Consider the following 57,671-nt stretch of genomic DNA (forward strand, 5'->3'; position numbering starts at 1 on the left):
GTGGTCCTCACACTTAGGGAAAGGCTGTAAATAATTACAATATGTAGTGAAGTGTACAGTTTACTACAAAATATTACTTTCATAGAGTTATACATCGAATCATAAATTCGAGAAAAAATATAAGGAAGAGTTATCCAGTCGGTCTTTGAGAAATACAGAATGGTGTATTTAAAGTATTTAAATTGGAGGAACAATTGGTAATTATGTCGGCTCTTTTATTTACATTACGTGTAAAATCCGCCATGAAGAGACTGATTAGAAGACTGATTATATTGCTTGGGCTATTGGGATGTTTTGGCTTTCTGATTGATATAGCTGTTAGTGAAAGACATACAGCACTCTGGTTTATTCTTTGTATAGCATCCATTGCAGGTATTGTACAGATAACGCTTGTGTGGATATCAGATACAAAGAAGAAAAGTACTAAGGAAAGTCAGAAAAGGGGAACTTAGAATAGATTTTGATGACAGCTAGTATTAAAATTTTTATATTCGGTACCTTCTCTCTTTAACTTATTATTCATTGAGTGACAATAGGGGGCTTATAAGATAGTTTTTCTGATTCTCTTATTGTCAACTATATAACTATAATTGAAGAAAACCATATATAAACGAAGGTAATGCATGATCTTTTGAAAAAAATATTCTCGTATCAATTCCCAATTTTTGTTTTAGTTGGGATAATCTCCATAATTATTCATATTCTGTTCAAATGGCTCATCATATTTATCGAAACATGTATCTTCGCAGTAGGATTAATCATTGAGAAGATAAGTGAGAAAAAAGGGAGGTATTCTAATTCCCATAGAAACGATTATAAAGTGGAAAATAAAGAAAACTAAATCTCTTTTTCGTTAAATGGACGATTATTTTGTTGAAATAGAAGAAGACTGGGATGTCCTGATATGAGTTGATCCCCGTGGTTGTAACTTTGACAATCTTAAGAAGTGAGATTCCCTAGTTCATCATGCCTAATATGAAACAACGGGTACGTCTTAAATCCTGAAAACTTAAACTCGTCCTCAATGAGGCCTACTACAAAAGAGTAGTAGGTATAAGTACAGTTATGCAGAGAGTACTTTTGCTCCAATAAGGGGAGGGAAAAGATAAAGAAACTTGTAAGTGATAATCAAAATATCTTTTCCTATGGAATTGATGAGCGTCACCGAACAGGTATATGTATTACTTGATGATAAGTTAAAGAGAATTGCTATTTTGGCTCTCTGGGAACATCACAGCGACAAATAACTGTAAAAAAAATAGAAAGGTAGAAGTATGATTGAAGAGAAGAAGAATTTCAAACTAGAAGCTTTTGACAGCCTTCGCTGCTTACTCCTTTTACCAAACGGGTCACCTTACGTGTATAAAATATATGTGAATTCGCCAACTGGGAGGTTGGTCTATATCTACTAAAAAGTGCATCCTTTAAACCAAAAGAACTATAATAATGGAAGACGAAACGATTGTACATAAGATAATGGAAGGAGTTAAATTAGAGAAGCATCTAAAAAATAGCAGATGCAGAGCCTGTGCTAACTTCCGAGTAAACGAATGTTTAATCGATTTTATAACTAATAAACATTAATCATTATGAAACTTAAAAGAATTCTGTATTATGTGGTTTGTGCAGCTTTTGCTATTAGTGGGTTCCTGTTCAAAGGGAATAAGGCTAAAGCGATGAAGAAAAAAACTACAAATAATATTATCTTAACAAGTGTAGCGCATGAAAATGATGGTATGAGTTACTCTCATTCTTCACACTACTCACATTCCTCTCACTATTCGCATAGTTCACATTACTCACATTATTCAGGTAGATGAATATAAAAAAATTAACACTTATCTTGATAGCAGTTATACACTTCTGGTGAATACCTTTTATTAATCTCTTTCTTACAAAAGCAGCTGACAAAAAATCGAATCACTTCTTAGGTGTCCATATCATATGGTAGCAAAGAAACTTAGTGAAGTAAAAGAGCACGAACACTACTTCATCAATGTAGGTGAGGACTTTATTATCATGTACTATAAAGGTGTATCTGAGTGTTTCGATTGTTCTTTTGAGTGAATCTCAAAAGAAGACCATGAACGTATGCATACGAGTTAATCAGAATTGTGGTTGGTAACTCCGTAAAGAGTGTATAAATATTTTTATCATCTCCATGCAAACATTTTAATGAGATAATGTTTTATCTTTCGCAGGAAAGTCAGCAAACTCTTTAAAGTCAGCAAACTCTTTTCTGTCCTTCTTGTTTTTTTTAGATAAATAGCTATTCCACTATAATTAAATCTTAATTATAAATGAAGAAAATCTTTCTGTTGCTATCGCTCATTCTGGGCATGGAATCAACTTTTCCATCCGTCAGTTCAGCCTACTCTGATCAGAAGAATACTATGGAGACAGGTCTTGTAAAAGATAATTCGCAGGATTCTCAAAATACTCTGGCTTTGGTCTATAAAGAATTAAACAGTATCCATAATGACATTGAATCTGCCAAAGATGCCATAAAACTGAATTGGACTCTGTGGGGACTAGGTCTACTAACTATTATCTGTAGCATCGCAACAATTCATTATGCAAAAACAAAGTAACATAAAGATAAAATACCGGAAATATCATTTTATTGACAGTATAATACTGTTTTGCCAATGTTAGACTCTGCAGTATGCAATTTTTAATTAAAATGTAAAACGATAGAGAGTTGTTTTTGGCAGTGTCCTCATTCAAAAGAATCTGATTTTTTTATTGGAATTTTTTGGAATCTTATTTAGCAAGGGAAAATGATCCCCAAGTATTAATGAGACTACTCATCGAGAACAATAAACTATCATCATAATAATCCAGTAACGAATGAGAAATTTGGCTAAAGTATTTATCATAAGTTTATTTGAAATAATCCTGTTTTTATTTCCCATAGCAGTACATGCAGAAAAATATGGTGTAAAGGGCATAAATCTGAAAGGAAAGCAACAGGGTAGAAGCAAAAAAATTACAGCGGAAGTTTGTCTATTAGAGCGGAAATCTAATACAGGAATCGTTCCTTCAGATGAACTATATGAGGAAAAGTCTGTCGCTAAAAACTTGAAGGCATATGAAGGTATTCCCGTTCCGGACCCACTCGTTGAATCTATCCCAGGACTAACAGTGCCTGCTGTTGTGGAAATTTACTCCCATGAGGATAAACTTTGTAGTAAATTCTTTCGCTGTGGAATCGATATAAGTTTTCAAGCGGGAGACAGTATATATGTTTCATTGGACGGTGATGATATCTATGTTTATAGAAAAGGTCAAACAGAAGAGAATCTCATAGAGCAGGAATCTGTGAAAGAAGAAATCGAAGATGTTAAACCTATTGACACACCGGGAGTGGAAGAAGAAACAGAAGTTCTAAGTGAAATTACTGAACCCGACGCGGCAGAACTTTGTCTACTTCGAAAGAAAGAGCAGATAATGAAAGAAGTGTCAGATATAACATTGCAATGGGAACAATTGATTTCTGATGAAAATCAATATATATCGGAGCTAACTATTCTAATGGGAGACTTAGAGGAATCCATTGGTAAGATGGGTAGTGGCAAAATTACTTGTTGGAACAAAGAACTAGAGACTATCAATAGTAGGATAGGTATTCTGAACACTAAGAACGGAAATATTCGTTACAGACGAGATAAGCTGAAGGAGAAACAAACACTTATCGATTCCCAACTAGAGGGAAATCCATTACTGAAGGAAATGGTTTCTATGGAGTATTTTTTTAGATTGATCAATGAATGGAACGACCTGTTGAAAGAAGCGAATTCTAAGATCAACACTTACAATAACATAATTGCGGCCTTTAACAGCAGTGTAAACCACCTTAACCCTTCAGACAATCCATAGCTTTGCGCGAAAAACACCCAAAACAAACACACGTTCTATATAACAACCTCAAGATTCATGGTTTTGTTTTTTTTGCTTGAACTTACCTTTCAACCACTGGCAAATGACGCACCGTTTATCCCAACAGTAAATCCATCCATAAAGCTTCAGTGAAGCCAGTAATGCAGAAACAATTATTGCTCCGGTATTATGACGGAGAGCTGAAAGGACTCCACAGGAGAAGCTGAAACATGATTCTCTATCCCAACATTCATATATTCCACAATGATAGCTGCTGTCTATCAAACCAGCAATGCCATACACCATCGAATAGAACATGCGAAACAAAGACATCCACATGATAGCTAGTGCTGTGAGCTTGAAAATACCTATTAGGAATCCACGTAAACTTGAGGTATTTAGTTCCATGAAAATCTTATATTTATTATATATCTGTTTGCAAAAATAAAAACATCATATGAAATACAGAATTCTGTTACTGTTAACGCCATTTGCCTTCTCCACTTTTCCAAAAGCCAGCAGAAGCACTGCTCCTTCTAAAAATAGCCAGCCAAGTCTTTATAGTATTGCCAGTAAGCTACAAGATAAAGTAGATAACCTGGAAACAGAAGCACAAAATTTAATTGACTGAATATCAGAAAGAATATGAACAGAAAGGAACTCACACTTAAATGCCATCGACAGCCTTCAACTCGTATTTCTTATAGCCTTTGAAGAAATCAAACGATGTAAACGAAACAAAAAGCTTTACATGCTCCAACTGATACTCCTTAATCCATCCAACTGTTCTCCTATATTTACAAATATTGTTTCCTTCGGTAAAAGACTTCCAATCCTGTCTGCCCACTCCATAAAACACAATACACCGCTCTCGAAATAATCTTCTATTCCAATATTAATTGCTTCTTCTATACTTTCTATCCGATAGAAATCAAAATGATAAATCCGACTATTCAAAAACTCTGCATAATATTCATTTACAATTGAAAAAGTTGGACTATTCACCATATCCTTTACACCTAATGCATCACAAATTTTTTTAATAAAAGTTGTCTTTCCAACTCCAATTTCTCCAATAAAAGCAAACACTTTATTATCCCCCATACAAGAAATAAACTTCTTTGCAACTACCGGAAGTTCCTCTAATCTCAATTCCATATATTTTCAAATGCAGTAAACAAATGACAGCGAAACAAATTTGACATTATTCCACACAAACAAAAATACATCGATAAACTTTTCTTTCCATCGTTTCTCATTTCCTGTAAAAATCATTATATTTAGTTCAGATGTACACATAGTTCAAATGTACACAAAATTCCTCGTTCAACAATTTTGCTAGTATAATACATATATTTTCTATATGCCATAACCATTTTAGTGAGTCAAATAGCAAATTGGAATTTTATACAAAAACCACTCTTCTATTTCAAATATCCTAAAGTGAATGGATAAAATATGTACCGTCTATACAGTCTACTTATAAATGTTCCATGAACAAGTATTCTCCTACTCCTTTTCTCTATCTGGTCGCGGAGAATCTAATTTCCCGTTTTGGAACAGACCTTTCTGATATTGTCGTGGTTTTCCCCGGTATGCGAGCAAAATTATTTCTCAACAATTATCTTCATCAATATGTTAAAGTTCCTCTATGGTCCCCCCAATACCAAACTATAGAAAGCTTATTCACGGAATCATCACCTTTACAAATCGGTGATGACATTTTATTGATTTCCGAACTTTACAAAATATATAACCAAATACATAATAAACACTTCAAAAAACCTTTTAAAAAAACTTTAGACGAATTTTTCTTTTTTGGGGAAACACTTCTAAATGATTTTGATGAAATAGACAAAAACAATATCGATGCAAAGTTATTATTTGGAAATCTGCAAGATCTGAGTACACTACGAGACAACTTGTCACATTTATCCGAAAATCAAATCCAGGCTCTAATTCACCATTTTAAACATATTTTTCAAAACAAAACTCCACTACAAAACAATTTCCGCAATATTTGGAATATGTTAGGTGAAGTGTATACTTCTTTCAAGACAAGATTAAAAGAAAAAAATATTTCTTATCCCGGAATGTTAATGAGACAAGTGGTAGAAAACACGGAAAATCTTTTTAAAGAAATGCACTACGCCTTTGTGGGATTTAATGCATTGAACAAGTGCGAAGAACAACTATTTGAACTATTGAAAGAAAAATCTTCTTTTTATTGGGATTACGACAAATATTATCTCGAAACTGAAGCTGGACAATTTATAAAGTACAATATCCACAAATTCAACTCGTCTTTACCTCCACAGCAATTTGATACTTTCCTAAATATTGACAAAAAAATCACTTTTTTGAACTCTTTTTCCGAAAGTGGACAATCAGCTGTTATTCCACAATGGATAAACTCTTTGCAAAAAGAATCTTCGTTTATACAACCCAATTCGGCTATTATACTGTGTAATGAAACAATTTTACCAACAATAATACATACTATTCCACCAAATACAGTAGAAAATATCAACATTACAATGGGATTCCCTATCGTACAAACAGCTATTAGTGGATTTTTACAAATCCTCATTGAAATGCAAATCAAGGGTTATAGTCCTGCCAACCAATCGTTCGGATATAAATATGTACTATCCGTACTAAGACATCCCTATACAACTCTTATTTTCCCAAAAGCCCTTGAAGTAGAAAAAGAATTAATAAAAAACAATATTTTCTTCCCCACATTAGCCGAACTACAAGACGAAATTCTTTTTACATACGTTCCGGATACGTTAAGTCTAACACAATATCTTTTGAATATTATCCAAAAACTAAAACAATCCTATAAAAATAAAGATACAAACATATATGCTGGATTATACCAAGAATCCATTTATAGCTCTTATATAATTATAAATCGTTTATATAGATTGCTATCTACCGAAAATTTGAATATTGGAAAAACAATCTTTTCTTGGCTTTTGCGAAAATATTTATCTGAAACAAAAGTTCCTTTTAATGGAAATCCTGTAAAAGGGCTACAAATAATGGGTGTATTAGAAACTCGTACACTGGATTTCAACAATCTAATAATTTTTAATGTTAACGAAGGATATATGCCTGGGCATAGAAATGAAAACACTTTTATTCCTCAATTTCTTCGAAAACATTTTAGGATGTATACTGTTGAACATCAAGATTCAATATATGCTTATTATTTTTATAGGCTGATTACTCGAGCACAAAATATTACACTTGTATATACTACAAACGAAACACAAATAGGCAAAGCTGAAATGAGCCGTTTCCTTTTACAATTGCTAGTAGATCCTCGATTAAAAGACAATATTGAGCGATTCACTTTACAAGCAAGTGTTATTCCTATGCATTCACGACACATTACAATAGATAAAGACAAATCTTTACTGGAAAAAATCAAAAACAAATACGATTTAAATACCAACATTCAAGCAAAATCTTTATCCCCAACAATTTTATCTTGTTTTATCTCCTGTCCTTACCATTTTTACCTTGAATATATTCAAGAATTAAGAAATAAGACAGAATTATCTTCCGAGACAGATAATTCTATTTTCGGCTCTATATTCCATCAAGCTGCAAAACTTCTTTACCAACAAATCGGTACAAGACAAATTGATTCAAAAACTCTTGATATGTATACTCAATCCCCACAATATATACGAAACATCGCACTAGAAGCTTTTCAAAGAGAATTTTTCAAAAGACAAGTTAAAGAAAAAGATTATAATGGGAAACAACTAATCAACCTACATGTCATTTGCAAAATGTTGGATCGCCTAGTCCGATTCGACCAAAAACATACTCCTTTTTCAATCCTTGAACTAGAATTTCCTATAAACGGCTCCTTTCCTATTAAAAAAGGAAACATTCACATAAACATTGGAGGAGTTATTGACCGACTGCAAGAAAAAGATGGGAAACATATCATTATAGATTACAAAACTGGCCATGAAAAAAATTCATTCAAAAATTTATCTGAACTTCTCAGCACTAAACATAAACATATTTTCCAAGCTTTTATCTACGCTACACTTTATTCTCAAAAAGAGAAAAATAAACCTATAGTACCAGTTCCATTATATATCCAACGGATCCATAAAAAAAAATATTCTCCTATTCTAATTTATAACAATACACCTGTAGATAATTTTAACAAATTTGAAATCGATTTCAAAAACCTACTTTTCAAAAAAATTGAAGAATTGTTTGATCCAAATATTCCTTTTCAACAAACTAAAACAATCCAAAACTGCGAGTATTGCAGTTTCAAAGAACGATGCAACAGATATTAACAATAAGTTCAAGAACATATCATTCTCAAGTTCCTTGAACTAGTAATTACCATCGACAAGCTAATAGAGCTTTTTTCAAAGGTTCTATTAACAACTCAATATCGCCTGCTCCTATAACTAAAACAACATCCATTTTTTGTTTAGCAACAGATGAAATCAATTCATCGTAATTCACCAATTGTTTACTTGAAATAGTCAGTGAATCCAGTATTATTTGTGAAGAAACATTTGGGATTGGTTTTTCTCTTGCTGGATAAATTGGTAGTAAAATTACCTCATCCGCTAAAGATAATGATTGAGCAAATTCTTTGTAAAAATCATTAGTACGAGAATACAGATGTGGTTGAAAAATAACTGCCAATCTCCGATTGGGATACAAAGTTCGCACCGATTTAATAGAGGATTTCAATTCTTGAGGATGATGAGCATAATCATCTATTAAAACCAAATCATCGGTCTTGATATGGAAATCAAAGCGTCTCTTAACTCCTATGAAAGATGCCATAGCTTGCTTTAATTCTTCAGAAGTTACACTATTAAGCAAGGCTACTGCCAAGGCGGCAACACTATTAACAATATTAATCTCTATTGGTTCATTTAATTGAATATCTTTAATAACAGTATTTGGTGCTACAAAATCAAAATGAATTTCTTCACTATTTATTCGTACATTTTGTGCATAAAAATCAGGTTTATTTTTCCCTCTTATTTTTGAAATATCTCCACTATAACTATAATGTTGTACACCTTCTTGCAAAGAAGGGGCAATATCTATGCCTTCTCTCATTAATAGTACTCCACCTCTACGAATCAAAAAAGTAAAATGTTCAAAAGCCTCCTTATAACTTTTCTCTGTACCATAAACATCTAGATGATCAGAATCCACAGAAGTAATCACTGCCATAAAGGGAGAAAGCCAATGAAAAGAACGATCATATTCGTCAGCTTCAATGACGATCAAATCACTTGTATCTGACAATAACAGATTATTATTATAATTTTTTAATATGCCTCCTAAAAATGCGTTACAACCCGCACTTGACTGCTTTAAAAGATGAGCAATCATTGAAGAAGTAGTAGTTTTCCCATGGGTTCCAGCTATACATATTCCTTTCTTATTTTTAGTTATTTCTCCCAAAAGCTGTGCTCTCTTTACAATATTAAATCCAGCATTTCGAAAAAAAGTCCATTCTGAGTGATCGTATGGGATAGCAGGAGTAATTACAACCAATGTATTTTCTTTATCTTTAAACAATTTAGGTATTAAATTGACATTGTCATCATAATGAATAGATGCTCCTAAATCATTCAATTGCCTAGTAAAAACGGATTCCACTTTATCATATCCGGAAATATTTTTCCTGTTAGCAAGAAAATACTGTATCAAACTACTCATACCAATACCACCTGCTCCAATAAAATAAATATTAGTCCAATTTATTTTCACGTTTGAGTATTTTCACTATCTCATCTACAATCTTATTTGCCGAATTAGGCAAAACCATTTTCAAAATATTTTCACTTAATAGTCTCAATGAATTTTCATTTCGAATAAGTTCCAATACCTTTGGAATTAATTTTTTAATTGCTTCCCTGTCAACTATCATAACAGCAGCGCCCTCCTTCGCTAATATTTCTGCATTTCTCTCTTGATGATTTTCTGCTACATTAGGAGACGGTACAAGAATAGCCGGCCTACCTAACAAACATAATTCAGAGATAGAACCTGCCCCTGCACGTGAAACAACCAAATCTGCTACCGAATATGCCAGATCCATACGAGAAATAAATTCTGTAAAATAAATATTGGAAGGTAGAGTATGAATCAAAGAAAACAAGGGTAATCCTGCTTGCCATATTAACTGAAAATCACTTTTTTCTATTATTTCAATCGAAGACAAAATACTTTCATTGATCGTTTTCGCACCCAAACTACCACCAATTACTAAAACAGTTTTTTTTTTCGGATTTAATCCAAAATAAATATAACCCTCTCTCTTTTTTTCTTCAGTAAATACTAAATCTTGACGAACAGGATTCCCCGTAAGTGCAATTTTTTCTTTCAGAAAAAATTTCTCCATCCCATTATAGGCAACACAAACTCGTGTTGCTTTTTTTGCCAATAATCTATTAGTTATACCAGCATATGAATTTTGTTCTTGAAGCAAAACCGGAATACCTTTCCTTACAGCAACTTGTAATATTGGCCCACTTGCATATCCCCCCATCCCAATAGCAATATCAGGTTGAAAATTATTAATAATCCTATAAGCAAGCGACAGGCTATTAAACAATTTCCAAAATATAGGAATATTTTGGAATAAATTTTTCCTATTAAACCCAACAATGGGTAACCCTATAATTCTATAACCAGCATCAGGGACACAATGCATTTCTATACGATTTTCAGCACCAACAAACAATATCTCAACATCTGGGTACCTCGCTTTCAATGAATCAGCAATAGATATAGCAGGAAAAACATGCCCTCCCGTACCACCTCCACTAATAATAATTTTCATTATTGAAGATAATATAGTTTAGATTGGCGCAAAGGTATTTGAAATTTCAACATATTATTAAAGAATATTAAAGAATAATACACAAATTGTCTGAACATCTAATTATTTCATAATAATAATAAAAGAAAAAAAGAAACATGAAGTTATCGTCATTATCCTACATGCGCATAACATTGGGATAATTATTAATTCATTATTTTTTTACTAAATTTGTAATAAATATCTCTATGGATAAAGATTCACTAGATATTGCAGGATTAACCTTAAATAGTAGAGTTTTTATAGGAAGTGGAAAATTTCCTGATAATGAGCTCATTCCTGAAATTATAAAAGCCTCTGGGTCTCAAGTAATAACAGTGGCTGTAAGGAGATTTGATTTTAATAACGTTAATGAAAACATTCTTGAATTTATACCTGAACATGTTTTTTTAATGCCTAACACTTCAGGAGCAAGAAATGCAGAAGAAGCCGTTCGAATTGCAAATATCGCTCGTGCTACTGTGAAAACAGATTTAATAAAAATAGAAATAATGACAGACAACAAATACTTGTTGCCAGACAATTATCAAACAGCGAAAGCATGTGAATTACTTGTTAAAGAAGGATTTAAAGCGTTCGCTTATATGAATGCTGATTTATATGCAGCACGTGATATGCAAAATGCTGGAGCTTCAGCAATTATGCCATTAGGTTCACCAATAGGGACAAATAAAGGATTACAAACAAAAGAAATGATACGAATTCTAATTGAAGAAATGGATGCTCCCATAATAGTTGACGCTGGTATTGGAAAACCCTCTGATGCATGTGAATGTATGGAAATGGGCTGTACAGCAGTAATGATTAATACTGCTATATCTTCAAGTGAGAGTCCTATCCTCATGGCATCAGCTTTCAAAAATGCTGTAAAAGCAGGTAGAAAAGCATTTGTTGCCAAGCTTGGAACAGTTTCGACTGTAGCAAAAGCATCATCACCCTTAACAAATTTTCTAAATGAGAGCTAAAATTAAAACTGAATTATTAATAGTCCTTTAGTTTCGCTTTTGTATATAGTAATAGTATCTAGTTCTTTGATATCTAATAAATAAACAGGGTGTTATTATTATAATGCGTAATTTTGATTGAATATGAAAGAAAAAGCAAAAGAATTATCACAACATTTATCAGAATTAATAGATAAAGAAGTGTACATAGATCACATTTTACAAAACAAAATCGGAGAACCGTTCAGTAGTTTGATTATTCAGAGAGATAATTTAAATGACAGAAATTCTATCTGGCTAAGAGATTTGAAGGGAAAAGAACGAGAGGTTTTAAAACTTATAGATGATATTTTGAAGGAAAAAATTAAGGAGAAAAGTGAGCAATTATTAAAGGTATTACAACAATTATTGTAAAGGAATGAAATTATTGAGCTCCAAGAATAAAAAAATCTTTTATGAAAAAAATGTAAATATTCATTAGATCCACAAAGTTTGTCCCTTAAAGGTTTTATTAAGAGACTTATTAAAAATAGCGCTTCGCTTCGTGAAATTTTGTAGAAAATATTTAACACTAAATTAAAACGGATATATTGCAAGGTAGTAGAGTAAGAAAAACGGACAGAGTAGAAAAAAAAACAATTGAACAAAAAATTTTATGGGATTGTACCTTAGTATTATTATGGAAATAATTATTCTATGCGCCCTATGAGTTTTTACGATATCAAAAAAAATTATAATAAGCTTGATTTTACCAAATACACAAAAAAACTTTCAGAGAAGGCAATAAAAGATTCACTTGACAAAGAATTTCTTAACGAGACAGACTTCCTGAATCTATTATCTCCACAAGCTTTCTCCTATATTGAAGACATGGCACAAAAAGCTCATGCGATTGCTAATAAACAGTTTGGAAAAACCATACTATTATATGCACCTTTATATGTTTCCAATTTTTGTATTAATGATTGTATTTATTGTGGATTTTCCTCCAAAAACAAAATCAAACGAAATGTATTAACTCTAGAAGAGGTAGAACAAGAATGTAAAGTTCTTACAGATTACGGCATAAGACATATTTTGCTCGTTACAGGGGAAAGTCGCATTAAATCATCTGTTCAATACCTCAAAGAATGTACTGCTATCTTAAGCGATTATTTCGATTATATCGACATAGAAGTCTATCCACTTGAAATAGATGAATATCTACAATTAAAACAATTTGGAGTACACGGACTAACAATTTATCAAGAAACCTACAATGAGTCTTTATATAAAATACTCCACACCAATGGAACAAAATCAAATTATAAATACCGATTAGAAACTTGTGAAAGGGCTGGTAATGCTGGTTACATTAATCTAACTGTAGGAGCATTGCTTGGATTAAACGATTTTATAAGTGAAGTTTTTTTTGCTGGGCTTCATGCCAAATATTTACAAAAAACCTTCCCTTTTGCAGAAATAGGAATTTCTTTTCCAAGACTCCGTCCTGCAGCGGGGAATTACCAGCCAAAAACTATTATTTCAGATAGGGATCTTGTGCAAGCTATTTGTGCCATTCGGCTTTTTATGAATAGGATAAATATTTCAATATCTACTAGAGAAAGTAATGAGTTAAGAAATAATCTTATATCTTTGGGTGTAACCAAAATATCTGCAGGTTCAAGTACGGAAATAGGAGGATATTCTAATAAGAATAGAACCGAAGGGCAATTTATAATCAATGATCATTCCAATGTAGAACAAATAAAAAATATGATTCACAAAAAAGGTTACCAACCAATTTTAAAAGATTGGATGTTATGAAAAAGAAAATTCCTCAAGGGTTATATGCCATTACCGCCGAAAATTTCTCAAAAAAAAACAACGTTGAAATAGTAAAAGAATTGCTTGATTCTGGAATCAGGATTATACAATACCGCGAAAAGAAAAAAACAAAATTCGAAAAATTGAAACAATGCGAAACCATAAGACAATTAACGTTAAGCTATAATTGTTTTTTTATTGTCAATGACGATATTGATATAGCAATGTCTGTCCATAGCGATGGGATTCATCTTGGACAAGATGACCTACCACTATTGAAAGCCCGTATAATTGTAGGACAGGATATGGCTATAGGTATTTCTACACACAACCCTGAACAGGCAAATAAAGCCACTATTAATGGAGCTGATTATATAGGAGTAGGCCCTATATTTCAAACATTTACAAAGGAAAATATGATAGATGCTGTAGGTCTAGAATATTTGGAGTATTGTGTTATACATATCAAAATTCCCAAAGTCGCCATAGGAGGAATAAAACTTTCCAATCTCTCAAGAGTCGCTAAATTTAAACCAGAAAATATTTGCATGGTTACTGAAATCGTCGGATCAAAAAATATTGTTGAAACAATAAATAAAGCAAAAAAAATAATCAATGATTACTATTAAACTCAATGGAATAAATAAAGGGATTCAAGAAAATCTTACAATTCAAGAGTTATTACAATATAACGGTATTGATCCCAAAGGGATTGCCGTAGAGCATAATCTCAATATCATTAGGCCGATAAAGTTTAAAGAAATTATATTAAACGAAGGAGATTCTCTTGAAATACTAAAATTTGTAGGAGGAGGTTAAGTTCAATTAATCTTTATTTTGATAAGTCGAGATTTGTCCTTCTTTTTATTCGCCATAAATATTACCATAAATACTAATTTGATAAAAGATCAACAAACACATATATAATATATATTAACATGGTTGCAAACCAATAATAAATTATGTAAATAAATGACAGGTATCCCTATCGTCTGTCATTTATTTATCAACCATAGTTTTTATACTGAATAGTGATATGAAAGGTCTAGTTATAAAAAATACAGGTAGTTGGTATCAACTAAAAACAGATAGGGGAGAATTGATAAAAGCTAAACTTAAAGGAAACTTTCGTTTAAAAGGAATACAAAGCACTAATCCCATTTCAATAGGCGATTATGTATTGATTGAGAAAGACCTTTATGGAACAGCCTTTATTTCTACTATCGAAGATAGGAAAAATTATATTATTCGGCGAGCTTCCAATCTGTCCAAACAATCGCATATCATTGCTACTAATCTTGATCAAGCTTTTTTAATTGTAACGGTCAATTATCCAATCACCACAACTATCTTTATTGACCGTTTTTTGGTAACAACAGAAGCATATCGTATTCCAACGTTACTGTTTTTCAACAAAACAGACCTATATAACAATCACGATATGAACTATGCCGATATCCTTATCCATTTATACAAAAGCATTGGTTATTCTTGCTACAAAATAGCAGCTACAAAAGATGAAGATCTTCTCTTTATGGAAAAATTATTAAGAGGAAAAATTACGTTGTTTTACGGTCATTCGGGAGTGGGAAAATCTACTATTGTCAATCGGCTCATCCCCAATGCTAAGCAAAAAGTACAGTCTATATCAAAACATCACAACAAGGGGATGCATACAACTACTTTTTCAAAAATGTTAGAACTTCCTTCCAGTAGTGGGTATATTATTGATACACCGGGCATCAAAGGTTTTGGTATTTTTGACATAGAAAAAGAAGAGATATCTCATTATTTCCCTGATATATTTAGATTCTCGCCCTATTGTAAATTTTATAACTGTACTCACCAAAAAGAACCTGCATGTGCAGTTCGTGAAGCTATAAAAAATCATTATATAAGTAAATCACGTTATATTAGTTATATAAATATATTAGAAGACGTAGATATGAACAAATACAGAGAAGCTTTTTAATATCTTCAAATAATTCTTCAAAAGTCTTACATTTGTACACATTAATACAAATCTCCAATTAAATGGCAACAAAAATTAGATTACAAAGACATGGCCGCAAAGGATATGCATTTTACCACATTGTAATTGCAGATAGCAGAGCTCCGCGAAATGGAAATTTTATCGAAAGAATTGGATTTTACAATCCAAATACAAATCCTGCTACAATAAATCTAAAATTCGAAAGAGCTTTGTACTGGTTAAATGTAGGAGCACAACCCACGGATACAGCAAGGAATATTCTTTCTTGTGAAGGTATTTTTCTTAAAAAACATCTATTAGAAGGTATTAATAAAGGCGTTCTTTCTGAAGCAGATGCCAAAAGTAAATTTGAAGCATGGAAGAACGTCAAACGAATAGCTATTCAAAATGAAATCAATAAAATATATGAACAACAAAGAATTGTTAATAAAGCTAAATTAGAATCTGAAAGGGTAGTAAATCAGACAAAAACCAAAGTTTTGGCACAAAAAGAGAAACTTCTAAAAGAAGAAAACAATACTCCACTTCCCAGTGAATAGACCTTCATTACAAAGCATACCCCTTTATACCCTTATAGGGAAAGATGGGGGAATTATGCTTTGAGAAAATATATGATATCTCTCTCAAGGCGTGTTAGTAGCATCGTTTTATCTGCGGAGGGGGAGGTGGTAGATGACCCCTCTACCACGAGGTATCAATCTCAAACCGTTTTTTAATATAAAACTCAAATCATTATGACCCTGAAAAAATATCTACTGCGTTTGTTTAGGACTCCCACCCCATCATCTGGTTCGAGATGATTTATTATTCATAATGCAAGAAGTTTTTTTATAGTTATTTACATGTTTCTATTGAAGTATAGACTCCTAAATATAATATAAAAAGATACCCCAATTAAAAAAGATGCAATGCTGATAAGTTACAAATATTCAGGATACTCAAAATTCTCAATATGACATTTTTTAATTTGTTTGTTATGGTGGAATTGATCTTCTTTATAATTTTTCCATAAAATGCTTTTTGTTAGTTTTGTCCATCCGTAAGAGATAGATTTTTTATTCGAAAAGAAATTTTAACGTTCTATTCTAGTCTAGCATGAATTCCTTAAGTCTTGTATATTCCTGATTCCACTGAAAGTGAATATAAATTATTTTACCTATTTCAAATCAATAAATAATTATAAATCAAATCTTATAATTTTAACTTTTCTATTTTTTATTATTTTTACATTTTGTAAATGAAACGTATTGCTATCAAAATAGGGAGTAATGTATTAACACGCGATGATGGTACATTAAATATTACACGAATGTCAGCTTTGGTAGATCAAACAGCAGAGCTACATAAACAAGGAATTAAAATTATTATAATTTCTTCTGGCGCAGTAGCTTCTGGCCGGAGCGAAATTAAAATAGAAAAGAAATTGGATTCTGTTTTAGCCAGACAACTCTATTCTTCAGTGGGACAAGCTAAGTTAATTAATCACTATTACGAGTTATTTCGTAATCATGGTATCGTTTGTGGACAAGTACTCACTACTAAAGAAAATTTTAGTAGTCGTTCGCATTACCTCAATCAGAAGCATTGCATGGAAATAATGTTGGAAAACAAAGTTATTCCAATTGTGAATGAAAATGATACTGTCTCCGTAAGCGAACTTATGTTTACTGATAATGATGAACTATCATCTTTAATAGTCACTATGATGAAAATGAATGCTTTGATCATTCTCAGTGATGTAGACGGTATTTATAATGGTAATCCAACAGACCCTAATGCATCAGTTATCCGAGAAATAACAGAAGATAAAGATATCTCAAACTATGTACAAACTACTCAGTCTTCTTTCGGACGCGGCGGAATGCAGACTAAATACCGAATTGCCCAAAAAGTGGCAGATGAAGGAACTACTGTCATCATTGCTAATGGTCAACGTGAAAATATATTACTCGATTTGTTAAAAACAAAGAATAATGTAGTTCATACCCAATTCAAACCGGCCCAAAAAACAATAAGCAGTGTAAAAACGTGGATTGCCCATTCTGAAGACTTTGCTAAAGGAAAGGTTTATATTAATAAAGGGGCAACAAAGGCACTACAAGAAACAAAAGCCATTAGTATTCTTTTAGTAGGAGTTACCCGTATTGTTGGCAGTTTTGAGAAAGATGATATTGTTCGCATCATGGATGAGAATGGTGTTCAAATAGGCATAGGAAGGTCAAATTATGATAGTCGAGAGGCAACTCAATACATAGGTAAACACGATATGAAACCATTAATACATTACGACTATCTTTATCTAGAATAGATTTCTCAAAAAACAATGTTTATGAACGATCAAGTATACGATCTTTTACGACAAGCAGTAATTGCTTCACGTACTCTAGTGGATATGAGCAATAAGACTATTAAAAATATCTTGCGAAATACGGCAGACCATTTATTAGAAAATCAGAACACCATACTTGAAGCCAATGCTGAAGACTTGTCACGTATAGATCCATCTGACCAAAAATATGATCGACTAAAATTGACAAAAGAACGTTTGCAAACTATGGCAGATGATATGCGAAGTGTTGCTGTTCTTTCTTCACCTATAGGGAAAGTTCTACATGAAATAACTCGTCCCAATGGTATGTTGATTCGAAAAGTAAGTGTGCCTTTTGGCGTTATCGGAATTATTTATGAAGCTCGTCCAAATGTAACTTTTGATGTTTTTTCGCTTTGTTTTAAGAGTGGCAATGCTTGTGTATTAAAAGGAGGGTCAGATGCTAGTCTATCAAATCATGCCTTAGTAAATATAATTCACCAAGTCTTGCAGAAGTATCGTATTAATATAAATACATGTATACTATTGCCCCCTAATAGAGAAGTCACAGCTGCTTTATTGGGTGCTGTAGGATTGGTAGATTTAATTATTCCACGTGGCAGTAGTTCTCTGATTAATTTTGTGAGAAATAATACTCGGGTTCCAGTGATTGAAACAGGTGCTGGTATTTGTCATACTTATTTTGATAAAAAAGGTGACAAAGATAAAGGGAGAGCAATCATTAATAACGCAAAAACTCGTCGTGTAAGTGTTTGCAATGCTTTAGATTGTCTAGTTTTACATCGAGAAAGATTGAATGATCTACCCTATATATGCGGCGATTTGCAAAAAAATAATGTCATTATTTATGCCGATGAGCCTTCATACAAGGTATTAGTAACTTGTTATCCTGCCAACTTGATTCAACTAGCAGTAGAAGAGAGTTTTGGGACAGAATTTTTAGATTACAAAATGAGTATTCGTACCGTAAATAATATCCGTGAAGCAATAGATCACATCACTCGCTATAGTTCAAAACACAGCGAATGCATTGTGAGCGAATCACCTAAAACTATTAATTTTTTTTTACAAAAAATTGACGCAGCATGCGTTTATGCTAATGTTTCGACTGCTTTTACTGATGGTTCTCAATTTGGGATGGGAGCAGAAATAGGCATCAGTACACAAAAACTACATGCCCGTGGGCCTATGGCATTGGAAGAATTAACTACTTACAAATATCTTATAGAAGGCAGTGGACAAATACGTTCCTGAAAATATACTATGTTCGATTGGAATTCGACCAATGTTGAATAAATATTGAATAATAAAAGTCGGACGATTCAATATTTCTTATTGAAAAATTCGCAGATAAAAAGAATGCACATAATGATTTAATCTATTACGCCTTTTACCGTTCTTATGACACCTTTCATTTTTAACAAGTAGAGTTGAAGGTTATTTCTTTTTTTCGATAAAGAAAGCAATGTTGATTCATCGCTTAGTATTTCTTTACGAAGTTAAACTCTAACTTAACAATGAACATTTGCCTCTTTCACAAAAATTCCTACTACCCTAATTTTTACTCCTCCAATATTCTAATTTATGATCTAGAGATTGGTCAGAATTGCCTTTTGCTTAATAATTAGCTGACCTTTTTTCTTTATTCTTTTTAACTTGAATACTATTCTATCAGCTTAAAATTCCCCAATAAATACTAAGCTTGCATCGCCAGTCATAAATACATGTTCTGTTTTTTCATCCCATTCCAATTCCAAATCACCCCCCAAAAGAGAAATTGTGGCTTTTCTATTTAATTTCCCATTCAAAACACTCGCAACAAGCGCCGCACATGCTCCTGTTCCACATGCTTGTGTTTCTCCGCTTCCTCTTTCCCATACTCTCATTTTTGCATGGTATAGCGAGAGTATTTCTACAAAATCTACATTTATTTTTTCCGGAAACATTGGATGATGTTCTATTTCTTTTCCAATTCTTTTGACATCTAATCTACTAACTTTTTCGACAAAAATAACAACATGGGGGTTTCCCATTGAAACAGCAGTTAATATCCATTGTTCCGAAGAAAAATCTATTGTTTCATAAATTAACTTTTCTTTTTCCCATATTACTGGAATATCTTTAGCAAGTAGTATTGGTTTTCCCATATTCACCTTTACTTTTCTTATCTTGTCATTAGTTGGAAACAATTCAAGCTGCTTTACTCCTGCTAATGTCTCTATCGTAATATTCAATTTTCTAGTGTATCCGTTATCATATACATATTTCCCTACACAACGAATAGCATTACCGCACATCTGAGCTTCTGATCCATCTGAATTGAACATACGCATCCGAAAACTACATTTATCAGAAGGCATAATCAATACCAAACCATCTGAGCCAATACCCTTATGACGATCACTTAAACGTATAGCTAATTCTTCCGGACAATCTATTTTTTCCTTGAAACAATCGATATATATATAATCATTACCTGCTCCATGCATTTTAGTAAATTTCATACAAATTGATTTTTAAAAAAAAACTATGTAATACTTGCCACTTTGACATTGCAGTTAATCTTTCGTATTAACCCTTGTAGTATACTACCAGGTCCTATTTCCGTAAAAAAAGTGGCACCATCAGTAATCATATTTTGTACTGATTGTGTCCATCTGACTGGCGCGGTTAATTGAGAAACTAAATTATCCTTAATTATTTCAGGAATAGTTTCACCTTTTCCATTCACATTTTGATAAATCGGACATATAGGAGTTATAAAAACTGTTGAATGAATTGCTTCTGCTAATTCGGCTTTTGCTAATTCCATTAATGGAGAATGGAAGGCTCCCGCAACATTAAGTCTTATGCATTTAGCTCCTCTTGCTGCTAAACGTTCACAAGCAATACTCACGCTTTCTAAATCCCCTGATATTACAATCTGTCCTGGGCAATTGTAGTTTGCTGGAACCACTATTCCTTCTATTTCGGAACATATTTCCTCTACAATTGTTTCTGATATTCCGAGAATAGCAGCCATTGTTCCATGGTTTACTTCACATGCTTTTTGCATAGCCAATGCTCGTTTATAAACCAAGAGCAATCCATCTTTAAAAGACAATGCTGTAGCAGCAACCAGAGCTGAAAATTCACCTAAAGAATGCCCTGCAAGCATACTAGGATTAAAATTATCTAAACTTTTTGCGACAATTACAGAATGAAGAAATATTGCTGGCTGGGCTGTTTTTGTCTGACGAAGGTCTTCAGCAGTTCCTCTAAACATCAAATCAGTGATTCGGAAACCTAATATTTCATTAGCTGTTTCAAATAATTCCTTGGCAAGAACGGATTTTTTATAGTAATTTAATCCCATACCTGGGAATTGAACTCCCTGTCCCGGAAATATAAAAGCATTCATGTAGTTATTTTTATAGATTTAAGCAAAGATTACAAAGATAAGATTGTTCCTGAATAATTCTTAACCTTATACTTTTTTGTTTATTTCATTTGGATATAAAATATTAAAAATACACATGCTGAATACTTCTCTCAACATATCTGTGTATCACATCTTTAAAACAATATCAAGTATTCTGAAAATCACCAACTACAACATAATATCATATTAGACAACATAGTCCCCCCCATCCGTAGCTGGAAGACAAGGTACAAATGAGATAATTTTTGTGTAACTAAAATTTATCCTACTAGCATATTATCATTTATCAACTGCAAATAGTCTATGAAAAGACACTACACTTTGTATTCGTTTAACTAAACGACAGGCTTTAGCAAGAAATTCAAAAAATGAAAAGGATAGTATATTTTTTATTAGCTCTAATTTTATATTAGCTCTAATTTTATATCTTTTGGACAAATTTGAGCAGAAGGATTTAGTCTGTTTCAAGAAATATTTAATGAATTCCACTTTTTCTTCCCCCTGAAATAATACTGCCAAACTATGCATCCACGAAAAATAGTTGGCAATACCTCTCGATTTTCACTTCGAAGAACTCGATGTTGCTTTTTTAATCTCCTAAAATCCAATCGTGCCTTCCATATTGCAAAAGCATTACGAAATCGTCCCTTCAACAAATAGCATAGAGCAAATAAATAATCCAAAAAAAAACGAATAACCATCACTCTATCATAACTAATATCCGGTAAATTTTTATAAAGCATCAAAAGATTATTTCTAAAATTCAAATAGATTTTTTGGGGATGTTCTCTATCAAGTGTTGCACCTCCTACATGATAAACACGTAGACAAGGTAAACATATAATTTTCTTTCCTAGTAAATTCAATCGCCAGCATAAATCTATTTCCTCTTGGTGAACAAAAAATGCAGAATCAAACCCTCCTACCATCTTAAAATCTTCTAAACGAATAAACAAACATGCTCCACTCGCCCAAAAGATCTGTATCGGATTATCATATTGTCCTTCATCTTTTTCTATCATACAAAAAATACGCCCACGACAAAAAGGATATCCATACTTATCCAAAAAACCACCACTTGCTCCAGCATATTCAAACAAAGATTTATCTGTAAAGGATAAAATTTTTGGTTGCAATGCAACAACATCTTTATGGGTTTCTAAATAATTGATTGCTGGACAAAACCAATTTTCTCCTACTTCTACATCAGAATTTAACAAAACAATAAATTCATAATCCAAATTCAGTAAAACTCGATTATACCCTTCTGCAAAACCATAATTCTCCCCTAAAACCCGCACAATCAAAGTAGGATAATACAAATGTAAAAATTTTAAAGAATCATCCGTGGAACCATTGTCAACTACAATAATATCCACATTCTCTACTGGAACATGCATTAATAAAGAAGGCAAAAATCTCTCTAATAATTTACGACCATTCCAATTGAGAATTAAAATAGCTGTCTGTTTCATCGCTAATATCAAACACTAGAGTCATTCGTGAATTTATTTTTAATGTCTAAAGTTTCAATGTTAATGCCATTGCATTTTCATTCCAGCCCCCTAAAGTTACACCTAACAATTGATTAATAAATTTTTCATCGTACTCCATTTCTACCTTAATATAATTTTCAGTAAAACCATATATTTTATTACCTCTACGGCTATTCTCAAATAAAACACTGTGATTTGTCCCTATTTGAGAACAATAAAAATCTTTACATTTCCTTTTCGATAATGCTAGAAGTTCCTTGCGTCGCTCCTGTCTCTTTTTAAGAGTAATCATTTGATTAATATTCAAGGCCATAGTAGCTGGGCGTTCTGAATAAGTGAATACATGTAATTGACTAAACGGTAAACTTTCCAAAAACTTCTGACTTTCTCTAAAATACTCGTCTGTTTCTCCTCGCATCCCAACAATAATATCAAACCCTATAAATGCGTCCGTCATAAGAGTTTTTATCTTCTCTATTTTAGACCGAAGCAATACTATATCGTACTTCCTATTCATCAATCGTAACACAGCATCACTACCAGATTGCAATGGGATATGGAAATGAGGGACAAAACGATCCGAAAATGCAACAAATTCTATTATTTCATCACTCAATAAATTTGGTTCAATAGACGATATACGGAAACGACTAATATTCTCAACCTTATCTAAATCTCGTAATAAATCCAAAAAATTTTCCCCTGTACTCTTCCCAAAATCACCAATATTTACTCCTGTCAAAACAATTTCTTTTACTCCTTTTGCTCCTAGCTGCATCGAATTCCTAACCAAATCAGATATTTTCCTATTCCGACTTTTTCCTCTTGCCAACGGTATAGTACAATAACTACAAGTATAATCACAGCCATCTTGTATTTTTAAAAATGATCGAGTTCTACCATCATAGGAACAAGCAGGAGTAAACTCCTGACTTTCCATCATTGGCGACACTATGATTCCTCTTTCCCCTCTCAAAACATATTTAGATAAATTTCTCTTTCCCTCTAAACCTACTACCAAATCAATCCCTTCTATTTTTATTATCTCTTCGCTACACAATTGAGCATAGCATCCAGTAACCACTAAAAAAGCACTTGAATATTTTCTCCGAACACGACGAATCAAATTGCGACATTTCTTATTTGCTTCCTCAGTTACTGAACAAGTACTAATAATAACAATATCGGGATTCTCTTCTCCTTGTACCGTTTTGATTCCAACTTGTAAAAAGCATTCTCTTATTGCAGAAGTTTCTGCATAGTTTAACTTACATCCCAATGTATAGTACGCCGCTTTTTTATCATGAAAACAAACACTATCTTTCACTACTTATTATTTTTTTTATAAAATTATTAAAAAAATGCAAATCCAATCAATAAGCTAATTACCTAACCATTTTCTTATCTTGAAAATATATTTTAGCTTTGCATTGGGGTAAGTCCTATACGGTCAGCTCCCTTCGAATTCCCCCAGGGCTTGACGGCAGCAAGGGTAGTTGGTTGTAGCGACGCGATGTAGTCAACTTGCCCTTCTTTTTACAAAATCTCATATATAAATGTAAAGCATGCGTGTTGTTATTCAACGAGTATTGAAAGCATCCGTTACAATAAATCATCAACTAAAATCATCAATAGGGCAAGGATTACTGATATTCTTAGGAATTGAGGAAAATGACAAGCAAGAGGATATTGATTTTTTAGTAAAAAAAATTGTTAATCTACGTATCTTTAATGATAATAAAGGAGCGATGAATCGTTCCCTTTTAGATATAGAAGGAGAATTATTATGTGTCAGTCAATTCACATTATTCGCTTCTACCAAAAAAGGAAATCGTCCTTCATATATTCGAGCATCTAAATCAGAAAAAGCAATTCCTTTGTACGAAAAATTTTGCGCTACTATTAGCTCAGCAATGAGTAAAATTATTCAAACCGGAACATTTAAAACTAATATGAAAATAAAACTAATTAATGATGGACCAGTAACCATCTGCATAGATTCAAAAAACAGAGAATAAATTTCCTCAAAGTGTACTCCAAAAGAATAATACTAAAAAACCTGCGGTTAAAACTAATAAGAACCACAATACAATTTTTTTTTTTAACGGGGCAAAAAAATAAGAAATTAATAAAGAAACAGAACTATATAAAATCAGTAACCACTCGCTTTCCCATTGACTTTGTGTCAATAATAATACACAAAGAATACAAGATAAGACCCAAAGGTACCTTAAGATCATTATAGTACGGATTTTCTCCGAAATGTCAAACAAAAAAATCTTTAATCCACTGAGAAAAAGAAAAATGATCCAGAAACTACAAATAATCCGCTTTTGAAGTCCAAGAGAGAAAGTCCAAATAATTTGCAAATCATCAAAGGCAAAAAATCTTTTAAAAAAAACACTCAAATTATTTTCCGAAATAATATTTGAAGTCCATAAAAACATATAAACAACAAAAACTCCTAGAAAAAGAGCAAAAAAACTTCTGAAGTTAAGACTTCTTAATAAATACATGCCATAGCAAAATAACGGTAAAAAAAATAATAAAGGAAACCAATATAAACTTCCAAGTGTTATAAATATCGCGATATTGAAAGCATAAATCTGTGGTAACGAATTCTGATATGTAGCAAATAAAAAGAAAAAACAAGCTATGATAAGTATTGTCGAAATACTTCCACTCAAATTGCCAAATAATAAGGGATTTGTTCCCACAAACAAAAGATAAAAAAAAGCAGGAAGCAACGACTTTTGACGAATAATGCCATACGTTTGAGAAAGAAATAAAAGAAGTAATGCAATTCCCATTTGAATAATTGCAGGAATCCAATACTGAATGGAATACCAATCCCTACTGCCCAACAGTCGCAAACCAACAAATGCCAGTACAGAAAAAAATGTTATAACCCAATTGGCAATAAATACTCTATGTATCCTTGCTATATCTAATCGCATAAAAATCAAAGGTCGAAACCGATATCCTTGCGATAGTATTTCCCTTCAAAATCTATTAACTCCACGATCTCAAAAATTTTTTGTAAAGCTTCTGCTTTGTCTCTACCATAAGAACTGATTGCCAATACTCTTCCACCATTAGTTACAATTTCACCATCTCTTTGACTTGTTCCAGCATGAAAAATAATACTCTCTTGTACCTTATCTAAAACCAATCCTCTAATGGTTTTTCCTTTTTCATAAACACTCGGATATCCTTTGGATACTAACATAACAGTTGCAGCCACCCTATCGTCAAAAATCATTTTTTTTTTCAAAAGATTTCCATTAGCAACTCCATCTAACAAATCTACCAAATCTGATTGTATGCGAAGCATAACAACTTCTGTCTCCGGATCACCCATACGACAATTGTATTCAATAACTATTGGATCACTACTTACATTCATCAGACCAATAAAAATGAATCCCTTATAGTCAATACCCTCTTTTTTCAATCCATTTATAGTTGGTATAACAATACGTTCTTCAACCTTTTTCATAAATATTTCATCTGCAAATGGAACAGGACTTATAGCACCCATCCCACCTGTATTCAAACCTGTATTGCCCTCCCCTACTCGTTTATAATCTTTTGCTTCTGGAAGCATTTTGTAATGTGTCCCATCTGTTATCACAAATACAGAACATTCCATACCATAAAGAAATTCTTCAATCACTACCTTTTCACTTGCTTTACCAAAACTCCCATTCAACATAATTCTCAATTCTTTAATTGCTTCGTCTAAATGCTCAATAACCAATACACCTTTACCAGAAGCTAATCCATCAGCTTTCAAAACATAAGGAGCTTGCAGTTTCTTTATAAACTGTATCCCTTCTAGTAAATTTTCTTTGGTTACACTTAAATACTCAGCAGTAGGAATACGATGCCTGATCATAAAAGATTTTGCAAAATCCTTACTACCTTCCATCATCGCCCCAATACGAGAAGGGCCAATTACAAAAATATTTTTTAATTCTTCATCTTGCTTGAAAAAATCGTAAATACCTCTCACGAGAGGTTCTTCAGGACCGACCACTACCATGTCGACAGCATTATCCAAAACAAAATGTTTCAAATTTTCAAAATCAGTCACTAAAATATTTACATTTATCCCAATTGTCGCTGTACCAGGATTTCCTGGAGCAATATAAAGTCGTCCAACCATAGAACTCTGTCTCATTTTCCAAGCCAGGGCATGTTCTCTTCCCCCACCTCCCAATAATAAAATATTTTTCATCTATATTTTTTTACTAAACTAACTTATTCCACTTACTATCTTATAATTTTAAATGAGTGCCACTTCCTGTATGCTTAATATTAGAAGCACACGTAATAATCACTTCTTTTACTCCTGCAGACAGAGCATTAAAAGCACTATCCAATTTTGGCAACATTCCTCCTCCAATGATTCCATTTTCTTTATATCGTTGAAAATCAGTATAACTTAATACACTGATAAAACTGTTTTCATCTCCCTCATCATATAGAACTCCTTTCTTATCGAAACAATAAACTAATCGAACATTATAGTCGTAAACTAAAACTTTTGCTAACTCTCCTGCTATACTATCGGCATTAGTATTGAGTAATTGCCCCCCCCCGTTATGTGTAATCGGAGCAAAAATAGGTGTATGACCTTTATTAAGAAATTCATTTAATAATTGTACATTAATCTCTTGTATATCTCCTACCAAACCATAATCAATACTATCTCTTATTGGTCTTTTCTCAGAACATATTATATTCGAATCTGCCCCTGTAAATCCCAAGGCATCTACACCCAATGCCTGTAATCCAACAACAATTTCTTTATTAATTAATCCTGCATAAACCATAACAGCTAATTTCAAGATTTTCTCAGTAGTAACTCTACGTCCATCAATCATTTGAGTTTCAATATCAAGATTTCTAGCAAGTTCTGTAAGCATACTGCCTCCCCCATGAACCAATATCTTATATCCAGCAATTATTGAAAAATCCTTAAGAAAGGAATCTCGAACCTCAGGAATCCTGATAATTTCTCCTCCAACTTTGACAATAGTTAATCTCTCCATTTTGAAATAAATCCATTAATTCTAATCAAAATCTTTTACTTTCTAAAATCTCTTAATATTTTCATTTAGCTACTTCATTATAAGTAGGTAAATGAGAATAATCTCGTGAATATCGCAACATTTGCTCACTATAATTTTCATTATAACTAATTTTCACATCTATAATATTGCCTTTTATATCACGAACAGCTGTATAAACAGGATTAATAAAACCCTTGTAAGGGGAAATATTCAAATAGGCATACCTTTTCAATATTTCTTTATGTAGATCAATATCTACCAAAACTGCATATTTCTCAACTATATATTGAGCATCATTAAAATCTCCTTCACTTTTAATACGTTGTATTCTTGCAAGTAATTTACCTATCAATTCACGCATTTTTTCATAATTGTTAATAACAACATAAGTTTTACCACTTTCTCTAATCAATCTGGCAATATCTTCATCATATCCAACATCAAGAATATAATGAGAAATAAGAGCACGACTTCTCATATGAGCTTCTTCTATTTCTTTGCCAAGTTTGATACGAGCAAGTTGAGTAATAGATCCATTCATCAGAAATTTATAATATTCGGCTTTATAAGCTTCAGGGGTGGGTAACAAACCAAGATCTAACATCTTATCGTCAGGGATATAGTAAAGACCAAAAAGATCTGCACGTGCTTCTTCAATGGTAGAACCATAAATTCTCAAAACATCAGAATCTACTCCTGGTAAAAGCTGCCCCGAAGCATGTCCTAAACATTCATGCAAAGCAGTGTGAAGATTATCTGTTCGACTGCCATATTGTTTAATCAATTTCTTTTCTTGTTCCCCATAAACAAATTCATCTATAAATCCATTCCCAGAGGATGCTTTGTCATAAGCATCAATTATATTGGATATAATAACAGATTTTGAACCGTAATCCTTACGTATCCAATCAGAATTAGGTAAATTGACTCCAATCGGAGTAGAAGGATAACAATCACCACCTAAGATAGAAACAGTAATCACTTTAACAGAAACACCTTTTACTTCCTTTTTCTTAAATTGCGAAGCAACAGGTGAATGATCTTCAAACCACTGTGCATTATTACTAATGAGTTGAAAGAAAGCCGTAGCTTCTAAAGATTTAAAATTTACAATGGATTCCCAACTAGCTTTAATACCCAAGGAATCACCGTAAGATTCAATAAATCCATTAACAAAGTCAACCCTCGATACTGTATCTTGTACCCATTGAATAGCATATTCATCATATTTTTCTAAACAACCAGTTTGATAATATTCAATTAATGAAAGAATAACTCTCTTTTGTAGCCTATTTTCGGCATATTGACTTGCCTCTTTCAACCAATAAACAATTTGCTCTATAGCTGAAGAATATAATCCTCCAATTTTATACACCTCTTCCGTTAAAAACCCATTCTTCTTAACCAAACGGCTATTCAATCCATAAGTAATAGGAGTAATATTAGTAGAAGTCTTCATTGCACTGTAAAATTGTTCAACTTCTACTTGAGTAATATCTTCACCATAATAATTGTTGGCAGAAGTAGCAATGACATCAAGACCACTATTTTGATTTACTTTTTTAGCATAAACACTTGATTCAAACATAACAGGTATTATTTCTGTAAGAAAGTTATTTACCGATTGTCCTTTTCTCATAGGAACAAAAAAGGGATCTAAAGATTGAACTTCTCGTACAAAAAAATCTTTAGAAAAGCCAGGCAAAAACTTCTCTTCACCATAATGGTGATAATGAATACCATTATAGAACCAAACCTTTTTCATATAAATCACAAAATTTTCATAATCCTTACTCAGTATATCACCTTGGTAATTAGAATAAATAGCTTCCAAAACCCGTCTAATAGCTAAATTGTAACGATTATTTTGGTCAAAAATAATATCCCTTCCTTGCAAAGCCGCTTCACTAAGGCAATAAAGTAACTTTTTTTGATTCAGGGAAAGACTCTCCCATTCTTCTACTCGATAACGCAAAATATCCACATCAGCAAAACGCTCTGCATTATAATCGAATTTGCTTTTTTCAACTCCAGTAATAACTTTTCCCATAACTCCATCAATATGTTTAGCAGGTTCTGTTTATCTGTTTATGTTAATAAAAAATGTAATTGTCATCACCATTACAGGAATATCTTTTTCATATCTACAAATATAATTATACAAAAAAATCAAACAATATACAGTGTAATCAATTTTTTATTATCATTTTATAAAAAAGATATACCTTTGGCAAGGAGCTGCTCTTCCTGAGCAGGACATATCGTAGATATGTCCAAGTCATGTAAACACGTTTTATTTCTATGGAATGAATAAAGAACAAAAAGACATTTCAAGCCTGATATTAAATCGTCGATTTCAACAAAAAGACACCTATAATTCTATTTCAATGCCTATTTATGGAGGAGTAGCATTTGAATTTGATAACGCTGAAGAAATGGAAGATGCCTTTTTGGGTAAAAACGGCAAATACACTTACTCAAGAATTTCAAATCCTACGGTAGAGGTATTTGAAGATAGAGTGCAACAAATCAGTGAGGCTAAACACGTGTTGGCGGCATCTTCAGGAATGGCAGCTATTTTGGATATTTTTATGACTATCGCCTATGCTGGAAGTAATATTGTCACCTCCCCTCATTTATTTGGTAATACATTTTCTCTATTCAATTCTACCCTGAAAGTTTTCGAAGTAGAAACGCGGTTTTGCAATCTATTAGATGAACAAGAAATCACAAGGAATATAGATGATAAAACCTGTGCTATATTTGTTGAAGCGATAACTAATCCACATCTAGAAGTAGCTGATCTACAACTTTTATCATTTCTTGCCCATAGCAAAAATGTGCCGCTAATAGCTGATAGTACTTTGGTTCCCTGGCCTGCTTTTAATGCAAAAAAATTAGGAGTAGATTTGGAAATTGTTTCTAGTACTAAATACATTTCCGGTGGTGCGACTAGTATAGGCGGTCTGATCATGGATCACCAAACTTTCGATTGGTCCAATTCACCACGATTAAAAGAATTATCAAAAACTGTTGGGGAACAAGCTTTTACAATCAAACTTCGCAATGAAATATCCCGAAATACGGGAACTTATATGTCCCCTTATGTTGCTTTTTTACAAAGCCTAGGACTAGAAACCCTAAGTTTACGTTTTAAGAAAGCATCTGAAAACTGCTTATCATTAGCAAAATTTTTACAAACTATTCCACAAATTAAAGAAGTTAATTGTATTGGACTCCCCGATAACCCATCTTATAAGATGGGTAACAAACAATTTGGAGAATACTCTGGTGCTATGTTAACTTTTAATCTGAAAGATCGCCCAACTTGTTTTTCTTTTCTCAATAGATTACAAGTTATTCGCCGAGCAACAAACCTTTTCGATAACAAATCCCTAATTATTCATCCTTTATCCACTATTTATAGCACTTTAAACGATAAATGCAAAAAAATGATAGAAGTTCCTAATGAAATGTTACGCCTTTCTGTAGGACTAGAAAATATTGAAGATTTAAAAGAAGATATCTTACAAGCACTTAACAATGAAAAAAAAAACAGAACTAGACTTTTATCCCTATGAAAGATTAGTTTATCAAACATTTTGGACAAATAGGCCCCTTGGAGAATTACCAACTCAAAATTCGTTGAGAGTATTTACAAATTATTTTCCCCAATTATTACAATGGTCTTTGACCATTATCTTTTGAAACAGTATATCAATTATTATCTTATCTCCTGTATAAAAACAAACACGAACCTCGTTTACACACACTTTCGCATTGAAAAATCAATATTCATTCTGTTTAGACACATTCAAACAAAGCACAATCTTTACTTTAAAGACAAGTACATTTCATTGTTCTGTTCTTCAAAATTCAGCTTTCCCTCTCGTGCAAGCCAACCAACTGACAAATAAATTTCCAGCTCAGAAAACTTAGTTCGCTTTATAATTTCTTTTACAGATTTAGTTCCCTCCTCATTTAGTAAACTCCATACTCTACCTGCATTACTACCAATTTCCACTTCTGCGTTAACACTCAATACTTTTTGGGTAGCTCTCCTTTGTATTGAACTCACTTTGGCCATCCTAAATTTCTCACTATTTCCCATATTACTTAATCTTCTCATTACTTACCTACTATATAATTATCTATAATTTTAAAATAAATATTTATTCTATTCCAAATCAGTTTCTGACATCACTTTACAGACTGAAGCAATTTCATCACCTCTCTTTTCGAGATTAATAAGACGAACACCTTGTGTAGCTCTACCTATAACATTTAAATCAGAAACTTTTATACGAATCGCAATACCCGATTTATTAATAATCATTACATCATTATGCTCAGTTACATTTTTAATACTTACTAAAAAACCGGTTTTTTCAGTAATATTTAAAGTCTTAATTCCCTTCCCTCCACGATTGACAATACGATAATCCCCCACCCTTGAACGTTTTCCATAGCCTTGTTCTGAAACAACTAATACATTCTCTCTCTTTTTATCATTGATAATGATCATACCAATTATCTCATCATCTACAAGGTCAAGAGTCATACTTATTACTCCGGCAGCTAAACGTCCCATACTCCGAACTTTATTTTCATTGAAACGTAATGCTCGTCCTTTTCGGTTAGCAACAATAATTTCGTTATTCCCATTAGTCATTTTTACAGCGATTACCTCATCACCATCATGAACAGTAATTGCTTTTACTCCATTTTGACGAGGTCGAGAATAAGCATTCAAAAGCGTTTTTTTAATAATTCCTCTTTTAGTACAAAAAACCAAATAATGCGATTCTACAAAATCCTTATCACTTAAATATTTCACACGAATAAAAGCACTTACTTTATCATTGGTATCAATATTCAACAAATTTTGAATAGCACGTCCCTTAGATGTTTTTGCACCCGCTGGAATTTGATAAACTTTTAACCAATAACATCTTCCCTTTCGAGTAAAAAACAACATCATAGCATGCATGTTTGCCGCATAAATATACTCAACAAAATCTTTATCACGAATTTCAGAACTCTTCGTTCCTACCCCACCACGGTTTTGAGCCCTAAAATCTACCAAAGGAGTTCGTTTAATATATCCTAGATGAGAAATAGTAATAATCATTTCATCATCAGCATAAAAATCATCAGAATTCGAATCATCTGTAGAATAGACAATATCAGTTTTTCTTACATCTCCAAATCTATCCCTCACTTCTATCAATTCATCTTTGATAATTTTCATTAAAATATTTCTGTTAGAAAGGATTTCTTTCCAACAAAGAATCATTTTTTTAAGTTCACCGAATTCAGTACGAAGCTTATCTTGTTCTAACCCAGTTAATTGCCTTAAACGCATCTCAACGATAGCTCGTGATTGTATTTCTGTTAAATCAAAACGCCCACTTAATCGATCTATTGCTTCATTCGGATTTTGTGAAGAATGAATAATAGCAACAATCTCATCAATATGATTAGAAGCAATTATTAAACCATCCACAATATGCACTCGTCTCTCTACTCTATTTAAATCGTATTGAGTACGACGAACCACCACCTCTACACGATGCTCTACAAAATAACATATTAACTCTTTCAAATTTAAAGTCCTGGGTCTCCCATTTACCAAAGCAATATTATTAACATTGAAAGAAGACTCCAAAGCAGTAAGCTTATACAACTTGTTCAATAGTACTCCTGAATTGAAATCTTTCTTCACATCTACCACAATACGCATACCCTCACGGTCGGATTCATCATTGATATGATGTACTCCTTCTAATTTCTTTTCACTAACCAAGACTGCAATATGCTCTATCAATTCCTTTTTATTCACTAAATAAGGAATTTCCCTAATAACAATTTTTTCTTTATTATTATGGATCTCTATCTCAACTTTACCCCTTAGCAAAATTCGTCCCTTCCCTACTTCGAAAACTTCTCGTATTCCTTGAAATCCATAAATGGTTGCACCTGTCGGAAAGTCAGGGGCCTTGATGTACTGCATTAAACCGTCTATATCAATTTCCCCCTTTGAATCAATATAAGCAATAATTCCATTAATACACTCAGTAAGATTATGAGGAGGCATATTAGTAGCCATGCCAACTGCAATGCCAGAAGATCCATTCATCAACAAAGTAGGAACACGAGTGGGAAGAACAGAAGGCTCTCTCAAGGTATCATCAAAATTAAAATTAAAATCTACTGTATTTTTGTCAATATCTCGCAACATTTCTTCTGCTAAATTCCCTAAACGAGCCTCCGTATAACGCATAGCTGCAGGGGCATCTCCATCTATTGAACCGAAATTTCCCTGCCCATCTACTAAAGGATAACGCAACAACCAATTTTGTGCCATGCGAACTAAAGCAAAATAAACAGAACTATCACCATGTGGATGATACTTCCCTAATACATCACCTACAGTTCTTGCGGATTTTTTATAAGGTTGATCCGAATGATTTCCTAATTCATTCATCCCAAATAATATTCGACGATGGACTGGCTTAAGACCATCTCTTACGTCAGGTAAAGCACGCGAAACTATAACAGACATTGAGTAATCAATATATGCTGTTTTCATCTGCTCTTCTATATCTACCTGTATAATTCTATCCTGGTTATTATCAACCATTTACATATTATTTTGATTCAAAATCCAAAGATTCAAACTACCTAACCCTTGAAAGCTAAATTACTACAAATTTTCCTAATTCAAAAATGTCCAAAAATTGACACGACTCCACGCTTTTAATATTGCACACATTATCACATTACACACTGCAGTTTATGACTATTAAAAAATACAAATAGAGACGATAAGGCATATGTTGTTACAACAAAAAAACGCATGAGCATATATTTATAAATGAATTAATATAAAATACTCAGAAACAATCGATGAAAACAAAACTGCAAAAGATAATTGCGTAGAAACCAGATTTAAACAAAAAAAGCCAACTTCGAACAAAAAGAGAAACTTTCATCGTCACTAAGCTGGATTAACAAGCTTTTTTTCAACAATTTTCAACAAAAATCATTACTCCCTTTCACATATCAAGTAGTACAATCGTCGCAATCGTCCATTTTTTAAATCTTAATCTCTTTAATCACTAATCACTGCAGGAACTTTTATACATCATTGTCAATCCATTAATTCATTGTGCAATTTCACAAATAGCATAGATAGTAAGTTTAACAAAAAGACAAGAACAAAAAATATTGCATATTTTTGTAGTAGTATAAATAGACTATAGTCTAGCTACATTTTAACTTTATATGCAGAAGTTGTCTATACCCAAAGGGACGAGGGACTTTACTCCATGCGAAATGGATAAACGCAATTATATTTTTGATACTATACGAAGCGTTTTTTATTTATATGGATTTAAACAAATTGAAACTCCCGCTTTAGAAAATCTTTCTACTTTATTGGGAAAATATGGTGAAGAAAATGATAAATTGCTTTTTAAAATACTCAATTCAGGTGATTTTATTTCTAAAGTAAATCCTATCGATTGGAATAATCACCAACTTTCCAAACTAACAAAACAAATTTCTAAAAAAGGACTACGATATGATTTAACACTCCCTTTGGCTCGTTTTGTCGTAATGCATCGAAATGAGATTACATTTCCTTTTAAACGATTTCAAATCCAGCCTGTTTGGAGATCAGACCGCCCCCAAAAAGGACGTTATAGAGAATTTGTTCAATGTGATGCAGACATTGTTGGTAGTGATTCTTTGCTAAATGAAGTGGAATTGATCCAAATCATTGATGAAGTTTTTCATAGATTATCTATAAGTATTTCAATTAAAATAAACAACCGCAAAATATTAAATGGAATTGCTGAAATTATTAGCGAAGAAAAAAAAATTACAGATATCACAACTGCAATGGATAAATTGGATAAGGTTGGTTTAACTAAAGTAAACGAAGAATTACTTCAAAAAGGTATCTCTATTCAAGCTATAGACCAACTACAACCATTTTTTTTGCTTAAGGGGTCGAATCAAAACAAGATATCAACCCTAAAAAATATTCTTAGTACATCTCCAATAGGAATAAAAGGATTACAAGAAATTGAAACTATTTTCAATAAACTCAATCTAATTCCCACTCGAAACACGATAAAATTTGACTTAACTCTAGCAAGAGGACTAAACTATTATACAGGGACTATTTTTGAAGTCAAATGCCTAAACGTCCCCATCGGTAGCGTTTTGGGAGGTGGACGATATGACAATTTAACAAATATTTTTGGTCTATCTAATTTATCAGGCGTAGGAATTTCTTTTGGAGCAGACCGAATTTTTGATATTCTGAATCAATTGAATCTCTATCCTAATACTAATGCCTCACATACTCAAATTTTATTCGTCAACCTTGGCGAAAAAGGGGTAGATTTCATACTTCCCGTCCTTTTCTCTCTTAGAAAAGTTGGTATCAACGCTGAATTATATCCACATAATACTAAAATCAAAAAACAATTATCCTATGCTCATAACAACCAGATCCCCTTTGTTGCTATTGTCGGCTCTACTGAAATAGCTGAGAATAAAATAACCATCAAAGATATGCGATCCTGCTCTCAATTCTCAATTGCTCTAGACAAACTTATTAATTTTTTTCAATATGAACGACAATCAGTATAGCTATCTTGTGAAGATAGAGACAAAAAAGTACCTGTCACATTTTGTGATATTACAAGTTTCTCATCCTTAATAATCACTACCAGTTCGACAAATAAAAACTCAAGCACACTGTTTTCTTAATTTTTTACTCAATTTGCCAAAAACAACCATACCATAATTATTGCCTATCTCTACTTCCGCCTATCTCTACTTCCATAGATCTCAATCATCAATCTTAACAAAGATTCTAAGCTATTAATTCCAAAGATATATATATCTTCGTAACAATGCTTTCTTTGTTCATAACATGAAACATATCAGGAATTTCTGTATCATCGCACATATTGATCATGGCAAAAGTACTCTTGCTGATCGCCTACTAGAATATACTCAAACTATAGAGAAAAAAGCTATGCAATCACAAGTTTTAGATGATATGGATTTAGAACGCGAACGAGGTATTACTATCAAAAGTCATGCCATTCAAATGAAATACAACTATCGAGGAAGTGAATATATACTTAACCTGATTGATACTCCAGGACATGTGGATTTTTCCTACGAAGTATCACGTTCCATTGCGGCTTGCGAAGGTGCATTATTAATCGTGGATGCTACGCAAGGCATTCAAGCACAAACTATATCTAATCTATATATGGCATTGGAAAATAATTTGGAAATTATTCCTGTTTTAAACAAAATTGACTTAACAAATGCTATGATAGAAGAAACCGAAGACCAAATTATAGATTTATTGAGTTGTAAAAAAACAGATATTCTACGTACTAGTGGTAAAACGGGTGAAGGTATTATTTCTCTATTAGATACTATTGTAGAAAAAATTCCAGCTCCTGAGGGCGATGCAAAAGCTCCATTACAAGCACTAATTTTTGACTCTGTATTTAATGCTTTTAGAGGAATCGTTGCTTATTTCAAGATTATCAACGGATCTATCAAAAAAGGCGATCAAGTAAAATTCGTGGCTACTGGTAAAGAATATGAGGCAAATGAAGTCGGTATTTTAAAATTAAGCATGATCCCTAAAAAAGAAATAACCTGCGGAGAGGTTGGATATATTATTTCTGGTATTAAAACTTCAAAAGAGGTAAAAGTAGGAGATACAATTACTCATGTAAAACGTCCTTGCAACTTGGCCATTGATGGATTCAAAGAAATCAAACCAATGGTTTTTGCTGGTGTTTATCCGATAAAAAGTGAAAATTTTGAAAATCTTCGTTCATCTCTTGAAAAACTCCAATTAAACGATGCTTCATTAACTTTCCAAGCCGAGTCCTCTATTGCTTTAGGATTTGGGTTTCGTTGCGGATTTCTTGGATTGCTTCATATGGAAATTATTCAAGAACGACTATATAGAGAGTTTAATATGGACGTAATTACAACTATTCCTAATGTATCCTACAAAGTGTATGATAAGCAAGGGCATTATAAGGAGGTTCATAATCCTGCTGGATTACCAGACCCAATATTAATAGACTATATAGAAGAACCTTTCATTCGTGCTTCTATCATAACGAATATCAAGTATATCGGTTCAATTATGACACTTTGTTTAAGTAAACGTGGGATCTTAATTAAACAAAATTATATTTCTGGAGACCGTATAGAAATTATCTACGACCTTCCATTAAGCGAAATAGTTATTGATTTTTATGATAAATTAAAAAGCATTTCTAAAGGATATGCTTCTTTTGATTATCATATGCAAGACTATCATCCTTCCAAACTTGTTAAGTTAGATATTCTTCTTAATGGAGAGCCAATAGATGCTTTATCTACACTCACTTACATTGACAATGCAGTTAATTTTGGACGTCGGATGTGTGAAAAATTGAAGGAATTAATTCCTCGCCAACAATTTGATATTGCTATCCAAGCATCTATCGGAACAAAAATTATTGCACGCGAAACTATCAAAGCTGTCCGTAAAGATGTGACTGCCAAGTGTTATGGAGGTGACATTACCCGCAAGCGCAAACTTCTCGAAAAACAAAAAGAAGGAAAAAAACGAATGAAACAAGTTGGTAATGTAGAAGTTCCGCAAAAAGCATTTTTTGCTGTTTTAAAGCTGAATTAACTATGAAAACGGACACAATTCTATTAGGTATAGAGTCGTCTTGTGACGACACTGCTGCATCAATTGTCAAGAATGGCGTAGTTCTATCCAATATTATAGCCAACCAAAAAGTTCATAAATTTTTTGGTGGTGTAGTACCAGAATTGGCCGCACGAGCGCATCAACAAAATATTATTCCTGTCGTAGATACAGCAATTAAAAAAGCAGGAATACAGAAAGAAGATTTATCCGCAATAGCCTTTACATGCGGTCCAGGTCTATTAGGTTCACTTTTAGTGGGAACTTCTTTCGCTAAAGGATTGTCTATAGCTTTAAATATTCCAATAATTGAAGTAAATCATTTGCAAGCACATGTTTTAGTTCATTTTATCAAACAAAATGAAATCGATAATCATAAACCACCTCAATTCCCTTTTTTATGTCTACTAGTTTCTGGAGGTAATTCTCAAATTATTCTAGTAAAATCCATAAACGAAATGAGAGTAATTGGGCAAACCATTGACGATGCAGCAGGAGAAGCATTTGACAAATGTGCCAAGTTAATGGGTTTTTCTTACCCAGGTGGTCCGATAATCGATTCTTTAGCTAAAGAAGGGAATCCTGATACTTTCCAGTTGAGCAAACCATCACTACCAGGATATAATTACAGTTTTAGTGGATTAAAAACTTCATTTCTTTATTTATTACGAAATCAATTGAAAAAAAACCCTTTCTTTGTGGAAGAAAATAAAGCAGATCTAAGTGCTTCCTTGCAGACAACTATCATTGACATTTTAATGAACAAATTGTACAAAGCATCTATAGATTTGGATATTAAAGAAGTAGCTCTTGCCGGGGGTGTATCTGCTAATTCTGGCTTACGGAAGGCATTTGAAGAATTTGCAAAAAAACATAATTGGAAAATCCATATTCCATCCATTGCATTCACTACTGACAATGCTGCTATGGTAGCAATAAGCGGTTATTTTAAATATCTAGACAAAGCATTTTGCCAAATAGAAATTGTCCCTTTTGCAAAAAAAACTATTTAACATGTACAACATTTATTTCTGTATAATTATCTCAGTCGTTGTTCTTAACTTTGTTTGGGAACAAATTTTGAGCTATTTAAATCGAAAACAGATGAGTATTGAAGTCCCTGAACAACTAAAAGGTATTTATAATAAGCCAGAAGTATATACAAAACAACAACTATATCAAAAAGAAAATAGTCATTTTGGATTAGTATCTGAAAGTTTTTTGTTCATAATTATTTCAGTAGTTCTATCCAGAGGAACTTTTGGTTGGTTAGATACCATGTTGAGGAAACATATATCCAATACAGTTCTATTACCTCTGATATTTTTTGGTATAGTTATGTTAACTAACATGATTATAAATTTTCCGTTTAGTTGGTATGCAACTTTTATAATTGAAAAAAAATTTGGCTTTAATAGGACTACTCCCAAGCTTTTCATCTTAGATTGGCTCAAAAGCATTCTATTGAATGTCCTGATAGGAGGATTGATTCTAAGTATCACTATTTGTATTTATCAATATACCAATAAGTATTTTTGGTTATTAGCATGGGGTGTAGTTTCTATTTTTGTCTTATTGATGAACTTATTTTATTCAGAGTTGATTGTTCCTTTATTTAATAAACAAACTCCTTTAGAAACAAGTGATTTACGTAATGCTATTGAAATATTTACTAAAAAAGTCGGATTTGAAATAAGCAATATCTATGTAATAGATGGCTCCAAAAGAAGCAGTAAAGGTAATGCTTACTTTACTGGAATGGGGAAAAAAAAACGAATTGTTCTTTTTGATACTTTAATCAACGAATTAAACAAAGAAGAAATTTTATCAGTACTAGCTCATGAAATTGGCCATTATAAAAAAAAGCACATTGCGTATTCCATAATTGGTTCCATTATATCTACAGGAATAACATTTTATATACTTTCTCTATTTTTAGATAACTTGCTGTTGGCAAAAGCCTTAGGAGGAAATACCCATTCTTTCCATTTAGGATTAATTGGTTTCTCTTTTCTATTTACCCCTATTTCAGAACTCACTAACCTGATTTTTTTATCTTTATCACGCAAAAACGAATACGAGGCAGACGCATATGCTGCTAACTTCGGATTAGGAGAAACATTAATAAGTGGACTGAAAAAATTATCCGTCCACTCTTTAAGCAATCTTAATCCACATAGCTGGGTAGTATTTTGGCATTATTCGCACCCAACATTATTGCAAAGAATTAAAAATCTCACGAGAAGCAGAAATTAATGATGGAACTTTGCTCTTTCCCTGTCACACTAATAATGCTACTGATTTAATATTTGGTCGTAAAAATCATTATATGTGTCTATACGCATGTCCTCCGACTGATACTCCAGAAAAGGTAACCCCTCTTTTTGTTGTATGTAGTATTTTATTTTCGGATGAATTTCAATACTTGCTTGAACAAGCCCATCTGAGAAATCAATAGCTAACCTAGTTAAGGATTCAAAGTTCACCTTATCCTTGATATGCTTTATATCATTTATAGTAATCCCTTCTATCATTATTTTCTCCAAAAATTGTTTCTCAAATGGTTGATAAAATATATCATTATATACAGAATATATTACCTTGGTATTCGCAAAACAAGAATCTATGTTATAATGTCTTTTCACATAGAGAGGAACTAACGCTGTCATCCAACCATGACAATGAATTAAATCAGGAGACCATCCTAATCTTTTTACGGTTTCTATCACGCCACGAGCAAAAAAGACACTTTTTTCGTCATTATCAGGTAATTCGTTTCCCATATCATCATGCAAAATATTTTTTTCTTGAAATAACTCTTTACTATACACAAAATAAACCTGTATACGAGACAACGGAATTGTAGCTACTTTCACAAACAAAGAATAATCTAAATCTCCAATAACAAGATTTGCTCCTGAAAAGCGAATTACTTCATGTAATTGATATTTTCTCTCATTAATAACGCCAAATTTTGGCATAAAATTTCTGACTTCTTTCCCTCGCTCACAAATACCTCGAGAAAGTTTTTGCACCAAAAAAGATATTTCCGTTTTTGGAAGAAAAGGAAACATCTCCGCTGTAATAAATAAAACTTTTTGTTTCATCATACCTCCTCTTGTCACCAAGACTACAAAGATAAAAAAAAGCACCATAATATAGTATCCTGTATAAGTTTCAAAATAGAACCATTATGGAAAATGTTTATTTATTAGATTTGTAAGATCTTTAACATTATTTTTATTGTCTATGGAAATAATTAAAACAGTCGTAGAATTACAAACAGCACTATTAAAAATAAGAGAACAAAATAAATCTATTGGATTTGTTCCAACTATGGGTGCATTGCATCGGGGACATATAGAATTAGTTAAACAATCAGTAGTAGAAAATACTATTTCCATAGTTAGTATTTTCGTTAACCCTACTCAATTTAATGATAAAAACGACTTATTAAAGTACCCAAGAACATTGAATGCCGACTGCAAACTTCTTTTGCAAGAAACTAATAATCATTTTGTTTTTGCACCATCAGTAGAAGAAATTTATTCGGAAACAAACATTCAACAATTCAAATTTGGTCACTTGGAAACAGTTATGGAAGGGAAATTACGGCCAGGACACTTTAATGGAGTAGCACAAGTAGTAAGTCGTCTTTTTAAAATTGTAAAACCAAATTGTGCCTATTTTGGAGAAAAAGATTTTCAACAACTTACAATTATTCGTACATTGGTTCGACTGTTAAATCTGAATGTTAAAATCATTCCCCATCCTACTGTCCGCGAACCAAATGGTTTAGCTTTGAGCAGCAGAAATATTCATTTAACTCCAAAGCAAAAAAAAAATGCAGGAATGATTTTCAAAACTTTATCCAAAAGTCGAAAAGAAAAAAACATTCTTTCTATCCAAGAGTTAAAACAAAAAACAATAAACAAAATCAATTGCATCCCCGATTTTCGAGTAGAGTACTTTGACTTGGTGGATGGAAATACATTACAATCTATAACCGACTGGAAAGATACAAAATACATTGTAGGATGTATCGCTGTCTATATTGGAGAAGTTAGATTGATAGACAATATCACCTACTAATTTTAGGAACTCAGGGGCCTGTTAAAGCAGTGCATTTTAATGAATTAGAAAAAGATATACTCATACAAAGATTATTTTATGCAACACTTATCACCTTTATTTACGGCAAGGTAAAAAGTATTGAAATATTGGAAAAGGCAGGAGGATCACATAAATCTAATAGATGGAAACATCCGATATTAACAGACATCGGATGATTTCAAATCTTTTCTCTATCTAAAAATTGCAAATTAAAACAAGAAGGAGTAGATTTTCGCTCTCATATCCTTTTGACTGTTCAAAACATTTTTTAGTCCTGAAAAAGTAATATATATTCAATGAAGTATTGGAGCAGTCATCATTATGACACTTGATAAATGCATCCCGAGTAAAATTCCGATTACAAATATGCAAAAAAATCATTAGCACTGATCGAAAATTGGTTAAACCGCTATTTAAATAGATTTAATGCAACAAAAAGTAAATATGGATATTCACAATCTTTATTTCCTATTGTTCAGGGATGTATATATGAAGATTTAAGGGGATAAGCAGCAGAAAATATTGCTCTAAAATGCTGAAAGGAATGCAATTGGAGGACTAGTAGTAGTCGAACCAATAGAAAAAATGTATGAAATAATAATTGAAATAGTCAATACTATTCTCTCTAAAGAGAAACCTGGTTATCTTGTACTCCGGCCAACTTCCAGAAGAAATTGAACGAAAGAATAGATATGTTTGAATTGTATTATGTGAATTGTATTATGCCTACACGCAATGACCGTAATGGTCAATTTTTTACGAAAAAGGGATTATAAATTACGAAATAGAAAATGGGCAGCCCCCGATTTTTCCCTTATAGAATTAGAGGGTATATCATTTATTGGTAAAACTCATACAAAAGCTTATTTACATCATCTTTTTTCAGTAAACGAAATATTGGCTTTACAAATTGCTTCTATTCACAACTCAGCTTTTTATTTTTAATTAGTAAAAGAGTTACGTAAACATATCTTCACTGATAATGTTTACAACATGGAAACAAAGATTGTCCCGTAATATTCAAAACAAATTATAAACCCTTGACATGGCTCCATTCCCTTTTTATCCGAATTACGATATCCTATATCCCCGAATACGATGTACTTAATACATCTTTTGCATTTTTTGACAATTTTTAACAATAAAAATTCACCTCTATCTGGCTAAGTATCACTTTGTAACATCTACGCTTGTTTAAGTTGACAAATGCGCATCTCTTTTTATAAAGACGTATTAAATGTCTACACAAATACGGATTCATGATATAACTAGCATAAATTCTACAGAAATATTCCATTTTAAAATTTAGATCTTGAAATTATTGTTATTCGATCTTCTATAGGTTGTCAAACCTACTTCCAATACATCTTTGTCAAATTCAACTATTTCGTCTAGAAACAAAATATCATATTGTGAACCAAACTAACTTTCCCGATTAAAAGAAAAAATATTCCTACCATTTCCACACTCGAAACTGTATGATGGGGGATCTAAAAGGACAAATAGCAATCAACAAATCATTCCACCACTGAATAGATTTTAGTCGCTTCAAGACTTTCCATAAGAGTTAAAACGGGGGAACAGAAAATATTCGTTTAGCTAACGAACTTTCACGACTCCAAGATGCACCAACAAAAAATAAATATTTATCCTTCACGTCACATATCACCTCCGATGCTCCTTTTTCATTTTTTTGTCTTTCTACCCATGAAAAATTCCATTCTACAATTTCCTGATTAAGATAAATCCCTTCAAATTTCTCTTCTCTAGCCCTAACAGCAATTGGTAAGACTTCTATTACAAGTTTGAGTGTCCATCCAAGACAATTCTCCAATCATAAAATAATTATCAGCCTTTACATTATTCAGATCCAATAAGAATAATCATCAATAGCCAAAGACAAAATCATAAGCTATCCATTCTTTGCAAATATCAACAGGAAATCCATATTTATAACTATCTGATTACATGGGCGGATAATTTTTGAGACAAAAATTATCCGCCCATGTAATTCTTGAACACCAACATCTGGAAAACTGTCAAATAAAATTAATTCCCCTGCTGTAAATAATCTATACTGTAATTACTATAGCATTTACTCAACGAATAGCTACCGAATATAGCTTTACCAATATGATTTTGCCATATTTTTATAATTTACATTTATAAAAAATTGAAATTATCACTTGTTTGCAGAATTATCTGATCTTTAACGTAACAACAGTTAAAGCAGCTAACAAAATGCCTATCAACCAAAAACGAACTACAATCTTAGATTCTGGAATAGCATTCAGTGGCTTTTGAATAATGACATTTACTTCCTCACTCCCTCCTTTCTGAAAATGATGGTGAATAGGTGTCATTTTGAATATTCTTTTACCCATTCCAGTTTTCCTTTTTGAATATTTAAAATAAGCTACTTGAATCATTACTGAAAGACTTTCTGTAAAAAAAATTCCACAAAGCATAGGCAACAATAATTCTTTATGAATGATAATGGCAAACACTGCAATAATTCCCCCCAATGTAAGCGACCCTATATCTCCCATAAAAACCTGGGCAGGAAAAGCATTATGCCACAAAAACCCCATACATGCACCTACAAAAGCACTCGCAAAAACTGTTAATTCTCCACAACCCGGTATATACATAATATTTAAGTAAGCGGCAAACCCCAAATTAGCAGACACATAAGCTAAAATACCTAATACAACACCGATAATAGCCGAACTTCCCGCAGTTAGCCCATCTAAACCGTCAGTCAGATTTGCACCATTAGATACGGCAGTTACAATAAAAACGGTGATTAAAACAAAAAGTATCCAAGTAGCAGCTGTACGATGATTAGTCATAAATGCAGTCAAATCTCGATAATCGAGATTATTATTTTTAAAAAACGGGACAGTAGTTTGCGTAGATTTTAAAGGAGGAGTATAAGAAACTGTTTTTCTCCCTCCTTGCTGACGAATTTCCACATTTTCATACATCACAATATTGGGAGATAAATAAACAATTAAACCAACTATTAATCCTAACCCCACCTGTGCTATTATTTTTATTTTCCCTGATAATCCTTCTTTATGTTTCCAAATTACTTTAATACAATCATCTATCAATCCAAGAATTCCTAGCCAAATAGTGGTAATCAACATCAATAGTACATATATGTTTGAAAGCCGAGCTAATAATAAAACAGGTATTAAGATTGCTATTATGATAATAATTCCCCCCATAGTAGGCGTTCCTTTTTTTTGTATTTGTCCCTCCAATCCGAGATTACGAATAGTTTCTCCTGCCTGGTGTCGTTGCAAAAACCGAATTATCCTTTCACCAATAAGCACAGAAATAATCAAAGACAAAGAGAAAGACAAAACAGAACGAAAAGAGATATACCGAAATAATCTTGCTCCTGGTACATTTAATGAACTAAGAAAATAGAATAAACTATATAGCATAAATTATATTTTAGTTTATAATCTCCATTACAACTTTTTTATCGTTAAAATGGTTTTTTACTCCTTTTATTTCCTGATAATCCTCATGCCCTTTCCCCGCAATTAATACTATATCATTAGGCTGGGCTAATAAACAAGCCGTTCGGATAGCTTCTTTTCGATCTACAATACAGATAGTTTCTTTTTGTTGAATATCGTCTAATCCAGCAAGCATATCCTCAATAATATCACCAGGTTCTTCAAAGCGAGGATTATCAGAAGTTAAAATAACCTTTTGGCTAAGTCGAACAGCTTCTCTTGCCATAATTGAACGCTTACCCTTATCTCTATTACCGCCACAACCAATCACTGTTATTATTTTTCCTTTTCTAGCCAAAATTTCATTGATAGTATTCAAAACATTAATTAAAGCGTCTGGCGTGTGTGCATAATCTACAATAACAGTAAAACCCCTCGAAGCATTTAAAGTCTCAAATCTACCAATAACAGGACGAAGTACGCTTAATAAAACCAATATTTCATCCGAATTTTGTCCTAACAAAATAGCTGTTCCATAAATTGCCAAAAGATTATAAGCATTGAATTTACCTACCAATAAGGTAGAAAGCTCTTTATCATTAATAGTCATTAATGTCCCATTAAAATGCGACTCCAAAATCCTGCTTTTAAAATCAGCCAATGATTGAAGAGAATAAAATTTTTTATGTGCTTTTGTATTTTGTAACATAAATGCTCCATTCTTATCATCTTTATTGGCCAAAGCAAAAGCACCCGTAGGAAGCAAATCAAAGAAAGTTTTCTTTACATCCCGATAAATATCAAATGTCTTATGATAATCTAAATGATCCCTGGTAAGATTAGTAAAAATACCCCCTTTAAATTGCAAACCAGCAATTCTTTTTTGATCTATAGCATGCGAACTTACCTCCATAAAAACATAATCACAACCTTCGGAAACCATTTGAACTAACAAAGTATTTAATTCTATTACATCTGGAGTAGTATGAGTAGTTGGAACGATTCGGTCATTAATACAATTGCAAATAGTAGAAATCAATCCTACTTTGTAACCCAATTTTCTAAAAACTCTATACAATAGAGTAGTGACTGTCGTTTTTCCATTAGTTCCAGTAACTCCAATTAATCGCAATTTTTTTGAAGGTTCTCCATTCCACAAAGAAACTATTTGTCCTAAAGCTTTAGCACTATCCTTTACACAAATATAAGTTACATCTGGTCGAAGAGTTACAGGTAAAGTTTGACAAATAATTGTTTTGGCTCCATTTTTAATAGATTTTTCTATACAACTATGTCCATCCATTTGAGTCCCTACAATAGCAACAAACAAATATCCAGCCTTAATTTTACGAGAATCCGAATGAACTCCAGACAAACTCAGTTCTTTGCCTTCAAATACTAATCTCATAACATTACTCTAATTGTAGTGCAACAACTTGTCCTTTTATAATGCATGTCCCTGCCGGGACAGATTGTTTAATAACTGTTCCTCTTCCAAAAATATTTACTTTCAAACCAATACTTTCTAAAGTAAAAACTGCATTTTTAGCTCCCATCCCTCTTACATCAGGGACTAGCATAGAAGTCGCTTTTTTGTCTAAAAGTATCATTCGATTATTTTTCTCGATACAATAAACAATCTCTTGTTGCCCTTCACTTCTATCTTCATAAGGGATTTTTAATTCTTCCAATATTTTTATAGAACTTTTTTTGTTGCCATTCTTCAAAATAGGTATTAATGAATGAAGTGTATCTATCGGAAATAATCCTATATTAGAAATAATATTCCTTGCATATATTTCTTCTGCAATATTTTTGAAAACCGAACCGCACATAATCCCCCCCGAAGATATTCCCTTATGAGGCTTTCGCATAACAACGATACAAGAATATTGTGGATTCTCTGCTGGAAAATATCCACAAAATGACACTTGATAAAATAATCCTGCTGATTTATATCCCGCAGTCCCCTGCGAAATTTGTGCCGTCCCAGTCTTACCGACAATGCGTACCTTGTCAGAATGAGCTGGCTTTCCTGTTCCGTCAGGCATATTTACTACATCATCCAACATCTGACGAACAGCAGTCAATGTAGAAAAAGAGCAAATTTGATCATTAATCACTTGTGTGTGTTTTTTCTCTACAATTTTGTCTCCTTCTCTAATTTCCCGAACAAATATAGGTTTGAGTAATTTTCCATTGTTAGCAATAGCATTGAAAAATGCCAATATATAAATAGGAGGAATTTGTATTTCATAACCAAAAGACATCCATGGCAATGTAGTACGTGACCAAAGTCTACTCCTATCTTGAGGATGGCGAATCTGCGGAATTCCATAGCCAGGTATCTCCAAATCCATATTTCTATGAAACCCTATCTTATAAATACCATCTATATATTTTTCAGGCTTATCACCATAAGCCTTTTCAATCAAACGAGCTACACCGATATTAGATGAATAACGAATACTTTGAGATGCAGTAATCTTCCCATATCCACCACGCTCAGCATTGTGATCTTTCAAAAGTCGTCCTCCAATCATCACCATCCCATTCTCTGTATCTACTGAATCTCCTGGACTAATCAACCCATCTTCTATTGCCACCATCATAGAAACTACTTTGAAAGTTGAACCAGGTTCAACTAAGTCGGAAACTGCATAATTTTGGGCTTCCCTCCAAATACCTTCTCTCACATGCCTCATATTGGTAATAGCTTTAACTTCCCCTGTAGCAACCTCCATTACTACAACTGTACCCGATTCGGCATCAAATTCTTCTAATTTATTCAATAATGCTTTTTCCGCAATATCTTGTATTGTGATATCAATAGTCGTTACAATGTCTTGACCTACAACAGGCTTTACATCAACAACATTAATATATCGCCCATACACTTTTCGCCGCGTTCCTATACCACTTCTTCCACTCAAACAATCATTGTAATATTTTTCAAGCCCATTCTTGCCCCCTTTCCCTAATTCTCCATAAACATCTCCAATAGTTCGTGAAGCTAACGTTCTATACGGTTTTATTCTCCTTACCAATTCTTTATAATATAAACCAGACTTGTTACGTCCCTGATTAAAATAAGGCATTTGACATATTTCTTTCCACTGAATATAATTCACATCTTGATCTAACAAACGATACTCTCTATTATTTTTGGAACGAGTTTCCCATCCTTTCATAATATGAATTTCATATTGCTTTGCCGACTTTTGAGGAAACATCTTGTGTAATTCCACAGCAAGATCCTTCACATGCTTTTTCAAAGTATTTTCCTTAATAGCTTCTGCACAAAAATCAACAAATAAACGATATCGGGACTCAGAAGTAGCCATCAACTCATAATTAGCAGAATAGATATTCCCACGCATAGCTGGTATTTGTATATTAGGATGAATTTGTTTAAGACCAATCTTTCTCCAAGTTTTTCCATAAACAAACGAGGTAATACATGCTTTCACAAAAATAGAAGCAGCAAATACCAAAATAGCAATTGCTATTAAAGCATAATACATTATCGCTTGTTTATCTATAAATTGCTTTTCAGACATGTCCAAACTTTACTTCGTTGACATTGAAAAAATTCTCATCAATAATCAATAATCTCCTACTCCTTTTTAGATACTAATGCATTAAAATTTTTCAACTTCATCAAATTCAAACACCCCACTTCCAAAGTGTATTCAAAATTGTCCTAATTACTCTCTATAATTTTGGTTAATTATTTGAATAACAGATATTCGCTTCAATTTTACCAATTCTTCTTTGCCATTAGATTAGACCAATCTAACTCCCCTTTTCTCAAAAAGAATACCAATCGTTTTTTATTTAAATTTTAAGATTTTAGCGTGTTTCTAGTTGCTGTACCCTATATCTTCTTTCTCTCCAACTTTATTCATAAACCAAAACATCTTATTTGCTGAATGTTTCTCACTATTTATTCCATTTTTCTCTCAATTTCTATGATTTATTACAACTTCATACTTTTTCTTCTCTAATCGCTTATTTTTTATGTAATTCAAATGCAGGCGTTTCAGAAATGGACAATTCTATCTCTCTTGATTTCAGCAATTTCTCAACCTGTGATAAACGACTACGAAAAGCTAATTCCGCCGAAATAGACAAATTTTCATACTTTATATCTTTTAATTGTTCTCTTAAAGTTTCTACCTCTACTAATTTTTTCATACAAGAATATTTATTACTAATGAAAAATACTATCAATACCAATATCAATATAAGCAGCTTAGATTGCTCAAAAATAAAATTTTCTGCTAAAATATCACCTCCGATAATATATCGAAAGTTTTTCTTTTTTCGTTTTACTACACTATTATCCTCATTATTCATATTTTTTCAGCAATCCTTAATTTAGCACTTCTCGAACGAGGATTTCGCTTTACTTCCTCATCACTTGCGACAATTACCCTATGATTAATGATTTTAAAAGGAGATAAAAAATTACCATAGAAATCTCTCTCAATTTTCTCATAAAAACTACCCGTCTTAAAAAAAAATTTAACCAAACGATCTTCTAGAGAATGATAAGTTATTATTGCTATTCTTCCACCTGACCTTAACAACTGTTTCGCTTGAATAAGCATTTCCTTCAAAGCATCCAGCTCTTTATTTACTTCAATCCGCAAGGCTTGAAAAATTTGAGCCAATTGTTTTTCTACTTTCCCTTTTCTTACAAAAGGTTTGAGAATATCCAAAAAATCTTGTACAGTCTGTATCTCCCTTTGCATCCTCGCTTGAACAATTGCATGTGCAATACTCGCCGAATTTTTCAACTCACCATATAAATCAAACATATCAATCAATTTATTTTCCGAATAAGTATTTAAGATATCCGCAGCAGTCTCTCCTTTTCTCTGGTTCATACGCATATCTAAATTGCCGATAAAACGAAATGAAAATCCTCTATTACAATCGTCAAAATGAATTGAAGAGACTCCCAAATCCGCCAGTAATCCATCTATTTCTTTCACATTATGCCAATCCATAAAATGAGCGAGATAACGAAAATTACTTCTCACAAAAGTAAACCTAATATCAGAAAAGATATTTTTTTCACTATCTTCGTCCTGGTCAAATCCATACAAATGACCTGTATTCCCCAAGCGAACTAGTATTTCTTTAGAATGCCCCCCTCCACCGAAAGTTACATCTACATAAATACCCCCACTACAAACATTCAATCCGTCCACACTTTCCTTTAAAAGGACCGGTATATGGTGATAAACAGACGTTTTGTCCATAAACTGATCTTGAATTTCAAATTCAATTAAATTGTTTAGGTACAAAAATATAACTATTTCCTACAATCTTTCATAATAATTTATTTTTACCTTTAGCATTACGTATGTAAGCTCAATAGATATTCAAAAATTGTACAAAACATCGAAAATAAAAAATACTAAATGTTATGAAAGTATTAATTCTTACAGAAAAACCATTTGCAACAAAAGCAATAGACAGTATCAAACAAATTATTAGCAATGCTTCAATGGAAGCAGTTATTTTGGAAAAATATACTGATAAATATCAGGTACTAAATGCCGTAGAAGATGTGGATGCTATTATTATTCGCAGTGATTTGATGACAAATGAAATTTTAGATGCTGCAAAAAAATTAAAAATTGTAGTACGAGCTGGTTCAGGTGTAGATAATGTAGATTTAGTAGCTGCTTCAGTTCGTAACATAGTTGTAATGAATACTCCAGGACAAAATGCTAATGCAGTAGCTGAATTAGCTATAGGAATGATGATTTATGCCTCACGAAATTTTTATGATGGAAGCAATGGAACAGAACTCAAAGGTAAAAAATTGGGTATTCACGCATATGGTAATGTTGGTCGGAATGTAGCAAAAATTGCTAAAGGTTTTGAAATGGATATTTATGCATATGATTCTTTCTGCCCTGCTGAAATTATTGAAAAAGACGGAATAAAAGCATTTACTTCAGTAGAAGAATTGTATAGAACTTGCCAATATATATCTTTACATATTCCATGCACACCAGAAACCGAATATTCTATCAATCACAATTTTTTTACAAAAATGCTTCCAAGAGCCATTTTAATAAATACAGCCCGCAAAGAAGTCATTAATGAAGAGGATTTGATAAATTGGATGGAAAACTCTCCAGAGGTCAGATATATAACAGATATAATGCCCAACAACGATAAAAAACTGAGAGAGAAATTTTCTAAACGTTACTTTTCTACTCCAAAGAAAATGGGAGCTCAAACAACAGAAGCCAATAACAATGCAGGAATTGCTGCTGCCAACCAAATTATAAATTTTCTTTTAAATGGGAATACTCAATTTCAAGTAAATTAAAAAACAAATAGTTTTATAATTCTACACATTTATAATTCTACACATCAGATCTATCTTATTTATTATTACACGATTCGTGCTATATCCTCGTTGTTGTTGTCAACGACTCACCTATCTCCTTAATAGGAGGGAAGAGGTTGCTACCAATATCTTCAAAGTCAAAGTCAAAGTCAAAGTCAAAACTTGCACGACATAGATGACTATCTCGTAACCAAAGTTGCTCTATAAATTATTCGCTCTCCTCCAGTTGTCAATATTAGAGAATATGGAACGTATCACTGCTAGAATGAATAATAAAAAACACGATAAACGATGATAACCATATTATCTATCGCTTCAACATAAGTGCCCAGATTTGAAAGATAGAAAAACTACTCACAAGGTACAAAACATAGGACATGTATATGTAAAAAATACATACCCAAAAAACATAAAAAGCAATTTTAAGATCTCTCCTATATTACAAAATAATATAGCATGAATATACCCACACACACCGTGACAGAACATAATACATTAATTACTTATTAAAAGTACTACTACAAATAAGTAGTAAATAGTAAATCTTTTTCAGATTTTTCTAAATATCTATGATCAAAAAGATTTACGGAAATCGTAATATAATTTTTTAGCTAATTTACATGCAAAATTTGTTAATAAAATCCCTTCACAAAATTTGAGACCTACAAGTAGGCCGATAATGAACAACGAACAACCAATTTCCAAAGTAATCCCAAAACTCATCAAAGTAACTTACCATAGGGCAATTATAGACATTTGACAAATAATCAAATTTATTTTTGACTGATTCAAATAAAATTTTGAATTTGTTATTCTTATACATTTTCTTAAAGCTCTTTCAAAAATTTATATTCAACTTTTGAAAAATAAACTGTTTGGTAAATCTTTTCGCAATTTTAATTACCTATACAGACTTATCAATTCCCAACTCAATTACGATGATCGAGCCGCTTGAACAACAATAAGTGTCGTGACAAAAAATCGGAAAAACAATCAAAAATCAATCCACTTCCCTCCTCTATTTGAGAACAATTCAATAATAAATTTCAATAAATCTATTTTTCGTGTTAGATATTGCCGATATCTAAACTTCCAAATATTCTGAATTTTCATTCCCGTTTTTCATCCAAAAAGATTTCCTCTGCAGAGGGAATCTGCTCAGTCCAACCAAATTCAATCAATTCTGTTTATCATATGCTTTCAAAATAGCTAAATTGGTCTGCTAATGATCCATTTTTGGGAAACTTCATTTCTTTTCATTCTTTCTTACTTATTCCAGTTAGTAGTTTTCTCCAAACTCATACAAATGAATTGTTATATATCTCCTCCTGTTTTTAATATGTTTTTTGAAAAACAATCTGTTCTAATGAGGATGCCAGAAATAGAACATTAGGATTGCATTTATTGCGAATAATATCGTTTTCGAACACATATTGCATCCAAAAATCATCGTCCACTACGATGATTGATTGAATCAATGGCAAATCTTATAATCAATATGAAAATAAATTGACATTTATTCCGATAAAAGTTCTCGCAAAAAAAATTAATCTTTCCCGCAAAAATTTCGAAAAACTCGTACTAACAAGTGTATCGTCACTACTATGGCCATTGTCCAACTTTACTTTTGATAATTATATTTGCCCAGTTTTTTCCCAATTTTTGAAATGTGCATCTATCGCAACGGAGAGGTTCCCCATAATGAAAAAGATTATCGGAATGGGCAAGTTTGTTTTTTACTCCTTTCTTTCCGAGAATAACTTTTAGCTTATCACTTGTGCTTCCCACAAAATATCTTTCCCGTATTTTTTGTTGCAATAGGTGAATTGCATATTCACTATAATTGATGCAAGGGATTTGTACAAAACAACATGCTCATAATTATTTTCTTTTTTGTATCGGCTAATAATACACTTGTACATTTTATTATTCCAGCTGATGCATAACAAACTCCATCAAGTAAAACGAACGATACAAAATCTAAGCCTTTTTTGTTGTACTTGTAATTTAGGTATTCACGTTCACGGGAGAAGTCATCATTTCAGTGTCACTGGCAACCAAATGTAGAGCATTACCTATTTATTTCAAAAATACGTCTAACAACAAAATTTAGCACCAAGATCTTTTTTCAGAGACAACAACTGAAAAGAAGACCCATTTGGCAATTTATCTCTTTCAGTTCGATTTGGAATGCTTGTGCATTTCTTCGAATCCAATTTCGTAAAGACGAAAAGAAGACGATTAACTGTTTTTGGATCAAGTATTCTATACTCAATTGTGTTTAGTGATTCACAAGTTTAATAACTTTTATTTTCCATTTTCAAACCTTCCTCTACGTTAATCAGCGTATTCCGCTGTCATAAATTCAATATCAGAATAAAACTCATTATCTTTCCATCAAATACATGTGGAGTTATCTACATGTATATCAATTACTTCTGCTTTAACACCTTACGTCTCTGCTAAAACATGACCTCCCGTGCCAACAAGAATTTCCACTATTTTCAAAATCAAATCTACTAAATGAGTGCATGAGTTATATCTTTGTGAAGATTCAACACGCAAAATGCAGAATATAGAACAAATATCCTTTCAAGCAAAACACCGAATGCATCCACGAGATTTATTTTAACCGTTTCAAATCAGTCTTCGGGCTGAAGACTGAAGTCCCACCTCAATCTTATCAATCCTATCCTATAAAATAAAAAGCCAAACTCACTACATTTCACAAAATGCAATACAAAACATACAAAGACAGCATACAAGGACGCGTACCAACCACATTCCCACAGGACTCCCCTCCCTTTCAAATGGAATTCTGATACTAGTGGAGAATAAGGGACTCGAACCCTTGACATTCTGCGTGCAAAGCAGACGCTCTAGCCAACTGAGCTAATTCCCCTTTTTGACAGTAGTCCCAGACAAAGTTGAACTGCCGACCCCTTCCTTATCAGAGAAGTGCTCTAACCGACTGAGCTATAGGACTATTTTTGGGTTTTGTAGTTTTGCTTCACTGGTTTTTTTTAAGATACTTGTTTTCAATTGCTATAGAAAGTTCCATAATTTGTAGTACAAATGGAGATCCTCTGTATTGTTTTTGTTATGTTGATAACTTGCTCCAGAAAGGAGGTGTTCCAGCCACACCTTCCGGTACGGCTACCTTGTTACGACTTAGCCCCAGTTACTGATTTTACCTTAGGACGCTCTTTTCAGTTACATACTTCAGGTACTTCCAGCTTCCATGGCTTGACGGGCGGTGTGTACAAGGCCCGGGAACGTATTCACCGCACCATGGCTGATGTGCGATTACTAGCGAATCCAGCTTCATGGAGTCGAGTTGCAGACTCCAATCCGAACTGAGAGAGATTTTCGAGATTAGCATCCTGTTGCCAGGTAGCGACCCTTTGTTTCTCCCATTGTAACACGTGTGTCGCCCCGGACATAAGGGCCGTGCTGATTTGACGTCATCCTCTCCTTCCTCACACCTTACGGTGGCAGTCCCAATAGAGTCCCCAGCATTATCTGATGGTAACTATCGGTAAGGGTTGCGCTCGTTATGACACTTAAGTCGACACCTCACGGCACGAGCTGACGACAACCATGCAGCACCTCGGTATTTGCTATTGCTAGCTACATCTTTTCGGATGTATTCAAATATCGTTCGAGCCCGGGTAAGGTTCCTCGCGTATTATCGAATTAAACCACATGTTCCTCCGCTTGTGCGGGCCCCCGTCAATTCCTTTGAGTTTCACCGTTGCCGGCATACTTCCCAGGTGGAATACTTAACGCTTTCGCTCGACCACTTGCTGTATATCGCAAACAGTTAGTATTCATCGTTTACTGTGTGGACTACCAGGGTATCTAATCCTGTTTGATACCCACACTTTCGTGCCTTAGTGTCAGATATGGTCTGGTAAGCAGTCTACACTATTGGAGTTCTTCGTAATATCTATGCATTTCACCGCTACACTACGAATTCCGCCTACCTCGTCCATTCTCAAGTCTAACAGTTTCAATGGCAATTTCCTTGTTAAGCAAAGAGATTTCACCACTGACTTATTAGACCACCTACGCACCCTTTAAACCCAATAAATCCGGATAACACTTGCATCTTCCGTATTACCGCGGCTGCTGGCACGGAATTAGCCGATGCTTATTCGTAAGGTACTTGCAATACACTACACGTAGTGCACTTTACTCTCTTACAAAAGAAGTTTACGATACATAATACCTTCTTCCTTCACGCGATTTGGCTGGTTCAGACTTTCGTCCATTGACCAATATTCCTCACTGCTGCCTCCCGTAGGAGTCTGGTCCGTGTCTCAGTACCAGTGTGGGGGGACAACCTCTCAGTTCCCCTATCCATCGTCGGCTTGGTGAGCCGTTACCTCACCAACTACCTAATAGAACGCATGCCTATCCATAACCGATTATTCTTTAACGAAGAATACCATGCGGTACGCCTGTATTATTGGGTATTAATCCAAATTTCTTTGGGCTATTCCCGAGTTATGGGTAAGTTGCATACGTGTTACTCACCCGTTCGCCGGTCGTCAGCATCCGAAGATCTGTTACCCCTCGACTTGCATGTGTTAAGCCTATCGCTAGCGTTCATCCTGAGCCAGGATCAAACTCTTCTTTGTTAATTTTTTTACTTTTAATTCTCATGCTCCTTATCAACTAAACGATATTCGACAAAAAATCCCCTCCGGATATTCCTTAATTATTTCGAAAGAAATACCTCGAAGCTTGTACTACGTAAATTATGGAAAAATTTCAAAGATCAAAATAATGCCATGGCTTTCGCAAAGCCGGTCATAAAGCTATTATTTATTCTAAATAATGTCAAATCTAGATCTCAGTATCCAACCTACAAAAATATAAAACATTGATTAAAAATCAAAAATAAATATAGATTAACTCATTCTATTCTTATAATCATCATAATTAAACTTCCGATAAATTTCTAATTTATCATTTATTTTCCATATATATATATCCGGGTGAGGAATACCATTGAACATGGTGGTTTTTACTACTGTATAATGAATCATATCTTCAAAAATGATTTTATCTCCGATTTTTAATTCCTCATTAAAAGACCAATCACCT

At 32.8% G+C, this 57,671-nt stretch carries 46 protein-coding genes, 2 tRNA genes and 1 rRNA gene (1 of these 49 cut by a window edge); 25 read left to right on the top strand and 24 right to left on the bottom strand.

The window, feature by feature from the left end; translation table 11 throughout:
* Nucleotides 1-203 precede the first annotated feature (203 nt).
* The 4 genes from CFPG_RS04190 (at nt 204) to CFPG_RS04200 (ending at nt 3,879) form a co-directional block, all read left to right on the top strand.
* On the top strand, nt 204-452 hold the full coding sequence (locus CFPG_RS04190; protein WP_265347962.1) for a hypothetical protein: 249 nt from the start codon (nt 204-206) through the stop codon (nt 450-452).
* Between the two features lie 1,137 nt (nt 453-1,589).
* The gene (locus tag CFPG_RS05670) at nt 1,590-1,820 is read left to right on the top strand and encodes a hypothetical protein (RefSeq protein WP_265348004.1); all 231 of its coding nucleotides are present in this window, start codon (nt 1,590-1,592) and stop codon (nt 1,818-1,820) included.
* A gap of 480 nt (nt 1,821-2,300) precedes the next feature.
* Entirely contained in the window at nt 2,301-2,591 is a 291-nt protein-coding gene (locus CFPG_RS04195; RefSeq protein ID WP_041572462.1) for a hypothetical protein, read from the top strand.
* A gap of 259 nt (nt 2,592-2,850) precedes the next feature.
* Complete coding sequence (locus CFPG_RS04200) at nt 2,851-3,879, top strand: hypothetical protein (protein WP_012573715.1); 1,029 nt, start codon at nt 2,851-2,853, stop codon at nt 3,877-3,879.
* A 48-nt stretch (nt 3,880-3,927) separates the two neighbouring features.
* Here CFPG_RS04200 and CFPG_RS04205 read toward each other — a convergent pair whose 3' ends face one another.
* Nucleotides 3,928-4,287: a hypothetical protein gene (locus CFPG_RS04205; protein ID WP_012573714.1), complete on the bottom strand. Its 360-nt coding sequence runs from the start codon at nt 4,285-4,287 to the stop codon at nt 3,928-3,930.
* A 49-nt stretch (nt 4,288-4,336) separates the two neighbouring features.
* Here CFPG_RS04205 and CFPG_RS05675 point away from each other — a divergent pair, with 49 nt between their 5' ends.
* Nucleotides 4,337-4,510, top strand: a complete 174-nt coding sequence (locus CFPG_RS05675) for a hypothetical protein (protein ID WP_265348009.1) — start codon at nt 4,337-4,339, stop codon at nt 4,508-4,510.
* Nucleotides 4,511-4,626: 116 nt separating this feature from the next.
* Here the strand turns inward: CFPG_RS05675 and tsaE are convergent, their stop codons facing one another.
* Complete coding sequence (gene tsaE, locus CFPG_RS04210; protein ID WP_012573727.1) at nt 4,627-5,037, bottom strand: tRNA (adenosine(37)-N6)-threonylcarbamoyltransferase complex ATPase subunit type 1 TsaE; 411 nt, start codon at nt 5,035-5,037, stop codon at nt 4,627-4,629.
* Between the two features lie 335 nt (nt 5,038-5,372).
* Here tsaE and CFPG_RS04215 point away from each other — a divergent pair, with 335 nt between their 5' ends.
* Nucleotides 5,373-8,213 carry a PD-(D/E)XK nuclease family protein gene (locus CFPG_RS04215; RefSeq protein ID WP_012573728.1) on the top strand — a complete coding sequence of 947 codons (2,841 nt, stop codon included), beginning with the start codon at nt 5,373-5,375 and terminating at the stop codon, nt 8,211-8,213.
* A gap of 46 nt (nt 8,214-8,259) precedes the next feature.
* Here CFPG_RS04215 and murC read toward each other — a convergent pair whose 3' ends face one another.
* Both murC and murG read right to left on the bottom strand, forming a co-directional pair.
* Nucleotides 8,260-9,609: a UDP-N-acetylmuramate--L-alanine ligase gene (murC, locus tag CFPG_RS04220; RefSeq protein ID WP_407637779.1), complete on the bottom strand. Its 1,350-nt coding sequence runs from the start codon at nt 9,607-9,609 to the stop codon at nt 8,260-8,262.
* 31 nt (nt 9,610-9,640) lie between these two features.
* On the bottom strand, nt 9,641-10,735 hold the full coding sequence (gene murG / locus CFPG_RS04225) for an undecaprenyldiphospho-muramoylpentapeptide beta-N-acetylglucosaminyltransferase (protein ID WP_012573730.1): 1,095 nt from the start codon (nt 10,733-10,735) through the stop codon (nt 9,641-9,643).
* Between the two features lie 227 nt (nt 10,736-10,962).
* Here murG and CFPG_RS04230 point away from each other — a divergent pair, with 227 nt between their 5' ends.
* From CFPG_RS04230 to CFPG_RS04270, 9 genes are all read left to right on the top strand, one after another.
* Nucleotides 10,963-11,739, top strand: a complete 777-nt coding sequence (locus CFPG_RS04230) for a thiazole synthase (RefSeq protein ID WP_012573731.1) — start codon at nt 10,963-10,965, stop codon at nt 11,737-11,739.
* Between the two features lie 123 nt (nt 11,740-11,862).
* A complete protein-coding gene (locus CFPG_RS04235; RefSeq protein ID WP_041572463.1) occupies nt 11,863-12,132 on the top strand; it encodes a hypothetical protein in 270 nt (89 codons plus the stop codon).
* Between the two features lie 282 nt (nt 12,133-12,414).
* Nucleotides 12,415-13,524, top strand: a complete 1,110-nt coding sequence (gene thiH, locus CFPG_RS04240; RefSeq protein ID WP_012573732.1) for a 2-iminoacetate synthase ThiH — start codon at nt 12,415-12,417, stop codon at nt 13,522-13,524.
* A complete protein-coding gene (gene thiE, locus CFPG_RS04245) occupies nt 13,521-14,153 on the top strand; it encodes a thiamine phosphate synthase (protein ID WP_012573733.1) in 633 nt (210 codons plus the stop codon). Before thiH ends, thiE begins: the two co-directional genes overlap by 4 nt.
* Nucleotides 14,140-14,343 carry a sulfur carrier protein ThiS gene (gene thiS / locus CFPG_RS04250; protein ID WP_012573734.1) on the top strand — a complete coding sequence of 68 codons (204 nt, stop codon included), beginning with the start codon at nt 14,140-14,142 and terminating at the stop codon, nt 14,341-14,343. Before thiE ends, thiS begins: the two co-directional genes overlap by 14 nt.
* A gap of 217 nt (nt 14,344-14,560) precedes the next feature.
* The gene (gene rsgA, locus CFPG_RS04255) at nt 14,561-15,496 is read left to right on the top strand and encodes a ribosome small subunit-dependent GTPase A (RefSeq protein WP_012573735.1); all 936 of its coding nucleotides are present in this window, start codon (nt 14,561-14,563) and stop codon (nt 15,494-15,496) included.
* 62 nt (nt 15,497-15,558) lie between these two features.
* Entirely contained in the window at nt 15,559-16,056 is a 498-nt protein-coding gene (locus tag CFPG_RS04260; RefSeq protein ID WP_012573736.1) for a 30S ribosomal protein S16, read from the top strand.
* Nucleotides 16,057-16,754: 698 nt separating this feature from the next.
* Nucleotides 16,755-17,825, top strand: coding sequence for a glutamate 5-kinase (gene proB, locus CFPG_RS04265; protein WP_012573737.1), 1,071 nt, complete (start codon nt 16,755-16,757; stop codon nt 17,823-17,825).
* Between the two features lie 15 nt (nt 17,826-17,840).
* On the top strand, nt 17,841-19,100 hold the full coding sequence (locus CFPG_RS04270) for a glutamate-5-semialdehyde dehydrogenase (protein ID WP_012573738.1): 1,260 nt from the start codon (nt 17,841-17,843) through the stop codon (nt 19,098-19,100).
* Between the two features lie 422 nt (nt 19,101-19,522).
* On the opposite strand, the gene dapF is transcribed toward CFPG_RS04270, so the two are convergent.
* The 4 genes from dapF to mtaB all read right to left on the bottom strand — a co-directional run bounded on the left by dapF (nt 19,523) and on the right by mtaB (nt 24,090).
* The gene (gene dapF, locus CFPG_RS04275) at nt 19,523-20,350 is read right to left on the bottom strand and encodes a diaminopimelate epimerase (protein ID WP_012573739.1); all 828 of its coding nucleotides are present in this window, start codon (nt 20,348-20,350) and stop codon (nt 19,523-19,525) included.
* A gap of 23 nt (nt 20,351-20,373) precedes the next feature.
* Nucleotides 20,374-21,246 carry an ACP S-malonyltransferase gene (fabD, locus tag CFPG_RS04280; protein WP_012573740.1) on the bottom strand — a complete coding sequence of 291 codons (873 nt, stop codon included), beginning with the start codon at nt 21,244-21,246 and terminating at the stop codon, nt 20,374-20,376.
* A gap of 485 nt (nt 21,247-21,731) precedes the next feature.
* Complete coding sequence (locus CFPG_RS04285; protein ID WP_012573741.1) at nt 21,732-22,742, bottom strand: glycosyltransferase family 2 protein; 1,011 nt, start codon at nt 22,740-22,742, stop codon at nt 21,732-21,734.
* Between the two features lie 46 nt (nt 22,743-22,788).
* The gene (gene mtaB / locus CFPG_RS04290; RefSeq protein WP_012573742.1) at nt 22,789-24,090 is read right to left on the bottom strand and encodes a tRNA (N(6)-L-threonylcarbamoyladenosine(37)-C(2))-methylthiotransferase MtaB; all 1,302 of its coding nucleotides are present in this window, start codon (nt 24,088-24,090) and stop codon (nt 22,789-22,791) included.
* 238 nt (nt 24,091-24,328) lie between these two features.
* On the opposite strand from mtaB, the gene dtd reads away from it, so the two are divergent.
* Nucleotides 24,329-24,781 (top strand): D-aminoacyl-tRNA deacylase, encoded by a 453-nt coding sequence (gene dtd / locus CFPG_RS04295; RefSeq protein WP_012573743.1) that lies wholly within the window; start codon nt 24,329-24,331, stop codon nt 24,779-24,781.
* A 944-nt stretch (nt 24,782-25,725) separates the two neighbouring features.
* Here the strand turns inward: dtd and purD are convergent.
* The 3 genes from purD to CFPG_RS04315 form a co-directional block, all read right to left on the bottom strand.
* On the bottom strand, nt 25,726-27,003 hold the full coding sequence (gene purD, locus CFPG_RS04305; RefSeq protein ID WP_012573745.1) for a phosphoribosylamine--glycine ligase: 1,278 nt from the start codon (nt 27,001-27,003) through the stop codon (nt 25,726-25,728).
* A gap of 40 nt (nt 27,004-27,043) precedes the next feature.
* A complete protein-coding gene (argB, locus tag CFPG_RS04310; protein WP_012573746.1) occupies nt 27,044-27,820 on the bottom strand; it encodes an acetylglutamate kinase in 777 nt (258 codons plus the stop codon).
* A gap of 61 nt (nt 27,821-27,881) precedes the next feature.
* Nucleotides 27,882-29,891 (bottom strand): dipeptidyl-peptidase 3 family protein, encoded by a 2,010-nt coding sequence (locus CFPG_RS04315; protein WP_012573747.1) that lies wholly within the window; start codon nt 29,889-29,891, stop codon nt 27,882-27,884.
* A 256-nt stretch (nt 29,892-30,147) separates the two neighbouring features.
* Here CFPG_RS04315 and CFPG_RS04320 point away from each other — a divergent pair, with 256 nt between their 5' ends.
* Complete coding sequence (locus CFPG_RS04320) at nt 30,148-31,422, top strand: PLP-dependent transferase (RefSeq protein ID WP_012573748.1); 1,275 nt, start codon at nt 30,148-30,150, stop codon at nt 31,420-31,422.
* Nucleotides 31,423-31,673: 251 nt separating this feature from the next.
* On the opposite strand, the gene CFPG_RS04325 is transcribed toward CFPG_RS04320, so the two are convergent.
* Nucleotides 31,674-31,970 (bottom strand): winged helix-turn-helix domain-containing protein, encoded by a 297-nt coding sequence (locus CFPG_RS04325; protein WP_265348010.1) that lies wholly within the window; start codon nt 31,968-31,970, stop codon nt 31,674-31,676.
* A gap of 48 nt (nt 31,971-32,018) precedes the next feature.
* On the bottom strand, nt 32,019-34,484 hold the full coding sequence (gene gyrA / locus CFPG_RS04330; protein ID WP_012573750.1) for a DNA gyrase subunit A: 2,466 nt from the start codon (nt 34,482-34,484) through the stop codon (nt 32,019-32,021).
* Nucleotides 34,485-35,128: 644 nt separating this feature from the next.
* On the opposite strand from gyrA, the gene hisS reads away from it, so the two are divergent.
* The 4 genes from hisS to CFPG_RS04350 all read left to right on the top strand — a co-directional run bounded on the left by hisS (nt 35,129) and on the right by CFPG_RS04350 (nt 40,853).
* Nucleotides 35,129-36,505: a histidine--tRNA ligase gene (hisS, locus tag CFPG_RS04335; protein ID WP_012573751.1), complete on the top strand. Its 1,377-nt coding sequence runs from the start codon at nt 35,129-35,131 to the stop codon at nt 36,503-36,505.
* A gap of 286 nt (nt 36,506-36,791) precedes the next feature.
* Nucleotides 36,792-38,579 carry a translation elongation factor 4 gene (gene lepA, locus CFPG_RS04340; RefSeq protein ID WP_012573752.1) on the top strand — a complete coding sequence of 596 codons (1,788 nt, stop codon included), beginning with the start codon at nt 36,792-36,794 and terminating at the stop codon, nt 38,577-38,579.
* A 2-nt stretch (nt 38,580-38,581) separates the two neighbouring features.
* Complete coding sequence (tsaD, locus tag CFPG_RS04345) at nt 38,582-39,610, top strand: tRNA (adenosine(37)-N6)-threonylcarbamoyltransferase complex transferase subunit TsaD (protein WP_012573753.1); 1,029 nt, start codon at nt 38,582-38,584, stop codon at nt 39,608-39,610.
* Between the two features lie 91 nt (nt 39,611-39,701).
* A complete protein-coding gene (locus CFPG_RS04350; protein ID WP_265348011.1) occupies nt 39,702-40,853 on the top strand; it encodes a M48 family metallopeptidase in 1,152 nt (383 codons plus the stop codon).
* A gap of 38 nt (nt 40,854-40,891) precedes the next feature.
* Here the strand turns inward: CFPG_RS04350 and CFPG_RS04355 are convergent, their stop codons facing one another.
* Nucleotides 40,892-41,707 (bottom strand): glycogen/starch synthase, encoded by an 816-nt coding sequence (locus tag CFPG_RS04355; RefSeq protein ID WP_012573755.1) that lies wholly within the window; start codon nt 41,705-41,707, stop codon nt 40,892-40,894.
* 139 nt (nt 41,708-41,846) lie between these two features.
* Here CFPG_RS04355 and panC point away from each other — a divergent pair, with 139 nt between their 5' ends.
* The 3 genes from panC to CFPG_RS05685 all read left to right on the top strand — a co-directional run bounded on the left by panC (nt 41,847) and on the right by CFPG_RS05685 (nt 43,655).
* The gene (gene panC / locus CFPG_RS04360; RefSeq protein WP_012573756.1) at nt 41,847-42,689 is read left to right on the top strand and encodes a pantoate--beta-alanine ligase; all 843 of its coding nucleotides are present in this window, start codon (nt 41,847-41,849) and stop codon (nt 42,687-42,689) included.
* A gap of 410 nt (nt 42,690-43,099) precedes the next feature.
* The gene (locus CFPG_RS05680; RefSeq protein WP_265348068.1) at nt 43,100-43,219 is read left to right on the top strand and encodes a hypothetical protein; all 120 of its coding nucleotides are present in this window, start codon (nt 43,100-43,102) and stop codon (nt 43,217-43,219) included.
* A 235-nt stretch (nt 43,220-43,454) separates the two neighbouring features.
* Nucleotides 43,455-43,655, top strand: a complete 201-nt coding sequence (locus tag CFPG_RS05685) for a hypothetical protein (RefSeq protein WP_050720682.1) — start codon at nt 43,455-43,457, stop codon at nt 43,653-43,655.
* 622 nt (nt 43,656-44,277) lie between these two features.
* Here CFPG_RS05685 and CFPG_RS04370 read toward each other — a convergent pair.
* The 6 genes from CFPG_RS04370 to rsmH form a co-directional block, all read right to left on the bottom strand.
* Entirely contained in the window at nt 44,278-44,544 is a 267-nt protein-coding gene (locus tag CFPG_RS04370) for a hypothetical protein (protein ID WP_041572464.1), read from the bottom strand.
* A gap of 364 nt (nt 44,545-44,908) precedes the next feature.
* Complete coding sequence (gene mraY / locus CFPG_RS04375) at nt 44,909-46,165, bottom strand: phospho-N-acetylmuramoyl-pentapeptide-transferase (protein ID WP_012573757.1); 1,257 nt, start codon at nt 46,163-46,165, stop codon at nt 44,909-44,911.
* Between the two features lie 10 nt (nt 46,166-46,175).
* Nucleotides 46,176-47,591 (bottom strand): UDP-N-acetylmuramoyl-L-alanyl-D-glutamate--2,6-diaminopimelate ligase, encoded by a 1,416-nt coding sequence (locus tag CFPG_RS04380; protein ID WP_012573758.1) that lies wholly within the window; start codon nt 47,589-47,591, stop codon nt 46,176-46,178.
* Nucleotides 47,592-47,595: 4 nt separating this feature from the next.
* A complete protein-coding gene (locus tag CFPG_RS04385; RefSeq protein WP_012573759.1) occupies nt 47,596-49,743 on the bottom strand; it encodes a penicillin-binding protein in 2,148 nt (715 codons plus the stop codon).
* 451 nt (nt 49,744-50,194) lie between these two features.
* Nucleotides 50,195-50,542: an FtsL-like putative cell division protein gene (locus CFPG_RS04390; protein ID WP_012573760.1), complete on the bottom strand. Its 348-nt coding sequence runs from the start codon at nt 50,540-50,542 to the stop codon at nt 50,195-50,197.
* A complete protein-coding gene (gene rsmH, locus CFPG_RS04395; protein ID WP_012573761.1) occupies nt 50,539-51,453 on the bottom strand; it encodes a 16S rRNA (cytosine(1402)-N(4))-methyltransferase RsmH in 915 nt (304 codons plus the stop codon). The genes CFPG_RS04390 and rsmH overlap by 4 nt, the downstream gene beginning before the upstream one ends.
* Before the next feature lie 167 nt (nt 51,454-51,620).
* Here rsmH and CFPG_RS04400 point away from each other — a divergent pair, with 167 nt between their 5' ends.
* Nucleotides 51,621-52,538, top strand: coding sequence for a 3-phosphoglycerate dehydrogenase (locus tag CFPG_RS04400; protein WP_012573762.1), 918 nt, complete (start codon nt 51,621-51,623; stop codon nt 52,536-52,538).
* A gap of 2,849 nt (nt 52,539-55,387) precedes the next feature.
* Here the strand turns inward: CFPG_RS04400 and CFPG_RS04410 are convergent.
* The 4 genes from CFPG_RS04410 to nspC form a co-directional block, all read right to left on the bottom strand.
* A tRNA-Ala gene (locus CFPG_RS04410) sits at nt 55,388-55,461 on the bottom strand.
* 10 nt (nt 55,462-55,471) lie between these two features.
* A tRNA-Ile gene (locus CFPG_RS04415) sits at nt 55,472-55,545 on the bottom strand.
* 136 nt (nt 55,546-55,681) lie between these two features.
* Nucleotides 55,682-57,202: ribosomal RNA gene (locus CFPG_RS04420) — 16S ribosomal RNA — on the bottom strand.
* A gap of 273 nt (nt 57,203-57,475) precedes the next feature.
* Nucleotides 57,476-57,671, bottom strand: partial view of a carboxynorspermidine decarboxylase gene (nspC, locus tag CFPG_RS04425; protein ID WP_012573763.1) — the 3' end only. The gene runs 947 nt beyond the window's last position; only the last 196 of its 1,143 coding nucleotides appear in the window; the start codon falls outside the window, past its right edge; it ends in the stop codon at nt 57,476-57,478.

The organism is Candidatus Azobacteroides pseudotrichonymphae genomovar. CFP2, from assembly GCF_000010645.1.
Lineage (GTDB): Bacteria > Bacteroidota > Bacteroidia > Bacteroidales > Azobacteroidaceae > Azobacteroides > Azobacteroides pseudotrichonymphae.

What these genes read in the sequence shown, in the direction of transcription:
- CFPG_RS05675 (WP_265348009.1), top strand. Translation starts at nt 4,337, where the DNA reads ATGAAATACAGAATTCTGTTACTGTTAACGCCATTTGCCTTCTCCACT.
- proB (WP_012573737.1), top strand. Translation starts at nt 16,755, where the DNA reads ATGAAACGTATTGCTATCAAAATAGGGAGTAATGTATTAACACGCGAT.
- rsgA (WP_012573735.1), top strand. Translation starts at nt 14,561, where the DNA reads ATGAAAGGTCTAGTTATAAAAAATACAGGTAGTTGGTATCAACTAAAA.
- CFPG_RS04315 (WP_012573747.1), bottom strand. Translation starts at nt 29,891, where the DNA reads ATGGGAAAAGTTATTACTGGAGTTGAAAAAAGCAAATTCGATTATAAT.
- panC (WP_012573756.1), top strand. Translation starts at nt 41,847, where the DNA reads ATGGAAATAATTAAAACAGTCGTAGAATTACAAACAGCACTATTAAAA.
- rsmH (WP_012573761.1), bottom strand. Translation starts at nt 51,453, where the DNA reads ATGGACAAAACGTCTGTTTATCACCATATACCGGTCCTTTTAAAGGAA.
- CFPG_RS04215 (WP_012573728.1), top strand. Translation starts at nt 5,373, where the DNA reads ATGAACAAGTATTCTCCTACTCCTTTTCTCTATCTGGTCGCGGAGAAT.
- fabD (WP_012573740.1), bottom strand. Translation starts at nt 21,246, where the DNA reads ATGAATGCTTTTATATTTCCGGGACAGGGAGTTCAATTCCCAGGTATG.
- CFPG_RS04285 (WP_012573741.1), bottom strand. Translation starts at nt 22,742, where the DNA reads ATGAAACAGACAGCTATTTTAATTCTCAATTGGAATGGTCGTAAATTA.
- CFPG_RS04355 (WP_012573755.1), bottom strand. Translation starts at nt 41,707, where the DNA reads ATGATGAAACAAAAAGTTTTATTTATTACAGCGGAGATGTTTCCTTTT.
- CFPG_RS04390 (WP_012573760.1), bottom strand. Translation starts at nt 50,542, where the DNA reads ATGAATAATGAGGATAATAGTGTAGTAAAACGAAAAAAGAAAAACTTT.
- CFPG_RS04320 (WP_012573748.1), top strand. Translation starts at nt 30,148, where the DNA reads ATGAATAAAGAACAAAAAGACATTTCAAGCCTGATATTAAATCGTCGA.
- CFPG_RS04325 (WP_265348010.1), bottom strand. Translation starts at nt 31,970, where the DNA reads ATGAGAAGATTAAGTAATATGGGAAATAGTGAGAAATTTAGGATGGCC.
- CFPG_RS04230 (WP_012573731.1), top strand. Translation starts at nt 10,963, where the DNA reads ATGGATAAAGATTCACTAGATATTGCAGGATTAACCTTAAATAGTAGA.
- dapF (WP_012573739.1), bottom strand. Translation starts at nt 20,350, where the DNA reads ATGAAATTTACTAAAATGCATGGAGCAGGTAATGATTATATATATATC.
- tsaE (WP_012573727.1), bottom strand. Translation starts at nt 5,037, where the DNA reads ATGGAATTGAGATTAGAGGAACTTCCGGTAGTTGCAAAGAAGTTTATT.
- CFPG_RS04260 (WP_012573736.1), top strand. Translation starts at nt 15,559, where the DNA reads ATGGCAACAAAAATTAGATTACAAAGACATGGCCGCAAAGGATATGCA.
- mraY (WP_012573757.1), bottom strand. Translation starts at nt 46,165, where the DNA reads ATGCTATATAGTTTATTCTATTTTCTTAGTTCATTAAATGTACCAGGA.
- CFPG_RS04200 (WP_012573715.1), top strand. Translation starts at nt 2,851, where the DNA reads ATGAGAAATTTGGCTAAAGTATTTATCATAAGTTTATTTGAAATAATC.
- lepA (WP_012573752.1), top strand. Translation starts at nt 36,792, where the DNA reads ATGAAACATATCAGGAATTTCTGTATCATCGCACATATTGATCATGGC.
- CFPG_RS04235 (WP_041572463.1), top strand. Translation starts at nt 11,863, where the DNA reads ATGAAAGAAAAAGCAAAAGAATTATCACAACATTTATCAGAATTAATA.
- CFPG_RS05670 (WP_265348004.1), top strand. Translation starts at nt 1,590, where the DNA reads ATGAAACTTAAAAGAATTCTGTATTATGTGGTTTGTGCAGCTTTTGCT.
- thiS (WP_012573734.1), top strand. Translation starts at nt 14,140, where the DNA reads ATGATTACTATTAAACTCAATGGAATAAATAAAGGGATTCAAGAAAAT.
- CFPG_RS04195 (WP_041572462.1), top strand. Translation starts at nt 2,301, where the DNA reads ATGAAGAAAATCTTTCTGTTGCTATCGCTCATTCTGGGCATGGAATCA.
- CFPG_RS04380 (WP_012573758.1), bottom strand. Translation starts at nt 47,591, where the DNA reads ATGAGATTAGTATTTGAAGGCAAAGAACTGAGTTTGTCTGGAGTTCAT.
- CFPG_RS04400 (WP_012573762.1), top strand. Translation starts at nt 51,621, where the DNA reads ATGAAAGTATTAATTCTTACAGAAAAACCATTTGCAACAAAAGCAATA.
- tsaD (WP_012573753.1), top strand. Translation starts at nt 38,582, where the DNA reads ATGAAAACGGACACAATTCTATTAGGTATAGAGTCGTCTTGTGACGAC.
- purD (WP_012573745.1), bottom strand. Translation starts at nt 27,003, where the DNA reads ATGAAAAATATTTTATTATTGGGAGGTGGGGGAAGAGAACATGCCCTG.
- thiE (WP_012573733.1), top strand. Translation starts at nt 13,521, where the DNA reads ATGAAAAAGAAAATTCCTCAAGGGTTATATGCCATTACCGCCGAAAAT.
- CFPG_RS04350 (WP_265348011.1), top strand. Translation starts at nt 39,702, where the DNA reads ATGAGTATTGAAGTCCCTGAACAACTAAAAGGTATTTATAATAAGCCA.
- argB (WP_012573746.1), bottom strand. Translation starts at nt 27,820, where the DNA reads ATGGAGAGATTAACTATTGTCAAAGTTGGAGGAGAAATTATCAGGATT.
- murC (WP_407637779.1), bottom strand. Translation starts at nt 9,609, where the DNA reads ATGAGTAGTTTGATACAGTATTTTCTTGCTAACAGGAAAAATATTTCC.
- CFPG_RS04190 (WP_265347962.1), top strand. Translation starts at nt 204, where the DNA reads ATGTCGGCTCTTTTATTTACATTACGTGTAAAATCCGCCATGAAGAGA.
- CFPG_RS04270 (WP_012573738.1), top strand. Translation starts at nt 17,841, where the DNA reads ATGTTTATGAACGATCAAGTATACGATCTTTTACGACAAGCAGTAATT.
- thiH (WP_012573732.1), top strand. Translation starts at nt 12,415, where the DNA reads ATGCGCCCTATGAGTTTTTACGATATCAAAAAAAATTATAATAAGCTT.
- murG (WP_012573730.1), bottom strand. Translation starts at nt 10,735, where the DNA reads ATGAAAATTATTATTAGTGGAGGTGGTACGGGAGGGCATGTTTTTCCT.
- hisS (WP_012573751.1), top strand. Translation starts at nt 35,129, where the DNA reads ATGCAGAAGTTGTCTATACCCAAAGGGACGAGGGACTTTACTCCATGC.
- gyrA (WP_012573750.1), bottom strand. Translation starts at nt 34,484, where the DNA reads ATGGTTGATAATAACCAGGATAGAATTATACAGGTAGATATAGAAGAG.
- CFPG_RS04385 (WP_012573759.1), bottom strand. Translation starts at nt 49,743, where the DNA reads ATGTCTGAAAAGCAATTTATAGATAAACAAGCGATAATGTATTATGCT.
- dtd (WP_012573743.1), top strand. Translation starts at nt 24,329, where the DNA reads ATGCGTGTTGTTATTCAACGAGTATTGAAAGCATCCGTTACAATAAAT.
- CFPG_RS04205 (WP_012573714.1), bottom strand. Translation starts at nt 4,287, where the DNA reads ATGGAACTAAATACCTCAAGTTTACGTGGATTCCTAATAGGTATTTTC.
- CFPG_RS05685 (WP_050720682.1), top strand. Translation starts at nt 43,455, where the DNA reads ATGGTCAATTTTTTACGAAAAAGGGATTATAAATTACGAAATAGAAAA.